At 38.3% G+C, this 57,671-nt stretch carries 46 protein-coding genes, 1 other RNA gene and 2 pseudogenes (2 of these 49 cut by a window edge); 15 read left to right on the forward strand and 34 right to left on the reverse strand.

The genetic code is table 11. The features are described 5' to 3' along the window. The 17 genes from SP4011_RS09630 to SP4011_RS09710 all read right to left on the reverse strand — a co-directional run. Nucleotides 1-736 carry the 5' portion of an alpha/beta hydrolase gene (locus SP4011_RS09630; RefSeq protein ID WP_338619084.1) on the reverse strand. It extends 212 nt beyond the left edge of the window, so 736 of the gene's 948 nt are visible here — the first part of the coding sequence; its start codon is at nt 734-736; the stop codon falls past the left edge of the window. 147 nt (nt 737-883) lie between these two features. Continuing rightward, nucleotides 884-1,516 carry a response regulator transcription factor gene (locus SP4011_RS09635; RefSeq protein ID WP_070528784.1) on the reverse strand — a complete coding sequence of 211 codons (633 nt, stop codon included), beginning with the start codon at nt 1,514-1,516 and terminating at the stop codon, nt 884-886. A 13-nt stretch (nt 1,517-1,529) separates the two neighbouring features. Then, nucleotides 1,530-2,525, reverse strand: a complete 996-nt coding sequence (locus SP4011_RS09640) for a sensor histidine kinase (RefSeq protein ID WP_338619086.1) — start codon at nt 2,523-2,525, stop codon at nt 1,530-1,532. Beyond that, complete coding sequence (liaF, locus tag SP4011_RS09645) at nt 2,522-3,220, reverse strand: cell wall-active antibiotics response protein LiaF (protein ID WP_338619087.1); 699 nt, start codon at nt 3,218-3,220, stop codon at nt 2,522-2,524. The genes SP4011_RS09640 and liaF overlap by 4 nt, the downstream gene beginning before the upstream one ends. Nucleotides 3,221-3,296: 76 nt before the next feature. Further along, the gene (gene fni / locus SP4011_RS09650) at nt 3,297-4,307 is read right to left on the reverse strand and encodes a type 2 isopentenyl-diphosphate Delta-isomerase (RefSeq protein WP_338619088.1); all 1,011 of its coding nucleotides are present in this window, start codon (nt 4,305-4,307) and stop codon (nt 3,297-3,299) included. Then, entirely contained in the window at nt 4,291-5,298 is a 1,008-nt protein-coding gene (locus SP4011_RS09655; RefSeq protein ID WP_338619090.1) for a phosphomevalonate kinase, read from the reverse strand. The genes fni and SP4011_RS09655 overlap by 17 nt, the downstream gene beginning before the upstream one ends. Next, complete coding sequence (gene mvaD / locus SP4011_RS09660) at nt 5,285-6,238, reverse strand: diphosphomevalonate decarboxylase (protein WP_338619091.1); 954 nt, start codon at nt 6,236-6,238, stop codon at nt 5,285-5,287. Before mvaD ends, SP4011_RS09655 begins: the two co-directional genes overlap by 14 nt. Then, nucleotides 6,220-7,098, reverse strand: a complete 879-nt coding sequence (mvk, locus tag SP4011_RS09665; RefSeq protein WP_338619092.1) for a mevalonate kinase — start codon at nt 7,096-7,098, stop codon at nt 6,220-6,222. The genes mvaD and mvk overlap by 19 nt, the downstream gene beginning before the upstream one ends. A 174-nt stretch (nt 7,099-7,272) precedes the next feature. Further along, entirely contained in the window at nt 7,273-11,187 is a 3,915-nt protein-coding gene (locus tag SP4011_RS09670) for an SHIRT domain-containing protein (RefSeq protein WP_338619093.1), read from the reverse strand. Between the two features lie 364 nt (nt 11,188-11,551). Further along, a complete protein-coding gene (locus SP4011_RS09675) occupies nt 11,552-12,469 on the reverse strand; it encodes an N-acetylmuramoyl-L-alanine amidase family protein (RefSeq protein ID WP_338619094.1) in 918 nt (305 codons plus the stop codon). Between the two features lie 98 nt (nt 12,470-12,567). After that, the gene (locus SP4011_RS09680; protein WP_338619096.1) at nt 12,568-13,257 is read right to left on the reverse strand and encodes a response regulator transcription factor; all 690 of its coding nucleotides are present in this window, start codon (nt 13,255-13,257) and stop codon (nt 12,568-12,570) included. Nucleotides 13,258-13,268: 11 nt separating this feature from the next. Further along, on the reverse strand, nt 13,269-14,693 hold the full coding sequence (gene gndA / locus SP4011_RS09685) for an NADP-dependent phosphogluconate dehydrogenase (protein WP_000158785.1): 1,425 nt from the start codon (nt 14,691-14,693) through the stop codon (nt 13,269-13,271). 75 nt (nt 14,694-14,768) lie between these two features. Beyond that, nucleotides 14,769-16,187, reverse strand: coding sequence for a cell division site-positioning protein MapZ (gene mapZ, locus SP4011_RS09690; protein ID WP_338619097.1), 1,419 nt, complete (start codon nt 16,185-16,187; stop codon nt 14,769-14,771). Nucleotides 16,188-16,199: 12 nt separating this feature from the next. Then, nucleotides 16,200-17,357 carry a class I SAM-dependent RNA methyltransferase gene (locus tag SP4011_RS09695; protein ID WP_338619098.1) on the reverse strand — a complete coding sequence of 386 codons (1,158 nt, stop codon included), beginning with the start codon at nt 17,355-17,357 and terminating at the stop codon, nt 16,200-16,202. 84 nt (nt 17,358-17,441) lie between these two features. Beyond that, an RNA gene (gene rnpB, locus SP4011_RS09700) (RNase P RNA component class B) lies at nt 17,442-17,822 on the reverse strand. Between the two features lie 20 nt (nt 17,823-17,842). Next, nucleotides 17,843-18,184, reverse strand: coding sequence for a cell division regulator GpsB (gene gpsB, locus SP4011_RS09705; RefSeq protein WP_000146532.1), 342 nt, complete (start codon nt 18,182-18,184; stop codon nt 17,843-17,845). 69 nt (nt 18,185-18,253) lie between these two features. Continuing rightward, complete coding sequence (locus SP4011_RS09710) at nt 18,254-18,781, reverse strand: DUF1273 domain-containing protein (RefSeq protein WP_050216108.1); 528 nt, start codon at nt 18,779-18,781, stop codon at nt 18,254-18,256. A gap of 66 nt (nt 18,782-18,847) precedes the next feature. Between SP4011_RS09710 and recU the strand changes: the two genes are divergently transcribed. Next, nucleotides 18,848-19,444, forward strand: coding sequence for a Holliday junction resolvase RecU (recU, locus tag SP4011_RS09715; RefSeq protein ID WP_000248774.1), 597 nt, complete (start codon nt 18,848-18,850; stop codon nt 19,442-19,444). Then, nucleotides 19,441-21,606: a penicillin-binding protein PBP1A gene (pbp1a, locus tag SP4011_RS09720; RefSeq protein WP_050278990.1), complete on the forward strand. Its 2,166-nt coding sequence runs from the start codon at nt 19,441-19,443 to the stop codon at nt 21,604-21,606. The genes recU and pbp1a overlap by 4 nt, the downstream gene beginning before the upstream one ends. 166 nt (nt 21,607-21,772) lie before the next feature. Here the strand turns inward: pbp1a and SP4011_RS09725 are convergent, their stop codons facing one another. From SP4011_RS09725 to SP4011_RS09745, 5 genes are all read right to left on the reverse strand, one after another. After that, the gene (locus tag SP4011_RS09725; protein WP_338619101.1) at nt 21,773-23,752 is read right to left on the reverse strand and encodes a peptide ABC transporter substrate-binding protein; all 1,980 of its coding nucleotides are present in this window, start codon (nt 23,750-23,752) and stop codon (nt 21,773-21,775) included. A gap of 235 nt (nt 23,753-23,987) precedes the next feature. Further along, a complete protein-coding gene (gene glf, locus SP4011_RS09730) occupies nt 23,988-25,088 on the reverse strand; it encodes a UDP-galactopyranose mutase (protein ID WP_338619102.1) in 1,101 nt (366 codons plus the stop codon). Nucleotides 25,089-25,271: 183 nt separating this feature from the next. Further along, nucleotides 25,272-27,230: a peptide ABC transporter substrate-binding protein gene (locus SP4011_RS09735; RefSeq protein WP_338619103.1), complete on the reverse strand. Its 1,959-nt coding sequence runs from the start codon at nt 27,228-27,230 to the stop codon at nt 25,272-25,274. Nucleotides 27,231-27,456: 226 nt separating this feature from the next. Continuing rightward, nucleotides 27,457-29,424 carry a peptide ABC transporter substrate-binding protein gene (locus SP4011_RS09740; RefSeq protein WP_338619105.1) on the reverse strand — a complete coding sequence of 656 codons (1,968 nt, stop codon included), beginning with the start codon at nt 29,422-29,424 and terminating at the stop codon, nt 27,457-27,459. Between the two features lie 269 nt (nt 29,425-29,693). After that, nucleotides 29,694-31,304 (reverse strand): alpha-glucosidase, encoded by a 1,611-nt coding sequence (locus SP4011_RS09745; RefSeq protein ID WP_338619106.1) that lies wholly within the window; start codon nt 31,302-31,304, stop codon nt 29,694-29,696. A 152-nt stretch (nt 31,305-31,456) separates the two neighbouring features. Between SP4011_RS09745 and SP4011_RS09750 the strand changes: the two genes are divergently transcribed. Beyond that, nucleotides 31,457-32,941 carry a DUF1846 domain-containing protein gene (locus SP4011_RS09750; RefSeq protein WP_338619108.1) on the forward strand — a complete coding sequence of 495 codons (1,485 nt, stop codon included), beginning with the start codon at nt 31,457-31,459 and terminating at the stop codon, nt 32,939-32,941. A gap of 94 nt (nt 32,942-33,035) precedes the next feature. Continuing rightward, nucleotides 33,036-33,518, forward strand: coding sequence for an S-ribosylhomocysteine lyase (locus SP4011_RS09755; RefSeq protein ID WP_000032547.1), 483 nt, complete (start codon nt 33,036-33,038; stop codon nt 33,516-33,518). A gap of 59 nt (nt 33,519-33,577) precedes the next feature. On the opposite strand, the gene SP4011_RS09760 is transcribed toward SP4011_RS09755, so the two are convergent. The 5 genes from SP4011_RS09760 to rsmH form a co-directional block, all read right to left on the reverse strand. Then, nucleotides 33,578-35,683, reverse strand: coding sequence for an ATP-dependent Clp protease ATP-binding subunit (locus SP4011_RS09760; protein ID WP_338619110.1), 2,106 nt, complete (start codon nt 35,681-35,683; stop codon nt 33,578-33,580). A gap of 543 nt (nt 35,684-36,226) precedes the next feature. Then, entirely contained in the window at nt 36,227-37,207 is a 981-nt protein-coding gene (gene mraY / locus SP4011_RS09765) for a phospho-N-acetylmuramoyl-pentapeptide-transferase (RefSeq protein WP_338619112.1), read from the reverse strand. A gap of 1 nt (nt 37,208) precedes the next feature. After that, a complete protein-coding gene (pbp2X, locus tag SP4011_RS09770) occupies nt 37,209-39,461 on the reverse strand; it encodes a penicillin-binding protein PBP2X (RefSeq protein ID WP_338619113.1) in 2,253 nt (750 codons plus the stop codon). Between the two features lie 3 nt (nt 39,462-39,464). Then, entirely contained in the window at nt 39,465-39,782 is a 318-nt protein-coding gene (gene ftsL, locus SP4011_RS09775; protein ID WP_000818547.1) for a cell division protein FtsL, read from the reverse strand. An 11-nt stretch (nt 39,783-39,793) separates the two neighbouring features. After that, nucleotides 39,794-40,744, reverse strand: a complete 951-nt coding sequence (gene rsmH, locus SP4011_RS09780) for a 16S rRNA (cytosine(1402)-N(4))-methyltransferase RsmH (RefSeq protein WP_338619122.1) — start codon at nt 40,742-40,744, stop codon at nt 39,794-39,796. Nucleotides 40,745-40,909: 165 nt separating this feature from the next. Here rsmH and SP4011_RS09785 point away from each other — a divergent pair, with 165 nt between their 5' ends. From SP4011_RS09785 to SP4011_RS09810, 6 genes are read left to right on the forward strand one after another with little or no spacing between them, the layout of a single operon-like run. After that, nucleotides 40,910-41,104 carry a helix-turn-helix transcriptional regulator gene (locus tag SP4011_RS09785; protein ID WP_001082471.1) on the forward strand — a complete coding sequence of 65 codons (195 nt, stop codon included), beginning with the start codon at nt 40,910-40,912 and terminating at the stop codon, nt 41,102-41,104. Between the two features lie 15 nt (nt 41,105-41,119). Continuing rightward, entirely contained in the window at nt 41,120-41,662 is a 543-nt protein-coding gene (locus SP4011_RS09790) for a DUF3278 domain-containing protein (RefSeq protein WP_173282733.1), read from the forward strand. A 10-nt stretch (nt 41,663-41,672) separates the two neighbouring features. Beyond that, nucleotides 41,673-41,915, forward strand: a complete 243-nt coding sequence (locus SP4011_RS09795) for a hypothetical protein (RefSeq protein WP_000711746.1) — start codon at nt 41,673-41,675, stop codon at nt 41,913-41,915. Nucleotides 41,916-41,925: 10 nt separating this feature from the next. Beyond that, nucleotides 41,926-42,264 carry a hypothetical protein gene (locus tag SP4011_RS09800; protein ID WP_173282732.1) on the forward strand — a complete coding sequence of 113 codons (339 nt, stop codon included), beginning with the start codon at nt 41,926-41,928 and terminating at the stop codon, nt 42,262-42,264. A 12-nt stretch (nt 42,265-42,276) separates the two neighbouring features. After that, the gene (locus SP4011_RS09805) at nt 42,277-42,852 is read left to right on the forward strand and encodes a DUF3278 domain-containing protein (RefSeq protein WP_338619126.1); all 576 of its coding nucleotides are present in this window, start codon (nt 42,277-42,279) and stop codon (nt 42,850-42,852) included. Beyond that, nucleotides 42,852-43,328 carry a glutathione peroxidase gene (locus SP4011_RS09810; RefSeq protein ID WP_338619128.1) on the forward strand — a complete coding sequence of 159 codons (477 nt, stop codon included), beginning with the start codon at nt 42,852-42,854 and terminating at the stop codon, nt 43,326-43,328. Before SP4011_RS09805 ends, SP4011_RS09810 begins: the two co-directional genes overlap by 1 nt. Before the next feature lie 222 nt (nt 43,329-43,550). Here SP4011_RS09810 and SP4011_RS09815 read toward each other — a convergent pair whose 3' ends face one another. From SP4011_RS09815 to SP4011_RS09835, 5 genes are all read right to left on the reverse strand, one after another. After that, a complete protein-coding gene (locus SP4011_RS09815; protein WP_338619129.1) occupies nt 43,551-45,764 on the reverse strand; it encodes a glycoside hydrolase family 31 protein in 2,214 nt (737 codons plus the stop codon). Then, the gene (locus tag SP4011_RS09820) at nt 45,761-46,405 is read right to left on the reverse strand and encodes a YesL family protein (protein WP_338619130.1); all 645 of its coding nucleotides are present in this window, start codon (nt 46,403-46,405) and stop codon (nt 45,761-45,763) included. The genes SP4011_RS09815 and SP4011_RS09820 overlap by 4 nt, the downstream gene beginning before the upstream one ends. A 205-nt stretch (nt 46,406-46,610) precedes the next feature. Continuing rightward, nucleotides 46,611-48,176, reverse strand: coding sequence for a sugar ABC transporter substrate-binding protein (locus tag SP4011_RS09825; protein ID WP_338619131.1), 1,566 nt, complete (start codon nt 48,174-48,176; stop codon nt 46,611-46,613). 9 nt (nt 48,177-48,185) lie between these two features. Further along, the gene (locus SP4011_RS09830) at nt 48,186-49,082 is read right to left on the reverse strand and encodes a carbohydrate ABC transporter permease (RefSeq protein ID WP_000870790.1); all 897 of its coding nucleotides are present in this window, start codon (nt 49,080-49,082) and stop codon (nt 48,186-48,188) included. Nucleotides 49,083-49,099: 17 nt separating this feature from the next. Next, entirely contained in the window at nt 49,100-50,017 is a 918-nt protein-coding gene (locus SP4011_RS09835; protein ID WP_000861540.1) for an ABC transporter permease, read from the reverse strand. Between the two features lie 203 nt (nt 50,018-50,220). On the opposite strand from SP4011_RS09835, the gene SP4011_RS09840 reads away from it, so the two are divergent. The 4 genes and pseudogenes from SP4011_RS09840 to SP4011_RS09855 form a co-directional block, all read left to right on the forward strand. Beyond that, nucleotides 50,221-51,891, forward strand: a complete 1,671-nt coding sequence (locus SP4011_RS09840; protein WP_338619134.1) for a sensor histidine kinase — start codon at nt 50,221-50,223, stop codon at nt 51,889-51,891. Next, complete coding sequence (locus SP4011_RS09845) at nt 51,872-53,410, forward strand: response regulator transcription factor (protein ID WP_338619137.1); 1,539 nt, start codon at nt 51,872-51,874, stop codon at nt 53,408-53,410. Before SP4011_RS09840 ends, SP4011_RS09845 begins: the two co-directional genes overlap by 20 nt. Before the next feature lie 396 nt (nt 53,411-53,806). Next, the gene (locus SP4011_RS09850) at nt 53,807-55,015 is read left to right on the forward strand and encodes an ATP-binding protein (RefSeq protein ID WP_338619139.1); all 1,209 of its coding nucleotides are present in this window, start codon (nt 53,807-53,809) and stop codon (nt 55,013-55,015) included. A 351-nt stretch (nt 55,016-55,366) separates the two neighbouring features. Next, a pseudogene (locus SP4011_RS09855) lies at nt 55,367-55,759 on the forward strand (tyrosine-type recombinase/integrase); the annotation flags it as partial. Between the two features lie 331 nt (nt 55,760-56,090). Here the strand turns inward: SP4011_RS09855 and SP4011_RS09860 are convergent. After that, nucleotides 56,091-56,747, reverse strand: a complete 657-nt coding sequence (locus SP4011_RS09860) for a hypothetical protein (RefSeq protein ID WP_050242557.1) — start codon at nt 56,745-56,747, stop codon at nt 56,091-56,093. A gap of 320 nt (nt 56,748-57,067) precedes the next feature. Here SP4011_RS09860 and SP4011_RS09865 point away from each other — a divergent pair. Further along, nucleotides 57,068-57,445, forward strand: a pseudogene (locus tag SP4011_RS09865) (hypothetical protein). Nucleotides 57,446-57,555: 110 nt separating this feature from the next. Here the strand turns inward: SP4011_RS09865 and SP4011_RS09870 are convergent. Beyond that, nucleotides 57,556-57,671 carry the 3' portion of a hypothetical protein gene (locus tag SP4011_RS09870; protein ID WP_050242558.1) on the reverse strand. Its footprint extends 820 nt past the window's final position, so only the last 116 of its 936 coding nucleotides appear in the window; the start codon falls outside the window, past its right edge; the stop codon is at nt 57,556-57,558.

The raw sequence follows: 57,671 nt of genomic DNA on the forward strand, positions 1-57,671 counted from the left end.
TATCGAGTGCATCTGTCAGATAAATTTTACCCAGCCTAGCATTATGATGTGTCAGACTATCAGGGAGTTGATAAAATGATGGACTTCCAAGATTTTGATAAGTTTCCTTCACATCATCAAATAAAACATAAGCTGGGAAAATCAGGCCCAGCTTGTAGATTTGTTCCGGATTAGCAGCTGCATACAGGCTAGCTACTACACCACCCTGACTGACACCTATTATGCTCAGATGTTTCTTATCAACATAACTTTCTGATGTCAGTTTGTATACTACATTCGTTAAGTCTGTTAACTCTGTTTTAACTGACATACCCAGCATATCTTGACCACCACTTTTAGAATTACGGCTTCCTCCATAATAATCAAAACCATAGACCAAAAAGCCTTGCTTTGCTAACAATTGGATATAATCTTTATACATATCAAATGTATTGTTAAAGCCATGTGAGATGACCACTACTGGTAATTTTTTATTTTTATAATCTCTAGGTGCAGTAATTTGACCATACAGGTTTTTATCTTCATAAGTAACCGTATATTCCTCGGTAACAATATCTTCTGTCGGAACTAGATGACTCTCTTGTGTTTTAGGTGATTGATTTGTTTCTTGACTAGAAGCAGATGAAATACTTTCTTCAACTTGAATACGAGGAGATGTATTCTCTCTACTTTTCCAAAATAAGATTCCTCCTCCTATTACAAGACCGATAGCTAAAATGCTTACAATATATCTCATAGATTTTCCTTTTTATCATTTTTTTAATTTATACTCAATGAAAATCAAAGAGCAAACTAGGAAGCTAGCCGCAGGCTGTACTTGAGTACGGCAAGGTGAAGCTGACGTGGTTTGAAGAGATTTTCGAAAAGTATTAATGTGCTAGTATTAAAAATCCTCATGCCCCACCAAGTGGTGCTGAAAGGCATAGACCGCAGCTTGTGTGCGATCACTGACCTCAAGTTTGGCAAGAATGTTAGACACGTGCGTCTTGACCGTCTTGAGAGAGATAAAAAGTTCGTCTGCGATACGCTGATTTTCATAGCCCTTGGCAATGAGTTGGAGTACATCTCGCTCACGCGCAGTCAGGTCCTCATGTAGTTCTATGTGATTGCGGTGGTATTCGACCTTCTTGCTGACCTCTTGTTCAATAGCCAGCTCGCCAGCAGCCACCTTACGGACGGCATGGAGCAGTTCGTCTGCACTAGAAGTCTTGAGCATATAGCCTTTGGCACCAGCATTCAAAACCGGCATTATTTTTTCATTGTCCAAGTAAGAAGTCACAATCAAAATCTTGGCTTCAGGCCATTCTTTGAGGATGGCCAAAGTCGCGTCAATTCCATTCATTTCGGGCATGACGATATCCATGACAATAACATCTGGACGCAATTTCAAGGCTAAGTCAATACCCTGAAACCCGTTGGACGCTTCCCCTACAACTTCTACATCATCTTGGAGGTCAAAGTAGCTTTTCAAGCCCAATCGGACCATTTCATGGTCATCTACTAGTAAAATTTTCATCTTCACTCCTTTATCATTCCTTATCGAGCAGGGGAATACGGATATCAACTGCCAGCCCTTGCTTGGGAGCTGTTAATAACTGAACTGTCCCTGCCATATCTTCAACCCGCTCCTTGATATTGCGAAGTCCATAACTTAAGTCGTCTAAGCTCCCCAACTGGAAACCAATCCCATTGTCCACCACCTTCAGCTGTACTTCAACATCTGTCTGATAGAGATAGACATCCAAACAAGAGGCCTGGGCATGGCGGAGGGTATTGCTAATCAACTCCTGCAAAATGCGGAAGATATGCTCCTCAATCTTCTTGGGCAATTTCGTCATATTCTGCTTGAGACTAACCTTGAGATCACTCTTGTCCTCAAGCTCTTTTAGGAGAATTTGAATCCCTTCTATCAAGCTCTTCTGCTCCAGTTCAATTGGTCGCAAGTGCAGGAGCAAGACCCGCAAATCCTTCTGGGCTGTTTCTAAAATAGCTGTGACACTCTGCAACTGGGTCTGCATCTTTTCTCTATCCAATTTCAAAGCCTGCTGACTAACGCCTGACAAAATCATGTGAGCCGCAAACAACTCCTGACTGACTGTATCGTGCAAATCCCGAGCAATCCGCTTCCGTTCCTTTTCTATAATCTCCTCTTCCTGAGCAAGACTCTGATTTTCAGCCTTTTGAAGAGCTTCTGTTAAAAGGTTAAGTTTACCTGACAAGGACTTGAAACTGGCATCCAAATCTGGATCTGAAACTTGAACCACTTCTTGCCCTGCCAACAAACGCTTGAGATTAGTCTGCATTTTTCTTAGAGAAAGTTCTTCAATACCTCGCCAAAATAAGGCTAAGAAACAGGTCATGGACATACTGAACACCAACAACAAAAAGACAAATTTTTCTGTTTTTTCGACATCATGCAAGAAAATAGACCAGTCAAAATCAAGGATTTCCAACAAGCTGTGGGAGAAAAATAAGACAAACAGGAAGGAGGTAATGGCAATGATTACATAAGCTTGTTTTTTCATCCTCTGACCACCTCAACATCCCCAATCATAGTAGTCAAGAAAATCTTGACGCTCTTGTTACTCTTGAGATAGTCTCTTGTTTCTTGATGATAGTGTTCATTGCGGAGTGCTCTCTTAGGCTGGTTGAAAAAAGTCAAATCCCCATAAAGAGAATTAACACTGAGACTGACTTCTACATCTACAGGCACAATGATTTTGGTCGTCCCTACCATCTTTCTGAGGATAATGACATTATCATGATTGGTTAGAATCACCCTCTCCAAATGAATGGTGTCCTTACCCATGAGGCGAAAGAGATTGATATCATCAAACTGGCAAGTCTGGTAGCTTGAAAAATGATGGAGATTTCCAAACCAACGATTTTTCTCCTTCTTAACCGTTACCACCTCTTCAAAAACCAAATTGGTCTGCTCTTTTTCCTGGTTCATCATCGGATAAAGAAGAAAGAGGCTATAGATGACCGCAACAAAAATAGCTAGAATCACAAAAGGATTGAGCATGACGATGAAAAAGAAGAGAATGGTTGCCACCACTAAAAGAAGATTATTCCCCTCTTTACCAGTGTAATAGCGAATCAAAAGCAAAAAGAGGAATAAAATCAGCAGAAAACGCGAAAAATGCTCTGAAACCATCAAAATCAGAGCTCCTGTCAAAAGACAGGCTTCGATAAATAAAAAGATTTTAAATTTTCTCATAGGTTCATCCTCTCCCTTTTATTTTATCACAATTCAAAAAAGTCACCTCAGTCTGAGGATGGAAAAAAGGCGGTGGTTACGCCTTTTTCATCTGATCTTTTGCTTCTTTTAATTTTCCATATAGAAGATAGTCTACTTTTTGCAGATCTGCTATGGTGGTACAATTAAGAGCACACATGATTAAGCGTAAATCCGCTTTCCAGCCTTGGACAATACCAATCACTTCTTCGACTGTGTAGTTTTCAATCAATTCCAGAACTGTTCGAGACAGTCCCACAGCCTTGGCGCCAAAAACTAAACACTTAATCACATCCAGCGGATTCCGAACACCTCCACTGACCAAGAGTTCAACCTTGTCTTTCCATTCTTGAGCATTGAGAAGGGCTTGCATGGTAGACTGGCCCCATTGATTGAGATAATCACGCTGACCACTGCGACGGTTTTCAATATAGGCAAAGCTGGTGCCACCACGGCCTGACAGGTCAAAGGTTCGAACACCCAGTTCATAGGCTCTTTCAATGGTCTTGGCATCCATTCCAAAGCCCACTTCCTTTAAAACGATTGGAACAGGGATTTGTTTACTATAGTCTGCTAGATTCGATTGCCAGCTTCTGAACTTCCTTTCTCCCTCAGGCATGAGCAACTCCTGCATGACATTGACATGCACCTGCAAGAGAACAGGATTCATCTCTTCTACAGTCCGAAGTCCCAACTCAACAGGCTTGTCCAATCCAATATTGGTTCCAAGAAGGAGATTTGGATGACTAGACTTGACAGAAAAAGAGGCATCTGATGGATCTTTGAGAGCCGCACTATAAGAGCCCGTCACAAATAAAATCCCACAGGCTTCTGCCACCTGAGCTAGTTTTTGATTGATTTCTTTACCTTTTTCACTCCCACCTGTCATGGCATTGATATAAAAAGGAAAATCCCACTTTCGACCAGCAAACTCTGTCGACAGATCGACTTCATCCAGGTCGTAAAGAGGCAAAGAAGAATGAATCAACTCCACCTCATCAAAGCTATTATAGGAACTTTTCTGCTCAAGGGCATAGCGGATGTGCTCATCCTTACGATTTGTCGTCATGTCCTATCCTTTCTTGGTATAAGAGCTCAATCCCCAGATTGGTCCAACGGTTTTTTATGGTTTCAGTTGATTGCTCATCAAAACTCAAGGCAATACCACAATCACCACCACCAGCACCGCTACTCTTAGCAATAGCTTGCAAATCTTGACTAGCTTCTTTCAACTGTCTGAGCGAAGGCGTGTAAATATCTGTACTCAAGCTTTCTAAAAGCTGGCTGGCTACTTCTACTTGCTCGATCATTTTTTCTGATTTCCCCTGCTCCAAGGCTTCTACTAAAGCAGCCACCGTTGCTTTTGAAAAACTTAAAAAATTCTGGTCTATATTTTGCTTGATTTGCTGGACCATGTGACTTGATACAGCCACTTCCTTGGTCCATCCCACTAGGAAATCACATTCTAAGGTAGGTTTCACTTGTGAGATAGAAAAGCCCCACTCACGCTCCAAAACTGTCGCCAAGTTTTCTTCTTCCAACCAAGCAGCAACCTTCTGGCGATCAAATGACTGGTAGAGAACCAAATCCTCTGCCACAATACAGGCAAGGTCTCCCATAGAACCATTGTCTCCTCGCTTGAGCAAGACAGCGCTAGCCAACTTGAACAAGAGCTCCTGATTAACTGAAATATCATATAATGCCAGTAAGGACTTGATTACCAAAACAACGACACTACCGCTAGAACCTAAACCAAACTTTTTCCCTTCTCGTTCCATTTTCCCTCGGATCTCCAAAGAAAAAGCTCGCAAGGTCTGCCCACGATGAACGAGGAAATCTTCCACTAAAGCAATCGTTTCTTGAATCAAGCTGTAGTCAGGATTTGGCGTCAAATCAACTGCGAAATCAAACATATCTGAATAGATATGGTAACTATCAGAAAAAGCAATCTCAGCCCTCATATAGATGGGAATATCCTTTATCAAGGCCAACTGCCCTGGCTCTAAAATAGCATATTCACCAGCCCAATAGAGCTTCCCGCAAGTTTTAACAGCAATCATCTTGGCTCAAATCCTTTGTTTTTGACACGATCAGGCGATAACGTTGACCGAAGATTTCTGATAAATGCTCCAAGTCTTTCTCCTGACAGAGGACCTTGACATTGGGACCAGCATCCATGGTAAAGTAGCAGGCTTCCCCTTGCTCACGAAGTTGACGAACAAAGTCTATGGCCTCATAAGAGGCATCGGTCAGATAAGAAAAGGCTGGTGATGCTGTTTTGGTCGTAGCATGCATAGCCAGGGCATTTTTCTCCGTTAACTCCCCAACCTTGGCAAAGTCATTTTCCTTGAGGTAAACCAGCATATCCTGATAATCCTTCTCAGACTGACGCACCCAGTCCTCAAAGGTCGTCGAGGTTTCCACACAAAGTTTCATCCCGTCACGGCTAGAGATTGGTTTTTTCTTATCCTCTAGCACCAACATCATCATAGCTAGTTTCAAGTCTGTCTCTACAGGGTAAATTTCTCCACTATCCTTGTCCCAGGCACCGAGTGGTCCATAAAAACTCCGAGAAGAAGAGCCTGAGGCAAACTTAGCCTCCTGTGCCAACTGGTTCCGAGTCAATCCAAGCTTGAAATAAGCATTGCAAGCCTTGACCAAGGCAGACAAACCACTAGAACTTGAGGACAGGCCCGCTGCCGTAGGCATATTGTTTTGAGTGTCAATACGAACAAAGCCCTCCCCAGCTGGACGGTAACGGTCAATAATCTTGCTCATCTTGGCATGCTCTGCCTCATTTTGTAACTGACCATTGATATAAAAGGCATCAGTCATCGCATCCGTCGGTAAAGATGACAAAGTCGTCTCCGTATACATATTCTCCAAAGTCAGAGAAATACTGCTAGTAGCAGGTACCATCTCTTTTTCTTTTTTCTTTCCCCAATATTTGATAATAGCAATATTTGCGTAGGAACGTACTGTTACAGGCTCTCTATCCATGTCTGAACAGCTCCTTTCTCTTCTAATCTTTCCGCTAGTTCTTGAGCTTGAATCAAATTGGTTGCCAAGGCTATGATACAGCCTCCAAGCCCACCACCGCTCATCTTGGCACCCAGAGCACCATAACTAAGAGCCGTTTCAACCAAAGAGTCTGCCTCAGGGCTACTGACACCAATTTCTTTTAAATGTAAATGCGCTTGACTGAGGATTTGTCCCAGTCCTTCAGCATCTTTTCGTGTAATTGCTTCTTCCGCATGCTGGGTCAATTCTCCCAAGGCATGCAAAAATGGTAGGGCGTCTTTCCCCTTACTTTGAACCACTTGGATGGCTTCACGAGTTTGACCATAAACACCCGTATCGGCAATCACCAAATAGGCGGATAGAGCCATCTCAAGCTCTGTAAATCCTACGCTCTTGATAAAGCGAATAGGCTGGTCACTGAGACAGGTCTTAGCATCCAAACCACTTGGATTCATATGGGCAATCATCTCAGCCCGATTAACCAAGATTTCTAGTACATCATGAGGCAGTTCTGCTTGATAGTAGTCAAAAACCGCACGAATGGCCGCTATGCTGATAGCAGCTGATGAACCCATTCCCCGTTTTTCGGGGATAGCCGAGTCAATCTCACAGCGAATGCAGGCTTCTTTGATTTCCAAATACTCCAGCGAAGCATAAACTGCCATGGACAAGGTATCCTCCTCATAAAGGCGCCAAGGACTCGCTGCAGGAACTACCTTACAAGTCACCTCCACCTCCAAAAGAGGCAGGGAAATAGCAGGATAACCGTAAACGACCGTATGCTCCCCTATTAAAATAATCTTACTATGTGCCTGACCGACACCAATTTTTTTTGTCATTTTTTCCTTTTACTAGACGAAAAAGCCGTCTCATTTTTTCATACAAGTATTGCTTCTCTCCTATCTATTTTATTATATTTTCACAAAAAAAGCGATTGTTTCCTTCACAATCGCTTTTCCCATTATAGGGATATATTTCCATCATTTTATTATTTAAACGATTTCTAGCATATCCTATTCTTCTCGTTTTTTAGGAAATACCGTCAAAGCACCTAGGAGAGATAAGCCACCTAGAGCTACCAACCATTCATCTTGTTGACTACCTGTCTGAGGTAGTTCATCCCGCTTGTGCACTTCAGTACTTCCTTGATCCCAATTCTCTGAAGGAATTGGAATAGGATTTGGGGTTGGTTGCGGTGATGGCTGGGGTGTTGGCTGGGGTGTTGGCTGAGGCTCAGGTTGAGGTACTGGTTGGGGATTAGGTTGCGGTGATGGCTTAGGCTCCGGTTTTGGTTCTGGCTTAGGCTCCGGTTTTGGTTCTGGCTTAGGCTCCGGTTTTGGTTCCGGCTTAGGCTCCGGTTTTGGTTCTGGCTTAGGCTCTGGTTTTGGTTCCGGTTGCGGTTCTGGCTTAGGCTCCGGTTTCGGTTCTGGCTTAGGCTCTGGTTTTGGCTCCGGTTTCGGTTCTGGCTTAGGCTCTGGTTGCGGTTCTGGCTTAGGCTCTGGTTTTGGCTCCGGCTTAGGCTCTGGTTTCGGTTCTGGCTTAGGCTCTGGCTTTGGTTCCGGTTTAGGCTCTGGCTTAGGCTCCGGTTTTGGTTCTGGTTTAGGCTCTGGTTTTGGTTCCGGCTTAGGCTCCGGTTTTGGTTCTGGCTTAGGCTCTGGCTTAGGAGTCGGTGCGTTAGCCACGAATACCCATGTTCCTACAAACTCTACATCTGCTTTATTTACTGCTTTATTTTCAGCATCGTAGCTCTTAAATACCCATTTCCCATCATTTTCTGTATCAACATACTCTGTTTTTGTTGGTTGAATTGTTGTTACATTTGATTTATCTACATAACGGTTTTGGTCTGTTGGTTTATAGCCTTCTATTGCTGCTGGCAATGTCTTACCTGGTGTCCCACTTTCAAATTTATATGTTACACCGTATTTATTAGCTTCGAACACCCATGTTCCTACAAATTCTACATCTGCTTTATTTACTGCTTTACTTTCTGCATCGTATTTTTTAAATACCCATTTCCCATCATTTTCTGTATCAACATACTCTGTTTTTGTTGGTTGAATTGTTGTTACATTTGATTTATCTACATAACGGTTTTGGTCTGTTGGTTTATAGCCTTCTATTGCTTCTGGCAATGTCTTACCTGGTGTCCCACTTTCAAATTTGTAGGTTACACCGTATTTATTAGCTTCGAATACCCATGTTCCTATAAACTCTACATCTGCTTTATTTACTGCTTTATTTTCAACATCGTAGCTCTTGAATACCCATTTCCCATCATTTTCTGTATCAACATACTCTTTAGTTGTTGGCTGAATTGTTGTTACATTTGATTTATCTACATAACGGTTTTGGTCTGTTGGTTTATAGCCTTCGATTGCTTCTGGTAATGTCTTACTTGGAGTCCCACTTTCAAATTTATAGGTTACACCGTATTTGTTAGCTTCAAATTCCCATTTTCCTATAAACTCTACATCTGCTTTATTTACTGTTTTACTTTCTGCATCGTAGCTCTTGAATACCCATTTTCCATCATTTTCTGTATCAACATACTCTGTTTTTGTTGGTTGAATTGTTGTTACATTTGATTTATCTACATAACGGTTTGGGTCGGTTGGTTTATAGCCTTCGATTGCTGCTGGCAATGTCTTACCCGGGGTTCCACTTTCAAATTTGTAGGTTACACCGTATTTATTAGCTTCGAATACCCATGTTCCTAGAAACTCTACATCTGCTTTATTTACCTGTTTATTTTCAGCATCGTAACTCTTGAATACCCATTTTCCATCATTTTCTGTATCAACGTACTCTGTACTTGTTGGTTGAGTCGCACCTACATTAGCTTTATCTACATAACGATTTTGGTCTGTTGGTTTATAGCCTTCTATTACTGCTGGTAATGCTTTACCTTCTGTTCCACTAACGAATTTGTATGTTACACCATACTTATTAGCTTCGAATACCCATGTTCCAATGAACTCCACATCTGCTTTGTTTACTTGTTTTTTAGCTTCATCATAACCTTTGAAGACCCATTTTCCATCGTTTTCTGCATCTATATACTCTGTAGTTGTCGGTTGTGTTGGTGTTACATTCGCTTCATTTTCGTAAGTAGCTGTATCTTTTGGCTTATAGTTTTCGATTACTGCTGGTAATACTTTTCCCTCTGTTCCACTTTGGAATCGGTAGGATACATTATAAAATGTAACATAACCTAGTTCTAAAACGTTAGCTTCTACTTTGTTAATAGGTAAATTTGTAGCTGAATCCAGGCTTAACCAGCCACTACCGATTCTACCTGCACTTGGATGAACATTACCCTCAACAGAACCTGTTACTTTTAGTACTGTATTTCCATTTGTATCTGCTAACTCTTTGGCTTTATCTTGATTAATACGAACAACCATCTGATTGATTTCTTCATCACTCTTATTAGGGAACAAGGCTTTAAGTTCTGTTGATGTAAGAGATCGAAGTATCATATTGCGCATAATTGTTTCAGCAATAGACTTACCTTCATCCGGTTTTACTACACTTTCAGCTATACGCTCATTTCGTTCATTTTCCGGTCTATTACTATCATATCCGTTTAAAGATCTAAGAATCATTCTAAATGTTATATTATGGTTACCTTTAGTTTCAACACCAAATGTGACTCTAGGGTCCGTATTACTAACGATTGAATTAAAGCTATCTTTTGTATTTCCTAAGGCTGTCCCTTCTTTTGAATACACATTTAGGATTTCCTTCGTTCCATCTTCCTTAATTCCAAGAGCATACAATGGTCTCCATGAGTAACCATTAAACTCTGCATATAATTTTTCCGGAACAACTAAATCTTTGTCTAAATTCACATTTAAGTCTACATAGGTGTAAGTTTTTTTCTTTTCATCTAATTTAAAGTTATTATCCTTGTATGTGTTGGATAAAACCGGACCAACATATCCTACATGAGGATTTCTATACACAGTCATCGCTGTAGTTTTATCCATTTCAAACTCAGCTTTTAAAACCACTTCATTCACTTTTGTAGTATCATTATTGTCCGGTTTATACTCATCAATGATACGGCGGGTATTTTTTTCTTTGTCTTTTGTTTCTTTATTTAAATTAGTATTAGGTAATACTTCTTCTGATTCTACATTCGTATCAATATGAACCTTATTATCATTAATGGCAAATTTATTCATTCCACCTATAATCGCAAATCCCATAGAAAATTTATCAGCAGGGAAAGGTGTATCTTGGTCATTTAGACTGGCATAAACACCATATAGCTTAGAATCAGCTGACAAGCCATTCGGAAAGGCTGTAGCTATAGTGTCTTCTGCCGAGAACAGTCTTGCACCATCTGCAATTTTCCCATTTACTGGCGGCATATCAGACCAACCAAGAAAAGTTTTTGCAGCGCCACGGAAAAGACCTGGATTAGATAAGGGACTCCCTAATTTATCTGTAGCATTCTTATATGTATTTTCAGTATCTTTTTTTTCGTGTGATTCACTTGTCCATTGACCAATAAGACTTACTTTACCATCATAATTTGCTGGTTCTGTTGCTCTTTCAAGCCCTCTAGGTTTCTCATTATTATTTCTTGCTTCAACATTATCTTCTGGCTTAATAGGCCCATTTTCTGTTGATGCAGCTGTATTTGTATTGGTATTTTCTATTTCTGTGTCACCAGTATTAGCACCAGAAGTGCCTAGTGTGCTTGTTGTACTTGCTGAACCTGGTGTACTTGGTGGGGCTGGTGTGCCTGATACTGGTTCGCCTGCTCCTGGTCCATCCGCTTGAACAGTCGCCACACCAGTTGCAAAAAACAACACCGAAGCTACTGCTACACTAGCTACTCCCAAATGATGCTTTCTAATAGAATAGCGTAAAACTTTTTTCCCGTTTTCTTCACATTTTCTTGACTTAAAGTTCATTTTCAACCTCATTTCTTTTTTACAAATGGGTACTTATACCCCCCTTAAATATTTAAGTATTTAAAGAAGGTTCGATTTTTAAGCCTAAAATTGTAATTGTTATGGTGCTTTCAAAAAAACACTTGATATTACACTAACATTATATACCTTTTTCTAAAACATGTCATGTAAAATTGGGCAAAAACTCAATTTTGTTAAAAATAAGTAAATAAGTAAATCTTTCCACAATAAACCGCATATTATCAAGGTTTTGCCACCTGATAATATGCGGTTTTCTGATTTTAAAAACTTTTTATCCAGTATCACTTCGTGAAACTGCACTCTTACTTAAAATTTATCTCAAATTACAAAATACTATCATTATTTATCGAACCCATTCACCATTATAATTGACAGAATAGCCATCTACGGTCGTATTCACTGCCAAAGCACCTGAACTGTAAGCATAGCACCATTTTCCATTGACCTGGAACCAGCCTGTCGCCATGGCTCCTGATGAACGGAGATAGTACCACTTGTTACCAAGGTTTTGCCAACCTGTTTTCATATCACCATTTTGCTGGTCTAAGTAGTACCAAGTTGAGCCTTCCTGATACCAACCCGTCGCCATGGCCCCCGATGAACGGAGATAGTACCACTTGTTACCAAGATATTGCCAACCAGTTTGCATGATACCAGTTTCTGGATCTAGATAGTACCAAGTTGAATCATCATTGATCCAACCAGCACGTCTTTCGCCACCAAGGTAGTCTTTCCCTGAATAACCTGTTTTTGCTAAGTAATACCAGTTAGACTGATCATAAAGCCAACCTGTTTTTAAAGAATGGTCTTGATCAAAGTAATAATTTGCTAATTTAAGAACTTCTGAGCCTTCAAAGCCTTCACCATATTTTTTGCCAACATTTAACGAATCCTTAACTTCTAATTGTTTCCATCCAACAAATTCTTGAAGAACCCCATCTTGGTTAAAGTAGTACCACTTCGGTTGAAGGGCAATTTCGAAAACTGGTCGATTATCAAATAAATCATCACGATAACCTGTCCCAGGGATTTCTAAGTATTGCCAACCGACTACCATTTCTCCACTATCACCGAAATAGTAGGTTTTACCGTCTATTTTATGCCAATAGATTGCTTTATGGTCATCTTTTATATAATATTTTCTATTATCCTTATCAACAAACTGTCCACCTGTAGTATCCGCCAATACTGTACTTGTCGCTAGCAAACCAAAGAAAAATACTGCCAATGCGATTGGCATCAATTTTTTTATTATTTTCATTAGACCTATCCTCCATAACTGATTGTAGCAAAGACCTGACTGCATGTCAATATATAAAAACTCCTCAAAAAAAGCAATTACATAACTGCAACTGCTTTCTATTCTTGCATGGTGTAACCAACACCACGAACGGTTTTAATGTAGCTTTTTTGACCTTTTACATCAAGCTTGCTACGTAGATAGCGGATATAGACATCCACGATATTAGTCTCTGTCGCACTTTCGTACTTCCAAACACTTTCCAATAACTGCTCACGAGTCAGAACTTTCTTGCTTCCCATAAGAGTAGCCAAAAGGTCATACTCACGACGGGTCAGGGCAATCATCTCTTCGCCACGATAAACGGTATGATGTTCTACATCCATACGCAGATTGCGGTAAGACGTTGGAACCTTCATCTGACTACAGTGTTGGTCGATGAAGTCCCGACCTCGGAAAATCGCTGAAATACGAGCTACCAGATTCTCAATAATAACCGGCTTATAGATGTACGAAACGGCAAAGCGTTGGATTGTCTCAATCTGATCTTGCAATTCTTCACGATGGTCCAAGACCATGATGACTGAAGCTGGCTTAGTCCGACTCAGCTTGTCTGCAAAATCCTGGGCTGTCATATCCCCCAGACAAGCATTCAATAAAATCAAGTCATAGTCTGTCTGAAGAGCCATGGAGAGGGCTTTTTGCCCCTCCTCAACCTGATCAACTCGGTATTGCTCTTTTTGGAGTTCCAAACTTAAAAAATGAGCTAGATTTCGTTCTTTCTCAAGTAATAAAATCCGTTTCCCCATGGCAGACCTACTTATTTTTCGTCATACCAAGAGTAGTGGAATGTTCCTTCTTTGTCTTTACGTTGGTAAGTGTGGGCACCAAAGTAATCACGTTGCGCTTGAATCAAGTTAGCTGGAAGGTCAGCTGAACGGTAGCTATCAAAGTAAGTAATAGCTGCTGAGAAAGTTGGCACTGGTACACCAGCTTGAACCGCAAGAGCTACGATATCACGCACTGCTTGTTGATACTTAGCAGTAACATCCAAGAAGTACTCATCCAAAAGAAGGTTAGCAAGGTCTGCATCACGGTTGTAAGCATCTGTAATCTTTTGCAAGAAACGAGAACGGATGATACAGCCATCACGCCAGATAGATGCGATGTCTGCAAATGGCAAGTTCCAGTTGTTTTCTTTAGAAGCTACACGCAATTGCGCAAAACCTTGTGCGTATGAAATGATTTTTGAGAAGTAAAGGGCTTGACGGATTTTTTCAATCAACTCAGCCTTGTCTCCTTCAAATTTGAAGTCAGCTGGTTTTGGAAGAACCTTGCTAGCATGTACACGTTCTTCTTTGTAAGTTGAAATGTAACGTGCAAATACTGACTCAGTGATGAGTGACAATGGCACACCAAGGTCAAGTGATGATTGGCTAGTCCATTTACCAGTTCCCTTGTTACCTGCAGCATCAAGGATGTAGTCTACGATTGGTCCATCTTGGCCTTCATCGTCTTTACGGCTCAAGATATCAGCTGTGATTTCAATCAAGTAGCTGTCCAATTCACCCTTGTTCCACTCAGTAAAGATTTCAGCCATATCTTCTGCTGAAAGACCTAGCAAGTGTTGCATCAAGTCATAGCTTTCTGCGATCAATTGCATATCACCATACTCGATACCGTTGTGAACCATTTTCACATAGTGACCAGCTCCATCAGGACCAATGTAAGTCACACATGGTTTGCCATCTTCTGGTGCTTTAGCTGAGATTTCTTCAAGAACATCTGCAACCAATTCGTAGGCTTCTTTTTGTCCACCAGGCATGATAGAAGGACCTTCAAGGGCACCTTTTTCACCACCAGAAACTCCAGTACCGATAAAGTTGATGCCTGAGTTTGCCAATTCTTCATTACGACGGATTGTATCTTTGTAGAAAGTGTTTCCTCCGTCGATCAAGATATCACCCTTATCAAGGTGTGGAAGAAGGGCTTGGATAGTAGCATCTGTACCAGGTCCAGCTTGAACCATGAGCATGATGCGACGAGGTTTTTCGATTGAGTTTACAAAGCTTTCAACGTCATAGCTTGGTACAAAGTTCTTTTCAGGATGGCAAGCAATTACATCTTCAGTTTTTTCTTTACTACGGTTGTAAATAGCAACTGTGTAACCACGAGATTCAATATTAAGGGCAAGGTTACGACCCATTACGGCCATACCAACAACACCAAAGTTAGCTTTTGTCATTTGACACTCCTCTTGTTTAATTTGTTTTATTTTATCATTTTTACTTTTGAAAAGAAAGAATTTTGTAACGACTGCTTAGTAGTCCAAGTCATCCGCATGTCCAGAACCATTTCCAACAAAGTAACCTGTCTTACAGTTAAGGGTAAAGAGATAGGTTCCGTCTGGCTTGTAGAGGTTGTAATAACCATTGCCATTAACGATATTGACACGTTCGAGGATGTATTGGTTACCAGTGATATAACCACGCGAACGTGAAGTCGCTAGAATTTGTTCCAAGACACCATCCGCAAAATCCCAGGCAGAGTTATTACTATCATCTACAGCTGATTGATTGAACGGTACACGACTTGAAGCTCTCTGAAGGTTAACTCCAGAACTTGATAAACCGCCATAGCTATCATCCCGCGCAGAAACTGAATTATTTGATGAGGCGCTTGAAGATGGACTGGCGTTACTTGTAGTATTGTCGGTAGAAGAATTTGAACTTGCTTGACTAGAACTGCTAGTTTGACTTGAACTTGAGCTAGAGCTAGAAGTACTTGTTTGCTGGCTCTTACCAAGGCTGATAGCCTTATCTAGCACTTTATCAAGCTCCGTATTTCCAGTTTTAATATCTGTAAATTTAGCATCCGATTTGGCTTTGGCATTGGTATCCAACACACCATCCACAATAGCTGGTTTTTCAAATTGTGCATTGACATCTTGAATGGCCTTGATTTGCGTTGCTAGACTATCATATTTAGATTTGGCAAGCGTATGTTCACGACTACCTTCCAGCTTATCAAGTAAGGTCTTGAGTTGACTTAGTTTATCAAACTGGCTATTTTTCAAAGCCGTTTTATTACTGTCTGTGTAGAAGGCGTCATAAAGTGTATTAAAATCATCCACATCCGATTGATTGGCTGTAGTTGATTGAGAAGTTTCAATTTCCTTGGTCGAGCGATTCACTTGACGGTAGACATAATAAGCACTGACACAGATAATTACTGATACAAGCGCCAAAGCGGTTAAAACAAAGCCTTTTTTGCTTTTCTTTTCTGAGTCTTCTTGTTCCAGACGAGAAAGGTTTTGCTCCTCTTCCACTTCTTCAGTCATTTCTGTTGGATTTTCATCCTCTAGCAATAGAGGATCCAAGCCTTGCTCCTCATCGTCCAGAGGCAAGGGTGGTAAGATGTCTTCAGAAGATGGAACTTCCTCCGAATAAGCTTCTGACTCTTCTACAGCCTCACGCATCTCTTGAATTAAATCATCCAGACTCTGAGTTTCGACTAACTCCTCTTTTTTGTATTGACGAGTCGCAAACTTATCCGCCTCAATTTCATCTCTGTGTTGCTTGACATACTTGTCCAAAATGGAATCTTCAGGCAAGACCCCTGCTTCTACTTCTTCATTTTTACGAATGGCTTGACCAACTGTTAGCTCTTTCGCTTCATCAAAATCAAATCGCGGTTCTTGGTTTTCTTTTTTATGACGATTCCGTCTTTTCTTACTCATGGGTATCCCTTTCTATTTTAACTCTTGGCGTTTAACACGTTGACCAAAATATTGATACAGATCCACTTTCAAGGTTCCGTTGTATAACTTACGTTTCTTATCCGCCTGACTACCGTACTTGGTCTCAAAGGCTTCATCACTAGTTAGAATAAATTTGCTCCAAGTTTTCAGTGGTGCAAATACTTGCCCCATCTCAGCATAAAGCTTGGTCACCCCTGCATCATCTGATAAACGTTCTCCATAAGGTGGGTTAGAGATAATCACTCCATTTATTTTATCAGAACGTAAATCCTGCACGCGCATCTGCTTAAAGGTAACATCTCCTGCAACACCAGCTGCCTGAGCATTGGCCTTAGCAATTTCCACCATACGTGCATCAATATCACAGCCCATAATATCCAGTTCAAGCTCACGATCCACTTTTTTAGCCGCTTCTGTACGCACTTCTTGAATCAAGCGATCACTAATCCAGTTCCATTCCTCAAAGGCAAAAGAGCGACGAAGTCCTGGTGCCATCTTTCGAGCAATCATGACAGCCTCGATACAGAAAGTTCCTGAACCACAGGTCGGATCAATCAAAGGCTTGTCTGGATACCAGTTAGAAAGTTGCAAAATAGCTGCCGCCATGTTTTCCTTGATAGGAGCCCCACCTTTTTCAGTACGATATCCTCGTTTAAAGAGACTAGACCCGGTCGTATCAATCATGACAGTTGCCACATCTTTGAGAATAGAGACCTCAATCTTAAACTCTGGGCCATTCTCCATCAGAGGAACCCCTTCTGGACGAGCATAGTGTTTCTGCAATTTCTTGACAACAGCTTTCTTAGAAATAGCCTGAACACTGGGTTCATTGTGTAGTTTGGACTTAACACATTTGGCTTTTGAAATCGGAAACCGAGCTCCGAGTGGTAAATAATTTTCCCAATCTAGGGCGAAAACTCCCTGAAACAGTTCCTCAAAAGTCTTAGCTGGGAACGTTCCTACGATAATTTTGATACGATCTGCTGCCCGAAGCCAAAGGTTGGTTTCGATAATAGCTCTCACGTCTCCTTGAAAACGAACACGGCCATTTTCAACCTGACAATCGTAGCCCAACTCTCGCACTTCTCGTCCCACAACAGCTTCAAGACCTGCTGCCACAGTTGCAATTAAATTAAATTCTTTTTTCATGTTACAGTCTTGCAAGACCTTTCTATATGTCCACTTTAAAAAATGAGGTTGAGAAAATTTCTCAGCCCCAACCTATATGCAATTTTCTATAAGCCATGTTTTGTTCCAGAAGTGACTAGGACCACTTCCTTCGATAATCATCTGTCTACCACTAACAGCTCTAGCTGATAGCAGTCAGAATACTACGTTCGTTTCCGCGTACTCCATGCCCCGACCAAAATTTGGGTTGCTAGCTTGAGGGGTTTACCGCGTTCCACTCTCTCTGTTTCCAGAAAGACTCCGTCACTGTGGCACTTTCAAGCCTACTCTGGCCTATCCAAGGACTTAGCCATTTCAACTGCCGTAACGATTTCTCGTCCCTAGGCTTATGGTTTCGCCTAGCACAAACACTACAGGCATCACAGCCTGTGCTAGCATGGACTTTCCTCATGAGAAGCAATTCTCCTCACGCGATTATCCAAAAATTGCATGTAACAAGACCTGAATTACAAATCAGTATTGTCTAAAATTTGTTTACCGAATACTTCTTTTTCAAGACGATTCAAGCGTTTCAAAATATCAAAATTCGTCATAGAAGATGAAGCAGCCACATCAATTGGATCTGGGTGACTAGGACTTGGAGCCGAACTCACTTGCGGTTTACGAGTTAATTCTTCCTTCAAATCCGCAATCTCCTGACGAAGTGACTTGACCAAGGCAGCATAGGTTTCATAATCCTTGATGACATCGTCTAAAAACTCATCAACTTCTACCTTGCTATAGCCACGGACTTCACGTCCAAACTCTTGTTCAAAAATATCTTTCGCTGAAAAAATAATACTTGCCATGTCTCTCTCCATTCTCGCTTGCTAGTATTATTATATAAAAAAAGGCAAACAAAAATCAAGGTCAAAGCTTCAATTTTCGGAAAAATTTTCAGCAAGTTCATTTAATTGATCAAATGTTAATCTCTTTATAAAATAGTCCTCTTGATTTTTCATCTTTTGGTAAAAATAAGCTAGTTTCGTTTCATTTTCTTCATCATAAAAAAGATAGGAACTAGTCGTGTTTTCCAGCAAAAACTGCTGGTAATCTCTTAACTGCCCCTTGTGTTCATAGCAAGGATAGGCATATTTGACAAAGTCTACCTGCTTAAAACGACTCAGTTTCATCTGATTGCCTTCATTCCAATTTTCCCCATGGGTTTCAAAAGCAAAAATGGTGGCCAACTGGAAACCGTACTCGGTTTTCATCTCCTGAGCAACCTCTAAAACCCAATATTCAAAACCCAAACTTCCTGTAAACACAAGCCAAGACACCCCATCTGCTGCCATAGCCTCTAAATCTTTACGTATTGCTTTTTTTATCAATTTAAGACGAGGATCCTTATCAGAAAACAAACCCAAATCAAAAGCAGAATAGCCCAAAACCAAAGCTGTAGCCATTTTTAACCCTTTCTGTGCAAATTTATGGTATAATAGAGTGATGTTATTGTACCAATAAGGAGAATTATGGTCAACTATCCACATAAACTTTCATCACAAAAAAGACAACCATCTCTTTCTCAACCCAAAAATTTCGCAAATCGAGGAATGTCTTTTGAAAAGATGATCAATGCTACCAACGACTACTATTTGTCTCAGGGCTTGGCTGTTATACACAAGAAACCAACCCCTATTCAAATCGTACGAGTGGACTATCCACAACGAAGTCGTGCCAAGATTGTTGAAGCCTATTTTCGACAAGCTTCAACGACGGACTATTCTGGCGTTTATAATGGATATTACATCGACTTTGAAGCCAAGGAAACAAAACAAAAACGTGCGATTCCGATGAAAAATTTTCATCCACATCAGATTCAGCATATGGAACAAGTCCTTGCCCAACAAGGAATCTGCTTTGTCCTTCTTCACTTTTCTTCTCAGCAAGAAACCTACTTATTGCCGGCATTCGATTTGATTCGCTTCTATCATCAAGATAAGGGACAAAAATCAATGCCACTTGGATATATTCGAGAATATGGATATGAAATCAAGGCTGGTGCCTTCCCTCAAATTCCTTATCTCAATGTTATCAAAGAACATTTATTAGGTGGTAAAACAAGATGAACAAACCAACGATTCTGCGCCTAATCAAGTATCTGAGCATTAGCTTCTTAAGCTTGGTTATCGCAGCCATTGTCTTAGGCGGAGGAGTTTTTTTCTACTACGTTAGCAAGGCTCCTAGCCTATCCGAGAGTAAACTAGTTGCAACAACCTCTAGTAAAATCTACGACAATAAAAATCAACTCATTGCTGACTTGGGTTCTGAACGCCGCGTCAATGCCCAAGCTAATGATATTCCCACAGATTTGGTTAAGGCAATCGTTTCTATCGAAGACCATCGCTTCTTCGACCACAGGGGGATTGATACCATCCGTATCCTGGGAGCTTTCTTGCGCAATCTGCAAAGCAATTCCCTCCAAGGTGGATCAACTCTCACCCAACAGTTGATTAAGTTGACTTACTTTTCAACCTCGACTTCCGACCAGACTATTTCTCGTAAGGCTCAGGAAGCTTGGTTAGCGATTCAGTTAGAACAAAAAGCAACCAAGCAAGAAATCTTGACCTACTATATAAATAAGGTCTACATGTCTAATGGCAACTATGGAATGCAGACAGCAGCTCAAAACTACTATGGTAAAGACCTCAATAATTTAAGTTTACCTCAGTTAGCCTTGCTGGCTGGAATGCCTCAGGCACCAAACCAATATGACCCCTATTCACATCCAGAAGCAGCCCAAGACCGTCGTAACTTGGTACTTTCAGAGATGAAAGGTCAAGGCTACATTTCTGCCGAACAGTATGAGAAGGCTATCAATACTCCTATTACTGATGGACTCCAAAGTTTGAAATCAGTCAATAGCTACCCAGCATATATGGACAATTATCTCAAAGAGGTTATCGACCAAGTAGAACAAGAAACTGGCTATAACCTTCTAACTACTGGAATGGATGTTTACACAAATGTAGACCAAGAGGCTCAAAAACGTCTGTGGGATATCTACAACTCCGATCAATACGTCTCTTACCCTGACGATGATTTGCAAGTCGCATCTACGGTCGTAGATGTTTCAAATGGTAAAGTCATTGCCCAACTTGGAGCTCGTCACCAAGCAAGTAACGTTTCATTTGGCACCAACCAAGCTGTAGAAACCAATCGTGACTGGGGTTCTTCTATGAAACCAATCACTGACTATGCTCCCGCTTTAGAATATGGAGTCTATGACTCTACTGCTTCTATTGTACATGATGTTCCTTATAACTATCCTGGTACTGATACTCCACTCTACAACTGGGATCATGTCTACTTTGGAAACATTACAATCCAGTATGCTCTTCAACAATCACGAAATGTCACGGCCGTTGAGACTTTGAATAAGGTCGGTCTAGATAGAGCTAAAACCTTCCTTAATGGTCTCGGTATCGACTACCCAAGTCTTCACTACTCAAATGCCATTTCAAGTAACACAACCGAATCAGACAAAAAATATGGAGCAAGTAGTGAAAAGATGGCTGCTGCTTACGCTGCCTTTGCAAATGGCGGCACTTACTATAAACCAATGTATATCCATAAAGTCGTCTTCAGTGATGGAAGTGAAAAAGAGTTCTCTAATGTCGGAACTCGTGCCATGAAGGAAACCACAGCCTATATGATGACCGACATGATGAAAACAGTCTTGACTTATGGAACTGGACGAAATGCCTATCTTGCTTGGCTCCCTCAGGCTGGTAAGACAGGTACTTCTAACTACACAGATGATGAAATTGAAAAACACATCAAGAACACTGGCTATGTAGCTCCAGATGAAATGTTTGTTGGTTATACTCGTAAGTATTCTATGGCTGTATGGACAGGTTATTCGAATCGTTTAACTCCTATCGTTGGAGATGGTTTCCTAGTTGCAGCTAAAGTTTATCGCTCAATGATGACCTACCTGTCTGAAGGAAGCAATCCAGAGGACTGGAATATGCCGGATGGCATCTATCGAAATGGGCAGTTTCTTTTCCAAAATGGAGCAAGACCTACTTGGACTGAAACAACATCCCAATCATCTTCAACCGAAAGCTCATCAACAAGTGCAGAAAGCTCTACTAGCCTAGCACCAACCACAAGTCCTGATGCTAGTACTAATGGTCAAAATCAAGCACCAAATGCACCAGGAGCCAATCAAAACCCGGCTCCACAGACTCCTCAGACCCCTCAAGTTCAACAACAACCACAACAGTAAGATGAAAGAAAATCCTGAGAATAAAAACTCAGGATTTTTTCATTGTCAAAATGAAATACAGAAATCAAGTACATTTTCCCACAATAAAACGCATACGATCAAGGCTTTCATCACCTGACAATATGCGTTTTGCTTTTAAAGACTTTTTGCTCAGTCTCTTTTTATCTTATTTCACATGTTTTGCGAGTTCTTCTTGCGCTTTTTTATTGGATTCTGCTTTTTCTTTCATCCATTTTTCTTGAGCTTTTTGATATTCATCTGCAGTAACTGCCTTGTCTTGAAGTTCAAGGTATTTATACAAGACTGGGTCACTTGTACCTTTATTTCCTGACAATGCAAATGGTATTGTAAATGGTACCATCTTAGACAAGATTGGACGACCAGTTTTAGAAGTTGTTGGGATGATCAAGGCACTATCTGTCAACCAAGCTTGGGCTGCTGCGTATTTATCATATCGTTTAGCAACATCTGTAGTCTCATCACCAGCTTCAGTAACCAATTTTTCGTAGTCATATAGACCTACTTTTTTAGCAGCTACATTATCTTCCCCTGAGTCAAATCCTAAATATGTTTTAGTGCTTTCTCCTACAGATGGTTTGATAATATCAAGGTAGGTTGATGGATCGGCAAAGTCTGGACCCCAACCGACATTATCTGATAAATCCCAGTCTTCGCCAGCAGCATTTTCGGCAAATAGAGTTACATTAAGCAATTCATCTTTTTGCAATTGTTGGATATCAATAACGACATTATCAGTTCCTAAAGTTGCTTCCAAGGATTGTTTCATAGATTGGACACGTTGAACTTTTGTAGTTGCTGTCTGGTCAACTGGCATATCCAAATGAATTGGGAAAGTCACACCTTCTGCCTGCAAAGCTGATTTAGCTTTAGCAAATTCAGCCTTGGCTTTTTCTGGATTGTAGAGACCATCTTGTGAATCGGCCAGATTAACATCCCTCCATTCATCCCCATAAGTCACTAATTTCTCTTTGACTATATCGCCAAAGTTTTTCCCATCTGCTTGAACAAATGTTGGTGGCACAAAGAGATTACGCAAGATTTTGCTTGCTCCAGTTTCTCCATTCAACTGAGAGGCATAGGCTGTACGGTCAAAACCAAAGGCAATAGCCTGACGGAAATCCTTGTTTAAGAGAGCCTTTTTAGTAGATGTCTTTTGTTCTTCGCTGGTCTTAGATGTGTGCTTATAAGATTGACGGTCAATATTTGTCCCTACTAGATAAGTCGTAGAGTCTTGTTGAGTATAGACAATATTGTCTTTCATACTCTTCTCGAGCTCTGCGAAGCTTGCACTTGTTGGATAGAGACGAGCTGCTGTAAGGCTACCATCTTTAAAGTTTTCTGCTGGTTTGCTGGTATCTTGCCCATCCCAGAATGACAATTTGACCTTGTCAATATGCACATTGTCCTTATCCCAGTAGTTCGGATTTTTCGCAAATTCAACAGAGGATTTAGTTACAATGGATTTCAACAAATAAGGGCCGTTATACAAGAGACTACTTGGATCCGTAGCTTTGGCAAAATCATCCCCTTTTGAATTCAAAAACTCTTCATTGACTGGCGCAAGCACACCCATGGTTGTTTTAGAATTCCAAAAAGTTTCAGGTTTGTTCAAGGTGTATTGGACTGTCTGATCGTCAAGGGCTTTAATCCCGACTTGAGCAAAGTCTGTGATTTCACCTTTGGCATAGGCATCCAGACCTTTGATTGAATCCTGTACCAAGTAAAGGGCTTCTGCTTTCTTATCTGTTGCATATTTAAGTCCTGTTACAAAGTCCTGAGCCTTAACAGGAGCGTACTCTTCTCCCTCAGATGTATACCACTTGGCATCCTGACGAATCTTATAAGTATAAGTCAAGCCATCCTTAGAAACCGACCAGTCTTCTGCCAATGAGGGAATAAGGTTCCCGTATTTATCATTTTCAAGTAATCCATCGATCACATTACTAGTAATCTCAGAAGTTGCTGCCTTACCAGTTGTCAAATAGTTGAGATTATCCGGATGTGTCTCGTAGGTAAATGCAAAGGTTTTTTCACCTTGAGCGCCTGAACCCCCAGAACAAGCAGCCAAAACACCAGCTGCTAATAAGGTTACTCCCGCAAGAGCTAATACTTTTCTCGTTTTCATAGCATTCTCCTTTGTTTTTTTATTCATTATAGACTCTTTTTCAAGTTCTGTCAATAGAATTTTCTGAATTTTAAGAGTTATTTGTTATATTTGATATATTCTGAAAAATAAAATTGTTCATTTAGGCCAAAAAAGCCAACAGAAGTTCTCTTCTGATAAACAGAAAAGAATCTTGTTGACCTTACTTCTAAAAATCTATAAGTAGCAAAGATTCTAAAATGACAGAATCCTTGCATTATTGTCCCAACTCTTCCTCGACTACTTCCAAAGCCCGTTCAATGACCACATGCATGTCGTAGTATTTATAATCAGCCAAACGACCACAGAAAATGACCTTATCATTCCGTGCTGCTTCTTCTTGATATTTAGCAAACAGGGCATTGTTTCTCTCATCATTGATTGGATAATAAGGCTCATCTCCACGTTTCCAATCAGCTGGGTATTCACGAGTAATGACCGTTTTAGCTTGTGCTCCGTACTCAAAATGTTTATGCTCAATAATACGAGTATAAGGAATTTCTCGCTCTGTATAGTTTACAACTGCATTTCCTTGATAGTTCTCTTCATCAAGAACTTCATGCTCAAAACGAAGACTACGGTATTCTAACTCACCATATTTATAATCAAAGTATTGGTCAATCATCCCCGTAAAGACAACTTTTTCAGCAGAAGCTTCTAATTCCTGACGATGGGCAAAAAAGTCAAGGCCAAGTTCTACTTCTACATCTTTCAGCATATTTTCGATGATAACGTTGTAACCACCAATTGGAATTCCTTGGTAACGGTCATTAAAATAATTATTATCAAAGGTTAAACGAACTGGTAGACGTTTGATGATAAAGGGTGGAAGGTCAGTCGCAGAACGTCCCCATTGCTTTTCAGTATATCCTTTAATCAACTTTTCATAAATATCTGGACCGATCAACTTGATAGCCTGCTCTTCCAAGTTTTTAGGTTCAACGTCCTTCATGTGAGCCGTTTGCTCAGCAATCTTATTTTTGACTTCTTGAGGAGTTTTTGTTCCCCACATAGCATAGAAAGTATTCATATTGAAAGGTAGATTATAAAGGCTACCCTTGTAATTAGCTAGAGGCGAATTGATATAGTTGTTAAACTCAACAAATTGATTCACATAATCCCAAACTTTCTTGTTAGAAGTATGGAAGATATGGGCACCGTATTTATGAACATTAACTCCTTCTACATTCTCACAGTAGATATTTCCACCAATGTGGTCACGTTTATCAATAACTTTTACTTTTTTTCCACGCTTGGTTGCTTCATAAGCAAAAATTGCTCCCGACAAACCAGCACCAACGATTAGATAGTCGTACATAGTCTCTTCCTTATCACTTATCTTTACATCTCCTTAACTATAGTAAAAGAGAGGATCTTAGTTTCAATCTATTTTAGCACAAAACAAATCATTTCTTAGTTTTCAATAGCCGAGTGATTTAAAAAGACAAGCACCAAAACTGATGTTTGTCTTTATGATTTTGCTTGAAAAGGCTATTTCTAACTATTTAACATGTTTTTCTGCTTCTTTTTGAGCTTTTTCAATTGCTTTTTTGCTTTCTTGCTCCCATTTGGCCTTGGCTTCTTCATACTGTTTGGTTGTCACAGTATCTTTTTGCAGTTTCATGTACTTGTAGTTATTGCCATCACCCTTAATGCCAACCAATGAATAGCCTCTTGTAAATGGCGTCACTTTGGTTACAGATGCTGTGCCACCACTTGACATAGCTGACATAATCAGAGAATTGTCAATCATCCAAGCCTGTGCTTCAGCATATTTTTCATAGCGTTTGGCTACATCTTTGTTTTCACTGTCTGCATCTTTGAGCATCTTAGTGTAGGTATCCAGACCTAGGCTAGTGATTTTTTCCTTATCTTCCTTGGCATCTAGTCCAAAAATCTTAAGGTAGAATCCATCCTCTGCATTGAAAGGATTGAGATAAGTTGACGGATCTTGGTAGTCACCTACCCAACCATCAAAGTTCAAATCGTAGTCACGATCAGCTGCTGTTGGCGCTAAGAAGGCTACGTTATTAAAATCATCTGTTGAAAGTTGCTGAACGTCAATGACAATGTTATCAGCACCTAAAACTGATTCAAGGGTCTGCTTAACTGAGTTCATACCTGTCACGGCATTTTTGCTTGTCTGATCAACCGCCACATCCAAGTGAATTGGGAAGACCACACCTTGACTTGTCAATTCTTTTTTAGCTTCCGCAAATTTTGCTTGGGCTTTTTCTTTGTTGAAATAGGCATCCTGAGCATCTGCCAAGTTAATACCTGACCATTCTGTACCATAGTTGACCAATTTAGAAGCGACTACTTCTCCAAAGGTCTTGTCTCCAACTTGGACAAATGTAGGAGGCGCCAAGGTGTTACGAAGGGTCTTGCTAGCCACCTCTTCCCCATTTGACTGGGCAGAATAAGCTGTGCGGTCCAAGGCAAAGTTCACTGCTTGGCGGAAGTTTTTGTTCAAGACAGCTGTCTCAGTTGACTTCTTCTGCTCATCTGTCGTTTTAGCAGTGTGATTGTAAGCCTTACGGTTAACGTTGAAATTGAAGTACCAAGAAGTCTTATCCTGCAAACTATAAATGATATTATTCTTATATTTCTCCTTTGTCTTGGCAAAGTTAGAACTATTTGGATAAACCCCAGCGATTGAATAAGCTCCACTTTCAAAGTTACGGATGGTCAATTCTTGGTCTGAGCCATCAAAATAAGCTAATTTCACGTGTTCAATCGATACTTTGTCATGATCATAGTAATGCGGATTCTTCACATACTCGATCGATGATTTTGATGTGAAATCTTTTAACAAATAAGGTCCGCTGTAGAGAATGCTATCTGGAGATAGGGTCCCAAAATCTTTCCCTTTTGAATTTAAAAACTCTTCGTTTACCGGGAAAAGAATACTGTTGGTTGTTTTTGAATTCCAGTAAGGTTCTGGGCGTGTCAAAGTATACTCAACAGTCTGGTCATCAATGGCCTTAACCCCAACCTTAGAAAAATCAGAATCCGCTCCTGTAATATAATCATTCAAGCCCTTGATCGAGTTTTGAATCAGGTCAATGGCCTGTGATTTATTATCCACTGCGTACTTGATACCTGTCACAAAATCTTGCGCCTTGACTGGGGCGTACTCTTCACCGTCAGCCGTGAACCATTTGGCATCTTTTCTCAATTTATAGGTATAAGTCAGACCGTCGCTCGAAACAGACCAGTCTTCTGCCAAAGATGGAACTAGGTTTCCATAATTGTCATTTTCAAGCAAACCATCAACTAGGTTGGTTATAATCGATGTATTATCGGCGTAGTAGTCTAATAAATAGTTAAATGTAGTTGGATTTCCACTAAAGGTTGATGAGTAAGTTTTTGTATCTGAACCTGATTGACCGCAAGCAGCTAAAAGCAAAGCAGCTGCAACAGTCAGGCCTGCACTAAGGACACGCTTTTTTGTATTCATCTTCTCTCTCCTTTATGTTAGTTTTTATAACATATATTTATTTTACCAAAATAGTGGGAATTTGTAAAGTTAATTGAATTTTGAGAATGAAAGTTTATAAACTTTAGTCATAAAAAAACAAAGGATTTCTGCCTTTCATACAGTCCTCCCTTGTTTTTATGCGATTTATCATTTAAATATCAATGAATTAACTGATAACCTAACGAAAGCAAGATTCTCATTCACATTATTTTATGTGCTTTTCTAAATCCTTTTGATACTGAGCATTCGATTCCAGTTTTTCCTTTTGCCACTTTTTGAAGGCTGCATCATACTCTTTAGTTGTCACAATATCATTTTGAAGTTCCATTCCTTTAAAAATAAATGGATCCCCCTTAATACCGACCTGTGAATAAGCTTTGGTAAATGGAACAGTACGACTAACCATAGGAGAGCCCCCTGAAGAAGCAACTGGAATAAGAAGTGAACTATCAGTAACCCAAGCCTGTGCTTTGGCATACTTTTCGTATCGTTTATCAAGATTACTTGTCTCAGAAGCCGCATCATCCAAGAGCTTCTTGTATTCATCCAAGCCAACTTTCGCCACAACTTCAGGATCCTTGCCCTTTGTTATACCTAGATGTTTCAAGGCAGAACCCTTCTTAGCATCTAAAATATTGAGATAGGTTGCTGGATCTTGGTAATCTGGTCCCCAACCTGTTCCGTTCAAATCATAATCTTTTTGGGTTGGAACTTTAGCTTGAGAAGTAATACTTTCCTTCTCATTATCTGTCATTTGAAGAACATCTATAATTACATTCTCCGTTCCAAGCGTTTCTTCAATTGATTGTTTTAGCGAATTGGTTTGTTGAACCGCAACTACATCAGTTTGCTCAACAGGCACATCCAAATGAATCGGGAAACTCACTCCCTTAGCTTGCAATTCTGACTTCGCTTTTTCAAATGCAGATTTAGCCTTTGTTGGATTGTAAATTGTATCCTTACCATCTGTGAGAGTTACATCTTTCCACTGTTCTCCATATTTCAGTAGTTCATCCTGAGCCAACTGTCCGAAGGTCTTCCCAGCTACTTGAACATAATTATCTGGCACTAGACTATTACGAATAATCTTATCCGCACCCTCTTCACCGTTTAATTGAGCTGTATAGGCGTGGCGATTAAATGCAAAATTAAGAGCCTGACGGAAGTTCTTATTGAGAAGAGCTTCTTTTGTTGATGTTTTTTGTGACTCATCTGTTTTAGCTGTTTTATTGTAAGACTGGCGGTTTACGTTCACAGTGAGGTAGTAGCTTGTTGCCTCTTGTGGACTATAGACAATCTTATCTCCGTACTCTTTCTTAGTTGACTCAAAGTTTGAGCTTGCTGGAAAAAGACGTGCAGTGGTATAGGCACCTTGTGTAAAGCTACGAATTAAGGATTCTTGATCTGAACCATCATAGAATGTCAATTTAACATTATCAATTTTGACATTGTCCTTATCCCAATAGTTAGGATTTTTTTCATATTCAATCACAGATTTAGAAATCAAAGATTTCAAAAAATATGGGCCATTGTAAAGAATACTTGATGGAGTTGGCGCTCCGTAATCCTTGCCTGTTGCATTCAAAAATTCTTCATTTACAGGAAGCATGGTTGCAGTGGTTACTTTAGAGTTCCAAAAACTTTCCGGGTTATTAAGGGTATATTCTACCGTATAATCATCAAGAGCTTTCACACCTACAGTTGAGAAGTCGTTTGTCTCACCACTAACATAAGCCTCCAATCCTTTGATAGATTTCTCGACCAAAGAAAGACCATCGGATTTTCCGTCTGCTGCATGTTTCAAACCTGTAACAAAATCCTGAGCTTTAACTTCCGCATACTCTTCTCCTTCAGAAGTATACCACTTCACCCCCTTACGAAGTTTGTAAGTGTAAGTCAAACCATCTTTAGAAACTGACCAATCCTCTGCTAGAGAAGGAATGAGATTTCCATATTTATCATTCTCTAAAAGACCGTCGACGACATTACCTATTACGTCAGAAGTTGAACTTTTACTTGTAAGGCTATAATCCAAGGATGATGGATCAACTGCATAAACATAAGAAAATGTTTTGGGAGCATCTGCATTCTTTTCACTTTTCCCACAAGCTGCCAAAAGAAGGGCCACACTCAAGGTCACTCCTGCTCCTAAGAGCCACTTTTTCGATTGCATAAATAATCTCCTTCAAAATAGTATTTTCACTATTATACCCTATTTTTTTATAAATGCAAGACTTCTTGTAGAATTTGTTAGAAAATTCTAACAAATGTTTTTAAAAGAGTTTTTACACAACTTTTAGCAAAAAGAGGCTGGGAAAAAAGTCTTTAAAACAAAAAACGCATAATATCAGGTCTTGAAAAAACTTGGTACTATGCATTTTATTGTGGAAAGATTTACTTCATTTTCTCCTGAAGTCGAGTTTTTGCCCAATCTCTCTCATTTTAGTCAGTCAATTCCACACAGAAAGCATCCCATGGAGCCAAGATTTGTTTTTCAAAGACTTCTTGAGCTAGGGTGTTTTCAATCAAGACAGATTTGACGTTTCCTTCTACTACCAAGTCTTGCTCTTCATTGGACAAGTTAGCCACGACTAGGAAACGACGGTCGCCATCTTTACGGATGTAGGCAAAAACCTTATCAGTCGTTTCAAGCAATTCAAAGTCAGCTCGAATCAGCCAGCCGTTCTCCTTACGAATTTGGACCAACTTCTGATAGGTATAGAAAATAGAATCTGGATTTGCCAGCGCTTCTTGAACATTGATTGTTGGATAGTTTGGATTGACTGCTAACCAAGGTTGACCTGTTGAGAAGCCAGCATTTTTGCTCTCGTCCCATTGCATAGGGGTACGGGCATTATCTCGTCCAATGACACGGATACTGTCCATGATTTCTTCCATCGGAACACCTTTTTCAAGAGCCTCACGCGCATAGTTAAGGGATTCAATATCTTCTACTTGGTCCAGCGTTTCAAAGGGATAGTTGGTCATCCCAATTTCCTCACCTTGGTAGATATAAGGAGTCCCTCTCATGAGATGAAGTAAGATGGCAAAGGCTTTGGCAGATTTTTCGCGATATTCTTGGTCATTTCCCCAGATAGAGACAATACGAGGGAGGTCATGATTGTTCCAGAAGAGAGAATTCCAACCGTCCTCAACTCCTAACTCTGTCTGCCATTTGTTGAAGATTTCTTTTAACTTAGCGATATTCAGCTCTTTTTGATAGTGCCATTTAGGTTGCCCTTCCTGATACTGAAGACCGATGTGTTCGAACTGGAAGACCATAGACAATTCTTGCCCCTTTGGATCTGAGTAGAGCTTGGCAATCGCTGGCGTTGCTCCCCAAGTCTCCCCTACTGTCAAGAGATTCTTATCTCCAAAGGTCGCCTGATTCATCTCCTTGAGATAGGGATGGAGCATAGGACCATTATTGACTACTTTCTCGTCAGGAATTTTGCCAATCATGTCAATGACATCCATGCGGAAACCGCCAATCCCTTTATCAATCCAGAAGTTCATCATCTCATAAATTTTCTGGCGAAGTTTTTCATTTTCCCAGTTGAGATCCGGCTGTTTCTTGCTGAAAAAGTGAAGATAGTATTGACCTGACTTTTCATCGTATTCCCAAGCAGAACCACTAAAGATAGAATCCAAATCATTGGGTTCATCACGCCAAATATAGTAATCTCTCTCAGGGCTATCAGGATTTTCACAGGCCTCGACAAACCAAGCATGTTCATCTGAGGTATGATTGACCACCAAGTCCATGATGATACGAATATCACGCTTTTTAGCTTCCGCAATCAGTTGGTCCATGTCCTCCATAGTTCCGAAAATAGCTGCAATCGCTTGATAATCAGCAATATCGTAGCCATTATCATCCATAGGGCTGTCATAAACAGGAGAAAGCCAAATCGCTGTGATTCCTAACTTAGCTAGATAGTCTAACTTACTGGTAATACCTGGCAAGTCGCCAATTCCATCTCCGTTGCTATCCATAAAGCTCTTAGGATAAACTTGATAGACTACGGCATTATGCCACCATTTTTCTTGCATCTTCTTACCTCATTGTTTTCATAATCTACAGTCTATGATAGCGTTTTTTGAAATTTTGTGCAAGCGTTTGCCTAATCTTTTTGATTCCTTTTTTAACTCCATAGTTTCCTAACTTCCAATTTTTTATTATAATAGAGGTCAGAGGTAAAAAAATGAAAAAACAAGCTTTTAGTTCTGAACAATATTTGAATCTTCAACGCGACCATATCTTGGAGCGCATTAACCAATTTGACGGCAAGCTCTACTTAGAGTTTGGCGGTAAAATGTTAGAAGATTTCCACGCCGCTCGTGTCCTTCCTGGTTATGAGCCTGACAACAAAATCAAGCTCTTACAAGAGTTGAAAGAGCAAGTTGAGGTTGTGATCGCCATTAACGCTAGCAACATCGAACATTCCAAAGCACGTGGTGACTTGGGCATTTCTTATGACCAAGAAGTTCTTCGTTTGATTGATAAATTCAATGAGCTGGGAATTTTTGTCGGCTCAGTGGTCATTACACAGTACGCTGGCCAACCCGCTGCAGATGCCTTCCGCAACCAACTTGAGAAAAACGGAATCGATTCTTATCTTCATTATCCAATCAAAGGATATCCGACGGATATGGATCACATCATTTCTCCAGAAGGTATGGGGAAAAACGACTATATCAAAACCAGTCGCAACTTGATTGTCGTAACCGCTCCTGGACCTGGTTCTGGAAAATTGGCAACCTGTATGTCCAATATGTACCACGACCAAATCAATGGTATCAAGTCTGGTTACGCTAAATTTGAAACCTTCCCAGTTTGGAATCTTCCCCTTCATCACCCAGTCAACTTGGCTTACGAGGCTGCTACAGCAGACCTTGATGATGTCAACATGATTGATCCTTTCCATCTCCAAACCTACGGAGAAACCACTGTCAACTACAATCGTGATATCGAGATTTTCCCAGTGCTCAAGCGCATGTTAGAACGTATCCTTGGTAAATCTCCATACGCTTCTCCGACAGATATGGGTGTCAACATGGTTGGTTTCGCTATTACAGATAATGAGGCTGCTGTCGAAGCCTCTAAACAAGAAATTATCCGTCGCTACTATCAGACTGTTCTTGATTTCAAAGCCGAAAAAGTGGGTGAATCTGCTGTCAAGAAAATTGAGTTGCTCATGAACGATCTCGGCATCACACCTGCAGACCGTAAGGTTGCTGTCGTTGCACGTCAAAAAGCAGAAGAAACTGGTGGACCAGCCCTAGCCCTTGAATTGCCAACTGGGGAAATTGTCACTGGTAAGAACTCAGAACTCTTTGGCCCTACAGCAGCTGCCTTGATCAACGCCATCAAGAAATCAGCTGACATTGCCAAGGAAGTAAAACTCATCGAGCCTGAAGTTGTTAAGCCAATCCAAGGTCTTAAAATCGATCATCTGGGTAGTCGCAATCCACGCCTGCATTCAAATGAAATTTTGATTGCACTTGCTATCACAGCTACAGAAAATTCTGATGCTGCTCGTGCTATGGAAGAACTTGGCAACCTCAAAGGAAGCGAAGCCCACTCAACCATCATCTTAACCGATGAAGACAAGAATGTCCTTCGTAAACTAGGTATCAACGTAACCTTTGATCCTTACTACCAATACGACCGCTTGTATCGTAAATAAAGATTTCAACCTCTCCACTCTCGGAGAGGTTTTCTCTCTGTCTCAGGAGCCAGCTTTATGTTATAATGAAATTAGAAAACTGAAAGGATTTACCATGTCAAAAGAAGTTATTGTCGAAAGTTTTGAACTTGACCACACTATTGTTAAAGCACCTTATGTCCGCTTGATTGGGGAAGAAACAGGGCCAAAAGGAGACATCATCTCCAATTATGATATTCGCTTAGTGCAACCTAACGAAGACTCGATCCCTACTGCTGGCCTTCACACTATCGAGCACCTCTTGGCCAAACTCATCCGTACCCGCATTGACGGTATGATTGACTGCTCACCATTTGGTTGCCGCACAGGCTTCCACATGATTATGTGGGGGCGTCATACCAGCGCTGAAATTGCGGCTGTTATCAAGGATTCGCTCAAGGAAATCGCTGAGACTACTACTTGGGAAGATGTCCCTGGAACAACCATCGAATCTTGCGGTAACTACAAGGATCACAGTCTCTTCTCTGCTAAAGAATGGGCAAAACTCATCTTGGAACAAGGGATTTCAGACGATGCCTTTGAACGTCATGTGATTTAAACGTAAAAAGGAACCAGTTTTTCAGCTGGCTCCTTCTTTTTTATGCTCAAAATTCTGTCTTAGGCTTTTTCACGAATGACCAAAACACCATCTTCCATGTCAGCTTCTAGGTGTTTAGCATCAAGGTTATCCAAGTGGAAGTCTGTGACTTTGTCACGGATTTGTTGTTCAACCACACGACGGAGTGGACGAACACCCATGACTTCATCGTAGCCTTCCTCAGTCATGTATTCTTTAGCAGCTTCGCTCACTGCCAAGTCAATGTCTTTCTTAGAAAGCGTCTTGTTAACTTCAACCAACATAAGGTCTACAATCTTAGAAAGATCTTCTTTGCTCAAGTGTGAGAATTCGATGACAGCATTGAAACGGTTAAGGAATTCTGGACGGAAGAATGGTTTCAAACGATCCATCAACTCTGGTTTATCCGCATCTTCTGTCAAGTTGGCTTCATAGCCAAATCCAGCATTTGACGTTGCAATAATGACAGTGTTTTTAAAGTTAACAGTATTTCCTTGGCCATCGGTCAAACGACCATCATCCAAGACCTGAAGGAGAAGGGTGATTACTTGAGGATCAGCCTTTTCAATCTCGTCCAAGAGAATGATAGAGTATGGATTGCGACGAACACGTTCTGTCAAGGTATTGCTATTGTCATCATAGCCCACATAACCAGCTGTTGTACCGATTAACTTAGAAACAGCTGTACGGTCACTGTATTCAGACATATCCAAACGGATAATCGCATCCTTGGTTCCAAACATATCCAGCGCCAATTGCTTAGCAAGTTCTGTCTTACCAACCCCAGTTGGTCCTACAAAGAGGAAACTACCGATTGGGCGATTGCCTTCATCAAAACCAGCACGATTACGACGGATAGCACGGGCTACAGCTTCAACTGCCTTATCTTGACCGATTACCTTATCTTGCAGACGATGAGCCATATCTTTCAAACGTTCGATATCTGAAGCTCCCATTTGCGATACTGGGATACCTGTTATTCGTTCCACAGATTCAGCCACATCGTTGACACTTGCAGTCACTTTCATATCTTCTGTGTGGTTTTCGATTTTCTTTTCCAGTTCTGCGATACGTGTTTTATAGTTTAGAGCTGCTTCAAAATCTTCTGACTCAACAGCTTTTTCTTGCTTGTCTTTTTCTGCCTCAATTTCCCGTTCAACAGCATGCACATCTGTTACAGGATGTTGGGCTGCCAAGTGTGCTGCCGTTACATCGACAAGATCGATAGCCTTATCTGGCAAGCTACGTTGAGGAATGTATTGAACAGAATAATCTACTGCTGCTTTCAAGACTTCGTCTGGCAAGATGACATTGTGGTGTTGTTGATAGAGATCACGAATTCCTTGAAGGATTTTATATGTATCCTCTGCTGAAGGAGCATTGACCTTGACTTCGTTGAAACGACGAGCAAGAGCTGCATTCTTCAAGATGGTGTTACGGTATTCGTCTTGAGTCGTTGCCCCAATCACTGTCAATTCTCCACGGGAGAGGGCTGGCTTGAGAATATCCGCGAGCCCCTTAGAACCACTGTCTCCACCAGTGCTACCAGCACCAAGGATTTGGTGAATTTCATCGAAGAAGAGGATAATATTCCTTGCTTCTTTCACTTCATTGACTAGGTTTTGGACATTTTCTTCAAAGCTACCACGATATTGAGTCCCAGCTTCAAGACCTGAGATATCAATAGAAATAATTTCCTTATTCTTAATAGCAGCTGGAACATCACCATTCACAATGGCTTGTGCTAGACCTTCGACAACTGCTGTCTTACCAACGCCTGCATCTCCGACTAAAACAGGATTGTTCTTGGTACGGCGTGAAAGAATTTCAGATGTCTCTTGAATTTCCTTGTTTCGTCCGATAACAGGATCCAGCTTGCCCTCACGCGCTTCTGCTGTCAAGTTTCGACCTAGTTTCGCAAGGACACCGTCTTGTTTCATACCTGACGTATGTTGTGGCATTTGTCCATCAACTTCTACATTTCCTGGCAATTGACCAGTTGCACGATAGTGAGCAAATTCCTCAGGTGTGACTTCACGTCCATTAATCAAGTAACGACGATTTTCAGAACTGTATCCGCGCATACCACCCATCAATTGGTTAAATAAATCATCCATGTTGTTAAAATTATTAAAGTTGTTGTTCATATTCTTTACCTCTTTTTGTTATTTATTATTACTGATATTGACTATCTTTGACCTTTGTTTTAAAAAATTTAGACTAGCTAAATCGCTACTCTACGTACTATTTCTGGTTTTTCTTTTTCAAGCAGGAGTAGACTATCTTTACTTCTAAAGATTTCTAGATGAAACATAGACCCACCTCTTTCTTTTTTACTTTAAATAAGCGTTCTAGTAAGGCTTTCATTTACCTTACGTTCATAATATACTACATTAGTCAGAAAAGGTCAAGGATTTTGACTTTGACTGACCAATATTTTTTATACTCTTCAAAAACCTCTTCAAACCACGTCAGCTCTATCTGCAACCTCAAAACCGTGTTTTGAGCAGCCTAAAGCTAGCTTCCTAGTTTGTTCTTGATTTTCATTGAGTATAAGTGTTCACATAAGGTTTTCATTTACCTTACGTTCATAATATACTACATTAGTCAGAAAAGGTCAAGGATTTTGACTTTAATTGACCAATGTTTTTTAAAAAGCAAAAACACCCTGAAAAATCAGGGTGCCGTTCTTACATCAAATACAAAATTGCTAGCGTCAGGAGACTTGCTAGAAGTCCCACTCCCCAAAAGAAGAAGTCAACCTTCCACTCGCTCCAAGGATTTCCTTTACCAGACAATCCTCCAAGCTCAAAATGGTGATGCACAGGCGTCATACGGAAAATACGTTTACCACCTGTCAGTTTAAAATAACTGACTTGCATCATGACCGAAGTTGTTTCAAAGACATAAACAATTCCGATAATCAAGAGAGTCCATTCTTGGTGGAGGGCCATAGAGATAGCTGCCAACATTCCACCTAGGGCCAAACTTCCCACATCCCCCATAAAGACTTTAGCAGGCTTATGGTTAAAGACGAAGAAACCAAGCAAACCACCAATCATGGCAAGAATCACTAGAAGGATATCCATCTGACCTTGCACATAGGCAATAACTCCATAGGCAGACAAACTAATCACAACGGAAATACTAGCTAGACCGTCAATACCATCTGTCAAGTTGACTGCGTTTGAAAAACCAACTAGCCAGAAAAGAGCGAAGACAATATAGAAAATTCCTAGATGTACTTGGTAACCAAAGACAGAAAGCATATCGCCACCGCGCTCATAGAAAAGGTAGAAAATGACGCCACCTAGAAGCTGAAGAGCCAATTTCTGTTTGGGATTAAGGCCCTCATTGATTTTACGGAAGACCTTGAGGAAGTCATCTAAAAATCCGATTAAACCATAAAGAACCAAGATAAATAAAATCATACCAACATTATTGCTGAGTTGATTACTAAATAGGGCGAAAAAGAAAGCAAGCAAAACAGAAGCAATTAAGAAAACCAAACCTCCCATTGTAGGAGTCCCAGCTTTTGCCTGGTGCTGTTTGACATCCTCATGCATCTGCTGGCCTGTAATTTGCGCCTTTCTATAAAATTGGATAAAGGCCGGAATTCCTACTAAAGTTAGTAAAAATGTCACAATTCCAGCACTGATGGAAATAAACATATTAGTCTCCTAAAGTTAATTTAATTTTTTTAATGTTTTTGATAGCTGTATTAGTCCGAACATCTTGCTTCTGAACGATGGAACCTGAACCTTCAAATTCCAGTTCAATATCCAACCATTTAGCAAAGGCCTCGGCAGTCTCTTTTTTCCAGCCATACATGTCTGGAATTTCTTCCACCTTATCCGATAAAAGGAGAACTTGTTGGTTTGGTGCAAGATTTTTTCCTTCTTCTACAGAAGTCTCTTTAATCTTTGTTCCAGTACCTACAACGATGGGTTGCACAATATTTCGGCGTAAGGCCTCCGCCAACTCACCAGGTGAAATATCCTTGATGCTAGGCATTGCATAAGAAGATTCTGTCGTAACTTTATCTAAATTTTTGGCTGGAGATTGAAGATTGAGAGATTCTTTCATAGCTGAAGCCCGCTCCAAGATTGGGGTGGCAAATTCTCCCAACTGGATACCTGAATAATGCTCAGGCTGTTGAACCGTTACATACAAGATAAAATCAGGATTTTCAGCAGGATTCATAGTCACAGCTGAGAAAATATAATTGGTAGAACCAACCAAGTATCCTCCATTTTTCTCATCAGCGATTTGAGCCGTACCGGATTTAACTGCTACATTTTGTCCAGGAACTGTTATAATTGGCTTTCCTGTGTAGTGATTATACATAGTTCCATATAGAGGGTCCGTCCCAACTAAGATCATGTGATTTCGAGTTGTGCTTGCTGCCTCTTTGGAAACAGGATTTCCTACTATTTCTTTTTGTGACTTACGTACAGACTGATTGTTAGTATCATAAATAGCACTTATAAATTTTGGCTCCAGCATAACTCCATCATTAGCAATAGCTGTAAAGGCACGAAGCATTTGTGTTTGTGTCACTGAAATTCCTTGCCCAAATGAGCTTTGAGCAATACTAACAATATTATCAGCTGGAAGTTGACCAGCGTATTCATCTGTCAAGCCAAAGCGAGTTGGAACCCCAAATTTAAAGCGTTTTAGATAATCCAACCAAGTAGCATCTCCCATTTTTTGTTCAAGTAGACTCATTCCAACATTACTGGAGTGAGCGAAACCTTGTAAGAAAGTCATCATCCCACCAGTAGTCAAACCTTCATTAACATCCCAATCTCGAGTCGTCGCATCCGCTATTTTGAATTCACTGCTATTGAAGTATTCTCCACTTGGGAAGGTATTATTATCAATAGAAGAAGCTAACGTCATAACCTTCATGGCTGATCCTGGTTCATAGTTACTTTGATAAAGAATATCACGCCAAACAAAGTCCTCAGTGATTCCTTCTTTAGTATCTGCATTAAAGGTAGGTCGTTGGGTGGTAGCGAGGATTTCACCGGTCTTTGCACTGACCAAGGTCGCGGTCATATACTTACCTTTTACTTTTTCTAGAAAAGCATCCATCTGGGTTTCCATAAAGGACTGGAGGGTGCTGGAAATAGTCGTATAAACATCCTTGCCATCTACCGTCTGTTGGGAAACTTGTTCTGTTCCAGGTACAATATTACCCAGACGATCCTTTTCATAGGTAATAATACCATCTTTCCCTGCAAGAATACTGTTCAAGGAACTCTCCATCCCAGAGGTTCCCAGCAAGCTCTTGCTGCCATCTTCATTTTCATGGAGCTGAGCTAGTCCGATAAAACTAGAAGCAAATTGTCCGTTTGGGTAACTACGATTGGGACTGGTTGTAAAATCAATCCCCTTGACCTCTGCAGTTTCCAACTCTTTTTTGATAGACATCATATTGGCATAGGTAATCCCATTGCCCTTTGCTCCAAAGGAAACTTGCTTGAGATTAGGTTGCGAGAGTTGCTCTCTTACATAAGATTCTTCCATGTCCAGATACTTATGAAAGACCTCTGCAACCTTGTTAAATTGTGTTTTTTCTACGTAAAGAATCTTACCCGTTGCTGACTTATAGTTCTCATCAATAACCGCATAGACATTATAGGAGGTTGCATCCTCAGCAATTGGGACTCCATTTCGGTCATAAATAGTCCCACGTTTGGCAGGAACTATACGGGTGGTTTGATGAACCTTCTTAGCTTCCTTCGCTAAATCTGTTCCAAAGCGAGTGCCCGTCCCAATAATGACTGCAAAATTGACTAAAAAAACGGCAAAAACAAAGACAGATAATAAACTCAGACTTTTTCCAACTCTGCGTCTGTTTTCAGCCGGCGATTTCCGATTTTTCGTCGCATAACGGATTACTCTTTTTGTCCACTTCATATCTTACTCCGCTATTCGAATATTTTCATTGTTTAATTGCAAATCGTGTGAATTGGCAATCTCTTTCAAACGTTCTGCACGTAATAGTTCATTGACCTCTTGCTTGGCATCGTCCAATTCGGTCTTCTTTTCCTCTATCTGCGCATTGATTTTTGTCAAATCATTCTGCACTTGCAAGAGCTTGGTCTGCATAAAAATAATACTAATGGCTACAATAAGAGTGGTTACAGCAATGGAAAAGTAAAAAGCTTTTTCCACACGCGAAAACCGTTTAAGTTGCATCTGTAGTATTTGACCTGTTTTTTCCATTTTTTCTGCCATCTTTTTCCCTCTTACTTGTGAATTTTTCTGACCACGCGCAACTTGGCTGAGTGCGAGCGGTTATTGGCTTCTAATTCTTCTGCACTTGGCAAGATTGGCTTACGGGATACCAATTCCATCTTGGGCTTGAGATCATCTGGGATGAAAGGCAAGCCTTTTGGAACTTCAACTGTTGAAGCTTCCTTGAATAACTGCTTGGTCAAGCGGTCTTCCAAGGAATGAAAGGTAATCACTGAAATCCTACCATCCAGAGCCAACATATCCATAGCCTGCTGGATGGACTCATCTGCCGCTCCCAGTTCATCATTGACTTCAATCCGAATAGCCTGGAAAATCTGCTTGGCAGGATGACCCTTCTTCTTGAGTTCCTTGGCAGGTTTAGCCGACTTAATAATCTCTGCTAACTCAGTCGTTGTCTCGATTGGCTTGACTTCACGCGCTTGTTCAATCTTGCGGGCAATCTGTTTAGAAAATTTATCCTCACCATACTTGAAGAAAATACGAACCAAGTCATGATAGTCATAATGGTTCACCACTTCATAGGCTGTCAGGCTAGCATCCTGATTCATCCGCATGTCCAGTGGCGCATCCTTTTTATAAGAAAAACCACGCTCACGCTGGTCCAATTGAGGACTAGACACTCCCAAGTCATAACAAATCCCATCAATTTCCTGAACACCAGCTTCGCGCAAACGTGCCTGCAAATGACGGAAGTTATCCTTAATAAAAGTCACCATTCCCTTTTCAATGTAGAGTGCCAAACGTTCCTGCGCATTGTCAATGGCATTCTGGTCCTGGTCAAAGGCATAGAGATGGCCCTTTTCACTTAATTTACTTAATAAATACTCGCTATGGCCTGCTCCACCCAAAGTCGCATCAACGTAGATACCGTCAGGCTTTACGTCGAGCATATCAATCGTTTCGTGGAGTAAGACCGTTACATGATGAAATTCTTTTGTCATATCTTATCTATTTTACCACAAATCCGACCAGCTTGCACTAGTCAGACAAATCGGACAAGGAGACTACTATTTCTTCAAAAAATATGTCAAAAATACTTGACACTTCATATTTAAAAGACTATAATATAGTCAAATATATACGACATAAATCAGAAAGGAGACCAGATGAATCGTGTGAAAGAATTTCGCAAGGAACTGGGCATTTCCCAGCTCGAACTCGCCAAGGATATCGGTGTCTCGAGACAGACCATCAATATGATTGAAAACGACAAGTACAATCCAACCCTGGAACTCTGTCTCAATCTCGCCCGCAGCCTCCAAACTGACCTCAACAGTCTCTTTTGGGAGGATAATTTTTAAAAAAGGAGCAAACTTATGAAAAAAGAAACCTTCACGGAAAAACTGATCAAACGCATCTACGGAATTTCTGGCCCTCTTGACGAACACAAACGACGCGAGGCTGATCGTATCGGCAATCAAGTTTTTATCATCCTCTTTTATCTGATGACATTTGGGAATCTCATCCCCGTCGTCCTCGCTTATAAATACCCGCAAATTGTCGCTATCGGCTATCCTCTTGTGGTATTCGGCATTTCGATGATTTCTGCTCTCTATGTGCTCTCCCAAACCAAAAAAACAGGGATTACAGCTATTGATCCAGATATGCTGAGTGAGAAAGAAAGTAAGCAACTACATTACCCTGGTCTGAAAGCTGGAATAGTCTATGGATTAATGAGTTTTTTTACAATCCCTCTTCTCCATATACTGCTAGGTGAGAGTCAGGACTATCTTCAGTCACTTCTTGCTTTTAAAAATATTTTTTCAAGCATCCTCCAGTCTGTCTTCTTTGGAGTGGTTATACAGATTCTCATCTCCCGTCGCATTGCAAAAACTAAGAAAAATCCGGATGAGGATTAGGAGGAAACTCATGAAAAAAGAAAAGAAACAGTTACGTTATCCTGGTCTGAAAGCAGGTTCGATTTATGGAACAGTGATATTTTTTATAATTCCACTTATTGATACCCTAACAAGTGAAAATCCAAATTTTATCACTTCTCTTCTAAATACAAAACATATTTTTAAAACTATACTGGGAGCTTTCTTTTTCGGAGTGATGATGCATATTGTCGACTCACTTCGTATTGCAAGAGCTAAAAAAGACCAAGATTAGGAGGTCCCCTATGAAATCACTATTAACTTTACTGACCTATCATCTTTTGTTCAGTTCTCTGCTTATCTTCATCATCATTTCAGGGAACTTAATCAGAGAGATATTCCTCGTGCTAGTCTTTATTCCAGCCCTTAACAAAGGACTGACTTATCTAAAGATTGACTCCCAAAAAACACGCATACTCAACTTAGCACTATGCTTTATGATTCTATCTTTACCACAACTGATGCTCATCTCAAGCGATTGGAAATATTATTTACTGCTGACTATCGCTAGCCTTTCTTCTATCACTTATCTTTATTATCTCTATCAACTCGTTAAAGAAGTCAATCAAAAACCGCTCATTTAGGAGGTTACTAGTATGAAAAAAGATGACTTAACCACTCGCTTACTTCGAAATCTCTTTCACATTCAGGGTCCTTTTGATGAATGCAGACAAGAGATTATCTACAAAGCTTGTGCCCGTTCTATGGTTCAAATCGTTTATTCTTCCTTCTTCCTCTTCTTGTTTTATCTGTTATTTGGACGCTTCATAGAGGCCGTTCGCTATGCCATGCCCTACGTTTACTCTGGACTCATTTTTTTCATTACTTTAAAAACTCAAAGAGCCGTCAAAGAACTCCATCTGGAAAAAGATGACAAGTCAGAAATCATCCTCAAGACCTACAGCAAAGCCCAAATCAAATTTCGAAGCTGGGTTGTGTTTATCGGTCTTCAGATTGGCCTCTTTACCCTACTCATCTTTCATAAAGTCTTCGTTCAGCAGATGTCCCTTTCAGATTTTGTGAAATTGCTCATGCAATTCGATAAAAGTGTTCCTTTCCTGATGTATGGCCTGATTATCGGTAGCATTTTTGGAACCCTGACCTACGGCTTTCTATCCCTACAGGAGGAGAAAACTCCTAAAAATACCAAACAGAAGGAGAAAAGCAAGTAATGACTTCACTATACGATTTTTCAGTCTTGAACCAAGACAATCAAGAAATCTCACTAGATGCCTATCGTGGTAAGGTACTCTTGATTGTCAACACTGCTACTGGATGTGGTTTAACTCCCCAGTACCAAGGACTCCAAGAACTCTATGAACGCTATCAAGTTCAGGGATTTGAAATCTTAGATTTTCCTTGCAATCAGTTTATGGGACAAGCACCAGGTAGCGCAGAGGAAATCAACACCTTCTGTAGCCTACACTATCAAACCACTTTCCCACGTTTTGCCAAGATCAAGGTCAACGGTAAGGAGGCAGATCCCCTCTATGTTTGGTTGAAAGACCAGAAATCTGGACCACTAGGAAAACGAATCGAATGGAATTTCGCTAAGTTCCTCATCGGTCGTGATGGGCAGGTCTTTGAACGCTTCTCTTCAAAAACAGACCCAAAACAAATTGAAGAGGCGATACAAAATCTACTATAATTTTACAATCTCATTATAATTAGGTTTCCTTTAGCCTATTGAATAGTGAGATTTTTTGATTGGCTTTGACTTAAATAGAAAAACACTCCATGATATGAAACATGAAGTGTTGTAAAGTCTATGTTGTAGGTGCTTATTTCACATTTTCAATGTGACCAATGATAACAAATACCATACCGAAGCTTCATATACACTAAACAAATGACTTTCTAATTATCTCAATTAGTTTTGGCTAGTAAATATCATTTCCAACAAACGCCCTCTCAATTCCTTATCCTGATGATGCAAGATATTCATTAACTCATGAGAATTTTTCGCATTGATGAATTGATTTAACAATCTATCTTTTAATTCATATGGCAGAGAAGCCGTTTTTAGTAGTCTAAAAACTTCATCATTTAGGGATGTCCTTTTATGATCTTTCCATTCAAATCTAGCTGTATCATTCTTATTTGGCAATTCAATTATAGGCACATTCGTTCCTTTAAAATGAATTCTATGCCTTCTATTACTTGGAACGATACTAGTATCTCCTTGTAATGTTAACTCTACCATCCCCATTTCCCAGTCGATTGATAATCTTGTTTTATATCTTTGACCATTTTGATCTTCAATCATTTCAAAAGAATGTTGTTTGCCTGGGAATACATACCAATCTACAACTTCAGGTAACTCAACACCCATATCTATCTCAGAACCAACCAAGGGAATGATTGCACCACTTTTTGCAAACACAGGTATAGTCGAAATATCTCTATAAACACTTAACTTCACACCACCTGTGTACTTTTTCTCTGAAAAGAAGTCATACCATTCACCTTCAGGGAACCATACATCTACTTTTGCAGATTGGAATGCCAAATCCATCTTTTCTACAATGGGAGCCACCATCAGTTCTGTTCCAAAAAAGTATTGATTTGGGACATTATAGCTCTCATCATTCTCTGGGTAGAAATAATACATTGGGCTGATTAATGGGGCACCTTCTTCATGTGTCTTTACATTCATGGTATATAGATATGGAATCATCTGATGTCTCAAACGAAGGTATTTCTTCATAATCTTAGATGTTGTTTCTGAAAAAAACCAAGGTTCTTTACTATTGAAGGGACTTCTAGAACTATGTAAGCGAGTAATCGGACTAAAAACGCCAAACTGTAGCCATCTAGTTTGTAGCTCCTCGTCATAATCCCCTAGCATGTGTCCACCGATATCATGACTCCACCAACTATAACCGATATTAGATGCTGTTGCTGTAAAATAAGGTTGAAATCTTAAGGAATTCCAACTAATAATAGTGTCCCCTGAAAAACCAACAGGGTAGCGGTGACTACCAGGACCTGCATACCTTGATAAAATCAAGCCACCTTCTGCATTTTTACAACTATCCTGATAATGATAATGGTTTAAAAGCCATAGTGGATCCAACATGCCTTGTGTCCCTTGTTGCCAGTCAATCCACCAAAAATCTACTCCCTGCTTTTCTAGTTCATAATGAACATCTTTAAAGTAGGATTCCCTAAAAGAGGGATTAAAAAAATCAAAAATAGCAGGTTCCTCTAATTCTACATTTAACCCCAATCGTTTGGCAACCCGAGGATAAGCTTCTTCATAAGCCCGTATACCATCAGCAGGATGGACATTTAAGGAGAGTTTTAACTTTCTATCATGAAGTTGTTGCAATAACTGTTCTGGATTAGGTATTAAGTTTTTATTCCAACTATATCCTGTCCACCCACTTCCAAAACGGGCTGGAATTTCAGTTATATGCCAATCCATATCTAACACACCGATAGATAATGGAATTTTCTCTGTTTCAAATCTGTCTATTAAATCCAAGTATTCATCTGACGTATAAGGCCAATATCTACTCCACCAATTGCCTAAAGCATATCTTGGCAACAAGGGTGTTGAACCAGTCAAATGGTAAAAGTCTCTGATTACTCCTCTATAATCATGCCCATAGGCAAAGAAATAGAGGTCAATTTGATTTTCTCTCTCAATATAACCAGACTGTTCATCCCAAATAAATCCTTGAGAATCATCCAATAAGGCTATACCATTTCGGCTAATAATTCCATCTTCTAACGAGATTGCTCCATCTGCCTCATCCAGAGTCCGAGCTGTTCCTTTTAACGTTTCAATAGATTCACCAAAATACCAGCGACTACCATATACGGCAAAATTTCCTTTTAATTCTATAAATAAATTTTCGGCGTTAAATTCTCCTTTATTAAAGTGCAGATGAAAATAGTCCGTCATAATATCTAGTACATTTGATGTCTCGATATAATCTAACGAAACTTGGCCAAAATCTCTATTATAGATAAGTTGTGTCGTTCTATCCTCAAAACTTCCAGTTTGAGAGTATTCTAGCCTTACTAACTTGTCTGTTAATACAGAGATTCGATAAAATTCTCCCTTAAAAATTTTCAATTTGTTGTCCTCCTTTTAGTAAATTTCTTTACCTTATCAAACATTTTATTTGTTATCGTTACATTCATCAATCCGCAAAAAGCAAATCCCCCAAATGTAAATACGTAAATAGCTGTTAAAACTCGTTCTGGACTACTAAAACTCATATACAGTACAGAAATATTAAATAAAACCAACATGATAGCTTGTATTGGATTTAAAAGACAAATTAATACGCTATTTACAATACTATTTTTTAGATTATCTTTAAATAGACCAATATAGGAAAAAATAACACTCATCAAAAGTATTATAACAAATAAAAAGGGCAACACTAACAATAAACTATACTCTGAAAATAAACTTGAATAGCCCCAAAGACAATAGTTCACATATAAAAGTAATTCTATTAGGAGGATAAACAACCAAATAAAAGTTGACTGTTTAAAATTTCGTCTAAAGATCCGAAAATAATGATAAGCAATATCGGTATCTTTACCTTTTAAAATACGATACCACATTGTCGTAAGAGAAGTTAATGATGCCCCAATTGTAACTATTGGAATACAACTAACAATAAATAGAGTATTTAAAATAATTAAATCTGTCAAAAAAGTTAAAATTCTAACCACTTTTCCATCTAATGAAAATAATTTTTGCATAATAGATATCTCCATAAAATCGATTGCCCTAACTCTATATTTTATAATGTCAGTTGTACAAAAATATTACCTAAATTATTTAAAAAACATTTCCAAATTTCTTTAAAAATTAGAATAAAGGAAGCGAGATAATCTGATGTTATCAGTCTCGCTTCCTATAATTAGCTAGTCCCTTGTTCATACAACCAAGAGTTCATATAAAATATTACTCTTTTACTTCTTTTTGGTAACGATTATATGCTTCCTGTTGAATCTTCATAAATTCGTCCAATCCCATATTCTTAAGAGTTTCTTTGTATGAGTCCCATTCTTTTTCTATGCCGCCTTCAACTACCCATTTAGATGCTTGTTGTTTGACATAAGATTCAATACTCACATAGATTGATGATAATTTGTTAAGCTCTTCTTGTGAATAAATCACATTAGGGTAAGCTGGCAACGCAAATTGTTTCAAATCTTGGTCCATCTTCAATTTCAATCCATCACCTTGTGTTTGATCGATTTCTACGCGACTATTGATATCATCGCTTACGTATTTAGGACCAAAATCTCGAAGTGAATGAATCCATGCCCATTCATCAGCTGATTTACCATCTTTAGGAGGTAACACTTTAAACTTATCACCATTCTTTTCAGTAGCTATTCCAAATGATCCATAGAAATTCTGAATACTTGCTTCATCTGTATATAATTTATCCAACCATTTCAATAATTTAGCAGGGTTTTTGCTCTTATTTGTAATCAAAATTTCATTTCGACCATAGTTGTAATGATCTGGATCAGAAAAGACATATTGTTTACCATCCATACCTTTTAAAGCAGGTAGAGCAATATATTCACTTGAATGTAAGCCAAACGTTGCATCTGCTGTCCAACCACTAGAAACACCTACTCTAGATACTCCCTTATCCATACGTTTTGCTACACTCATAGAGGTATCTTCTGTAAAGATTTCCGGATCAATCAAACCTTTTTTATAAGCTTCATGCATTGCTGCAATCCCTTGTTTATAACTTTCTTCTGTACGAAGGTAGACTGGTTTTCCATCTTTTACAGACATTTCATATGTATTATCTGCACCTAAACGATTATTGAACGGAAGAATATATGAGAATGTTGGATCAAAGTTTCCTGCTCCGAATGGAATTTCATCAGAAGCATCTCCATTTCCGTTCGCATCTTTATCCTTAAATTCTTGTAGTACTTTTACTAAATCATCATAAGTTTCTGGAACCTTTAATCCTAAATTATCCAGCCACTTTTTATTAATAAATAGCTGATTAGCTACTGTAGGACGCATCGGTAATTTTTTAGGTAGACTGTAGATATGACCATCTGGTGAAGTAATCATAGCTTTAATCTTAGGTTCTTTCTCCATAGCCTTAGTTAAATTTGGCATGTTTTCTTTGATTAAATCTTCCAATGGAATAAATAAAGATTGGTTCTGAGCAATTTCTGAATCTGTAAAAGCATTTGAACCTAAAAATGCATCTGGTAAATCTCCACTAGCAACCAACACAGATTTCTTATCTGCCCAATCTGCGGCTACAAGTGTATCCCATTTAACATCAATACCTGCTTCCTTGGCCGAATCTGTTAGAAAACCTTTATGATAATCTTCCCCCCAGTCAGACCAACGAACAGTTGTGATTTTATAAGAATCTTCTCCAGACTTATCGTCCTTATTCGCATTATTGGAATTTGCACAGGCTGTTAAGCCAGCAAGTGTAACTGTTCCTAAGAACAAATATGTAAATGATTTATGTTTCATGTTTTTCTCCTATTCTTTCAAGGCTCCAATCATTACGCCTTGATTAAAATATTTTTGAACAAAGGGATACAACAACATAATCGGAGCGGTTGAAATAACAATTGCTGCATATTTCATCATATCAGCTTTGATACGAAGATCTGATGCAACTTCTCCTGTTGCTTGCGATTGTAACATTTGATTACTAATTAGTAAACGTCGTAAAATTAATTGCAATGGCTGTAAATTTTCATTCGTTAAATAAATTAAAGCATTAAACCACGAATTCCAAATACCAACTGCAGTCCAAAGTCCAATAACTGCTATAATAGCTTTTGATAACGGAACAACTATTTTAATAAAATAACGAATTGTACCACAGCCATCAATTTGCGCAGCCTCCCACATCCCGTCTGGAATACTATTATTAAAGAAAGTTCTAGCAACAATAATATTGTATGATGAAACTGCAAAAGGTATTACCATTACCCAAAATGTATCAATCAAGCCTACATTCTTTACTGTTAAGTAGGTAGGAATCAAGCCACCTGATACAAACATAGGGATTATGTATAGAATACTCATCCACTTTCTACCAACTAATTCTTTTCTAGATAAAGCATAACCAGCTGGAATATTGACTACTAAAGCAACTAAGGTACCAACAACAGTATATAAAATGGTATTTAAATAGCTACGCAAAAATAAAGGTTGTTGAATAAGACGTAAATATCCATCTAATTTCCATTCTCTAGGAATAAACCATACCTTCCCATTTGCAACATCTGAAGGATTACTAAAAGATGCAATCACTACAAACCATAACGGATAAACAATTAACAGGATAAGGAAAATTGCTAAACCATAGGTAACTATATCAAATAATAATTCAGAGTTTGTTTTTCTTGATTTATGAAACCATTTCACCTTGAGCACTCCTTCCTTTAAAAAAGACCCGTTCTAGTATATCTTTTCGAGAACCAGTTAACAGATAACAAAATTATTAGATTGACTACGGTGTTAAATAACCCTATAGCTGTCGAATAACTATACTGAAAGTTCACCATACCAACTTTATAAACATAGGTCGAAATTATCTCACTTCCTGCTAAATTAAGTGGATTCTGCAGTAGTAACACTTTCTCAAAACCTACACTTAATAAACTACCTGCTCTTAATATTAATAAAATCATAGCAGTCGGCAAAAGCAATGGTAATTCTATATGCCGAATTTTTTGTAACCTAGAGGCACCATCCATAGTTGCAGCCTCATAATATGTAGGATCAATTGCAGAAAGCGCCGCCAGATAGATAATACTATCCCAACCAATATGTTGCCATACATCACTCCAAACATAAACACCTGCAAAATGACTAGGTTTTGATAAAAAATCTGGAATAGTGATTCCAACAGACTTAAATACATTCGCTAACAAACCACTAGTAGGAGATAAAAATAAGATGATCATCCCACACATAACCATTGTAGAGATAAAATGAGGTAAGTAAGTTGTCACTTGAAATATTTTTCTAAATTTCCCAACCCTTAACTGATTACTAATGATAGCTAGTATAATAGGTAAGGGGAATCCTACTACAATACTATAAAGTGAAATTTTTAATGTATTGAACATAGTTGTCCCGAATTGGAATGATGAGAAAAATTGAGTAAAGTACTTAAATCCTACCCACTGACTAGCAAAGATACCATTGGCTGGTGAATAGTCTTTAAATGCAATAATTAGTCCCAACATGGGAATATAGGAAAATAAAATTAATAGCAATATTGAAGGAAAAAGTAATATATATAACGGAATACTATGCTTTAATTTTATTTTATGAAGTTGAGATGCTACTTTCATGTTTTTCCTCCCATCTGATTTTCTACGATTATTTTACACCATATAGAATTCCCTTAATAGAACTTTTTGGACTAGGTTTATCAATTTTTCAGTTTTTTTAATTTTAAAAACTATTACTTTTCCGACATCTTGATAAAACATATCTGTTTTGTTACATGATATCGTATTTTCAAAGTGCTATAATTTTAAGAGGAGAATAGTATATGAAATTAAATCACGACTTATCAAAAAAACATTCCATTCATTTTTTCTTTAAACTCCTACTTGTACTACTATTGATAAATATTTTAATCAATATTGCTATGAGTAACATAACCAGAAATTTTATTAAAAACCAAAATATAGTACACCTACGTAGTTCAATTGAAATTTATGCTGATTCTGTTAATGAGAAATTGCATTCTGTAGAACGCTTTATGTACTCAACAATAACACATAATGAATCTTTAGAGAACTTAAATCATGTACAAACGTTTCTTGAGTATCAAGAAAATCTTAAAAAAGTTCAAACTAGCTTTATAGAGTTTGAATATCAAAATGAAACTCATATGACATTCTTATTAGAAACCGATAGTACTGATCATTTTATAAATGTCTCCAATCTTTATATTCCATATGAAGATTATCTACTGTTAAAATCGAATCTAAAATCATTACGTAGTAATATAAGTGACCGTAAATGGAAAAATATAACTACTAAAAACAGCGAATACTTAGTTAAATCTGTTCATTACGAAGAAAAAATCATTTATGCCGTCATATCTTCAGAAGATATCCTAAAACCTCTCAAAAAACTCAATATTGGAAATAATGGTAAACTTTCTCTAAAAGAGCCTAACAATATACCCTCCGAAAACTACCTAATTCATGCTCAAAATGAAAAAACGCATTTACCTTTCGATATTTATGTTTTAGTCGATTATGCCGAAGTCTTTAGAAATATCACACTCTTAGAGGTATTTTTATCAGCTGTTCCTATCATTATCACCATTTTATCAATCATCATTATCCTGTATATCCGTCAATGGATGATTAAACCAATAACAAGACTCACTGAACGGCTCTCTCAACTTGGGGACTCCATCCCCCCTTCTGAATTTTTTATATCTGAAGGTATACTAGAAATTGATAAGGCAAATGATAAACTTAATAAAGTAATTTTTGACATGCAAGAATTAAAAATACGAGAATACCATTCACAACTAGAACTTAAGAAGATTGAACTTAATTATCTTAAGAACCAAATTCGTCCGCATTTCTACTTAAATATGTTATCAATGATTCATAGTATGCTTCAAACAAAAAACTACAAGGAAATTGAAGAGTTAACTATCCTAACTTCAAATTATCTCCGTCATTTATTTATGGCTAATCAAGATTTTTCAGAACTTAAAGATGAAGTTCAGCATATTAAAGATTATTTAGAAATACAACAAATTCGATATGGAAATAGCATCTACTTTTCACTAAACTACAATGATGACCTACAAAATACTCTTGTCCCATCATTACTGTTACAAACATTTATTGAAAACACAATCAAACACGGTTTTTCATTTCAGGATTTATTTACAATTTTGCTATCGATAAAAAAAGTAAAAACTGAGAACTCAGATTACATTCATATTTGTATCGAGGATAATGGTCCAGGTTTCTCTGAAGAAATTTTATCAAAACTAAATCAGAAACAGTCTCTAATAACAGAAGATGGACATCATATCGGGATCACAAACACCATCGAACGTTTAAATCTTCTCTATCCTAATGACTATAGTATTGCATTTGAAAATAATGAAGAAGGCGGGGCTAAAATTCTTTTACTTATTCCATACAAGATTATAGATGGAGGTTATAATGAACATCTTATTAGTTGATGACGATCGTTTTATCATTGAAGCTTTACGAGAGAAAATAAATTGGGCTAAACTACACATTGACACTGTTTATGTTGCCTATAGCCTCACTCAAGCTCAAAATATTATTAGAGAGAATCCTATTGATCTCATGATAAGCGATATAGAAATGCCTCAAGGTAGTGGTCTCGAACTCTTATCGTGGATTAGAAATGAAAAATATGATATAAAAACAATTTTTTTAACCAATTACGCCGACTTCAACTATGCTCAAAAAGCAATTGAATTACAAAGCTTCGAATACTATCTAAAACCCATTAACTTTGAAAAATTAGAATTTATTATTCAAAAAGCCATTAGTAAAATTGAGAATCATAACTCAAACGGGAAAAATGATGCACTTTTACAAATAGAAGATAATTTCTGGTATGATTACCTTAGAAAACCTCAAATTTCTCGCATTGATGAGCTAGAAAACATAGCAAGCAAACAAGGTTTTATTCTTAAAAAACACCAATATTTTTTCCTTGCAGTTTTAACAATCAATCTTAATGAAGAAGATTATTCTGCAGAAACTCCATCATGGACTTCTCAACTAAAAAGAGAACTTCAAAGAATTTCACAACCTTCTTATAAGCTGATAAGTTTGTTCAAGATGGAAAGCCAGGTTGATCAATATGTTTGTCTCTTTAGAGTAGACTCATCCAAACGTAGTGACAAATTGGCATATGAAATTCATTCTCAAATTTCTAATAATTTTAGTAAATACTCAAACATTATATATAAAAGCTGCCACAAACTATCCGATATTTTATTTCATACCAAAGAACTCTACACTTATAATGAACAATATGTTTCTTATTGGAATACTATTACATGTGTTCCACATAGTTTTCCAACTTCCTTTAAAACAGAAACTCTTTCAATTACTTTTTTAGATAGCTTAAGTGAATACGAATTAAGAGAAAAAATTAATTCACTTGCCTATAATTCTCAAATTCCTACTTTCACACTACAGCAAATTTTACTAGATTGGATTCAACAAATAGGAATATATCTAGATCAAAATGGAATCTCGGCACATAAATTATTCCAAAACAGCACTCATGATTTCTTATTCCAACGACGCTTTCATTCAATTGAATCTTTTCAGGATTACTTTGATTATTACTGGTCGCATGCTAAGAAATTTGCAACAAACATTGAAAACCAGAAAAATAGTATTCAATGCATTGTCGAATACATAGATCATCACTACTATGAAGATATAAATCGTTCTATATTAGCAGATATGGTTTATCTCAGCGCAGATCATTTGGCTAGAATTTTTAAAAAAGAAACTGGAGAAACTCTTGTTAAATATATAACGGATAAGCGCATTAATGCTGCTAAATCTCTCCTATCTCAAACAGATATCTCGATATCACAAGTATCCTGTCAAGTAGGGTATGATAATTATTCTTACTTTACTAAAATTTTTAAACAAAGGACTGGACTTTCTCCTGGAGATTACCGTAAAACTTATCAAAACAAAATGTAAGCAATCTAAATCATTGAAATGATAAGTAAAATTCAAGGTCTGTAGTAATTTTTGAAATTCTACAGTTTTTCCAAAGATAGCCCCATAAACTTATTTGAAATTGCTAATAAGGTAACTTCTTAAAAAGTCAGTTTGAGAAAAACAGCCCGTAAATATTTCTAGGATGAAACGTATACTATCAAGCTTTTACACGCCTGATAGTATGCGCTTTTTATTTGAATACTTGCTACAAAACCTCACAAGATTTACTATCATGCCATACCAAAATGGACTATTTTTTAATTGCAGAAAAACACTATTTCTAAATACTTAGAAATAATCAAACGAATTAAATATTATTTATAAATATTTGAAAATAATCTTTATTTGTATTATACTATCTTTGAGGTATCTATTATGAACTATATTAAAAGACCACATTATTTAGACTTTTTAAGAAGACATCGTGACCGACAAATCATTAAGGTTGTGAGTGGAGTTAGACGAGCTGGTAAATCTGTGCTTTTTCAACTCTATAAAGAGGAGTTACTAGCAACTGGCGTAGACGAGGATCAGATTATATCCATCAATTTTGAGGATCTGAGTTATTATGACCTGCGACATTTTCAAACATTATTTACTTATATAAAAGAGCAGTTAGTTGAAGAGAAAACATACTATATCTTTTTAGATGAAATTCAATATGTTGAAAAATTTGAACTGGTAGCAGATAGTCTATTCATCTTGCCAAATGTTGACCTCTATTTGACTGGATCAAACGCTTACTTTATGAGTAGCCAATTAGCTACAAACTTGACTGGTCGGTATGTTGAGATAGAGGTCCTTCCTTTGTCATTTGAAGAATACCTATCAGGTCAATCTCTCTCAGAGAATCTGAATACAACAGAAATTTTTAACAATTATCTCTTTAGTGCTTTCCCTTACTTATTGCAAACATCATCTTACGCTGAAAAAATTGATTATCTAAGAGGAATATATAACTCAATACTGTTAAATGATATTGTCACTAGATTGGGAAATCCAAATCCTACTATTATTGAGCGCATTGTCCGAACCCTTCTCAGTAGTACAGGTAGCTTAATATCAACAAATAAGATTCGTAATACCCTAGTCAGCCAAAACGTTTCAATATCCCATAATACTTTAGAAAATTATTTGACGACTTTGACAGATAGTTTACTTTTTTATTCTGTTCCACGTTTTGATGTCAAAGGTAGAGCATTATTGCAACGCTTAGAAAAATATTATCCCGTTGATTTAGGTTTACGACACCTCTTATTGCCAGACCACAAAGAAGACATTGGGCATATCTTGGAAAATATGGTGTATTTGGAATTGAGACGTAGATATTCACAAGTATATGTTGGTAATTTAGATAAATATGAGGTTGATTTTGTTGTTGTAACTGATCTTGGTCACTACGCTTATTATCAAGTCAGTGAAACAACACTTGCTCCAGAAACACTAGACAGAGAACTTAGACCACTAGAAGCCATTAAAGATCAATTCCCCAAATATCTATTAACAATGGATACAATTCAGCCAACAGCCAATTACAATGGTATTGAGAAGAAAAACATTATAGATTGGTTACTAGAAAAGTAGATAAATATAAATCATGTAGCTAACTAAATTTGCAACAGTCTGTTATCAATGATTCTACCCAAACCCTAATAATATATAGTAAATTTAGAACACATTATCTAATACAGACACTTGAAAGATAAAATGGAATCTTTAACTTCTGGAAGTACTATTATTACTCAAAATGATGAATCTCCATAGAATTAATGAAACTATAAATCAAACGGAACTATAATGAAAAAGAGACCAAGCAATCAAGCTTTAAAATCCTAAAAACGCATACTATCAGGTATTGAAAAACTTGATAGGATGCGTTTTATTATGGAAATATTTCCTTCATTTTCTCCTGAAATAGGTTTTTGCTAGCCTATTTTCTCTATTTCTAATGACTTACTTCAGCTTCTTACCTCTTAGGAAAAACATCAAAAGGCTGAACTATCAAAGTTTGGAATTATCCAATCCGATGAACAATATGTCTTTACTTATATCGATATGAAGGGTAACGTTAATAGCCCTCTACACTCTGACTATCTTAATAATAAAATGAAATCTGTCAAACGTCGTCATCCTGAACTTAAGCATACTACACCTCATAAATTACGACATACAGGAGCAACATTAGCAAAACAGGCTGGAACGTCTATTGAAGCTATTTCTGAAGCTCTAACCCATAGTGACACGATTTCAACTAAGACTTATGTCAACACTTCAAATGTCATTCCAATGGCTGTTGGAGAGATTGCCTATCGTAATCTTAAAAAGTAATGGTGTGAACCATGAAGTGTTGTAAATGCTGTATTGTAGCTGGTTCTTAACGTTTAGAGAACTGGCTAGCTTTACGAGCTTTCTTAAGACCTGGTTTGACAAGGGTCTGTTTCAGATAATTTTAAAATAGCCTAATATCAATAACTAATTGTTTTCTAATATCCCTTAATTTCAAAAAAGTTTGATTAAATTTGATTGAAATAGGGAAATTTATTTAATAAATTGCTCAGTGTTTATAAGTCAACAATGCAAAAACTATAAAAAACGAGTTCAACTCCTTCTTTGTCAAATAACATAAAACATCTGAATCAGAAATACTCAAGTATAGAGCTTAGCTTCTCATTGCGTTCATTATTGAGTTTTCTTTTAAACTCAATAGTTCTTTAAAGTAATCTATATCACTGTTTCTATTTGTTGTTTCAAAAATATATCTCCGATAAGTGTCTTCATGGTTAAAATTTATTTTAGGAGTTCGAAATATATGATAATACACATCAATATTCTTTTCTTCAAGTAGTCGTTTTGCATCCATATGAATTTCTAATGACACTTCAATATCTCGATGCATAAACTCATTATCGTTAAGCATAATGTATATGATAGAAGCTACTAAAAATGTCATCCCACCAATAGGTTTTTCACCCCAAAATGCATTATTACTACTAATCCGGCCGAATTGTAAAGTAGTTTTTCCTAATTCGAATGAATTAACCATCAAATTTGCTTCAGAAATAATTTTACCATTAAAATATAATTGAAATCGAGATCCAAGTTTTAGAAAAGACAGAAAGCCTTCATTCTTATTAAAATCTTTATAGCTGTATTTTGGATAAATTTTTCCGTTCCAACCATCGCCATCTATTGTAAAATATAAGTCTTCCGTTGTAAGAAATATATTGTTTCTCTCATCAGACTTGAAATTGTTTCTCTTATCAGACTTGAAAATTTTACTAATCCAACTATTTATCTTATTTTTTATCTTATACATTCTAAATTCCTAGTATTCTATTTTCTTAATATTCTACAGTCTATCACTGCATGTATATTATAACAAAAATATGTTCAAGAAAACAACTATTTTGAAATCCTTGTCTGTTATAACAGATTTGATATTCTGATATACTACATAAGAAAAGGAAATATACCTTTAAAAAATCTTTTCTAATGTTTATAAAGTTTTCTATTTAATCGTACATTCTTATTTCCGAAAGATAATGATTTTCCCGAAAGAAATAGATCAACCTAAAAAATTACTGTATTACTTATGTAATGTTTCTTTAATATAATATAGAAATAAAAAGTATGTAAATGAAAAGATTTATCACATTACTTTTAGTGTCTCTATCTACAATTTTATTAATTGCATGTTCTAACCAATCAAGCAATTCTTTAGATGGCGAATACCGTTGAATAAACGAGAGTAGAAATGAAGTTGCCTTTACCATTTCAGGTAACAAAGAAAATAGCAACAAAGGAGAGGCCGACACCTTTACAATTGATAAAGATAGTGCAACAATCGAACTGACTGGCTCTAATATCATAAACCGAAAAGAGAATTATACCTTCAAGGATGACGTATTCACTGTAGATATTTCAGGAACAAAGCAGGAGTATTACAAAAAGAATAGTGAAGAAATACAGCGACAAGTAAAACCCTCAAACTATTTGATATTCTTTATACAATAAAAACGCTTTCGGGGTCAGTACACACCCGCATAGCGGAGTTAGGCGGACTAATAGTCACATAATAAAAATTTACTTAAAGTCAGATTTTAAATACTGTAGAATAGTTCTTTCTAAAACTTACTCCCAAATTTTTTTGTAGGTAAATAAAATTCAGCATAAGGTTTCTCTAACACATACAATGATATAAACTGACATGATAAAAAATGAACATAACGAATATTATTTT

Source organism: Streptococcus parapneumoniae, assembly GCF_037076355.1.
GTDB classification, from domain to species: domain Bacteria; phylum Bacillota; class Bacilli; order Lactobacillales; family Streptococcaceae; genus Streptococcus; species Streptococcus parapneumoniae.

Bases quoted from the DNA above. Each gene is read 5' to 3' on its own strand.
- SP4011_RS09635 (WP_070528784.1), bottom strand. From the start codon at position 1,516: ATGAAAATTTTACTAGTAGATGACCATGAAATGGTCCGATTGGGCTTG.
- SP4011_RS09640 (WP_338619086.1), bottom strand. From the start codon at position 2,525: ATGAAAAAACAAGCTTATGTAATCATTGCCATTACCTCCTTCCTGTTT.
- liaF (WP_338619087.1), bottom strand. From the start codon at position 3,220: ATGAGAAAATTTAAAATCTTTTTATTTATCGAAGCCTGTCTTTTGACA.
- fni (WP_338619088.1), bottom strand. From the start codon at position 4,307: ATGACGACAAATCGTAAGGATGAGCACATCCGCTATGCCCTTGAGCAG.
- SP4011_RS09655 (WP_338619090.1), bottom strand. From the start codon at position 5,298: ATGATTGCTGTTAAAACTTGCGGGAAGCTCTATTGGGCTGGTGAATAT.
- mvaD (WP_338619091.1), bottom strand. From the start codon at position 6,238: ATGGATAGAGAGCCTGTAACAGTACGTTCCTACGCAAATATTGCTATT.
- mvk (WP_338619092.1), bottom strand. From the start codon at position 7,098: ATGACAAAAAAAATTGGTGTCGGTCAGGCACATAGTAAGATTATTTTA.
- SP4011_RS09670 (WP_338619093.1), bottom strand. From the start codon at position 11,187: ATGAACTTTAAGTCAAGAAAATGTGAAGAAAACGGGAAAAAAGTTTTA.
- SP4011_RS09675 (WP_338619094.1), bottom strand. From the start codon at position 12,469: ATGAAAATAATAAAAAAATTGATGCCAATCGCATTGGCAGTATTTTTC.
- SP4011_RS09680 (WP_338619096.1), bottom strand. From the start codon at position 13,257: ATGGGGAAACGGATTTTATTACTTGAGAAAGAACGAAATCTAGCTCAT.
- gndA (WP_000158785.1), bottom strand. From the start codon at position 14,693: ATGACAAAAGCTAACTTTGGTGTTGTTGGTATGGCCGTAATGGGTCGT.
- mapZ (WP_338619097.1), bottom strand. From the start codon at position 16,187: ATGAGTAAGAAAAGACGGAATCGTCATAAAAAAGAAAACCAAGAACCG.
- SP4011_RS09695 (WP_338619098.1), bottom strand. From the start codon at position 17,357: ATGAAAAAAGAATTTAATTTAATTGCAACTGTGGCAGCAGGTCTTGAA.
- gpsB (WP_000146532.1), bottom strand. From the start codon at position 18,184: ATGGCAAGTATTATTTTTTCAGCGAAAGATATTTTTGAACAAGAGTTT.
- SP4011_RS09710 (WP_050216108.1), bottom strand. From the start codon at position 18,781: ATGGCTACAGCTTTGGTTTTGGGCTATTCTGCTTTTGATTTGGGTTTG.
- recU (WP_000248774.1), top strand. From the start codon at position 18,848: ATGGTCAACTATCCACATAAACTTTCATCACAAAAAAGACAACCATCT.
- pbp1a (WP_050278990.1), top strand. From the start codon at position 19,441: ATGAACAAACCAACGATTCTGCGCCTAATCAAGTATCTGAGCATTAGC.
- SP4011_RS09725 (WP_338619101.1), bottom strand. From the start codon at position 23,752: ATGAAAACGAGAAAAGTATTAGCTCTTGCGGGAGTAACCTTATTAGCA.
- glf (WP_338619102.1), bottom strand. From the start codon at position 25,088: ATGTACGACTATCTAATCGTTGGTGCTGGTTTGTCGGGAGCAATTTTT.
- SP4011_RS09735 (WP_338619103.1), bottom strand. From the start codon at position 27,230: ATGAATACAAAAAAGCGTGTCCTTAGTGCAGGCCTGACTGTTGCAGCT.
- SP4011_RS09740 (WP_338619105.1), bottom strand. From the start codon at position 29,424: ATGCAATCGAAAAAGTGGCTCTTAGGAGCAGGAGTGACCTTGAGTGTG.
- SP4011_RS09745 (WP_338619106.1), bottom strand. From the start codon at position 31,304: ATGCAAGAAAAATGGTGGCATAATGCCGTAGTCTATCAAGTTTATCCT.
- SP4011_RS09750 (WP_338619108.1), top strand. From the start codon at position 31,457: ATGAAAAAACAAGCTTTTAGTTCTGAACAATATTTGAATCTTCAACGC.
- SP4011_RS09755 (WP_000032547.1), top strand. From the start codon at position 33,036: ATGTCAAAAGAAGTTATTGTCGAAAGTTTTGAACTTGACCACACTATT.
- SP4011_RS09760 (WP_338619110.1), bottom strand. From the start codon at position 35,683: ATGAACAACAACTTTAATAATTTTAACAACATGGATGATTTATTTAAC.
- mraY (WP_338619112.1), bottom strand. From the start codon at position 37,207: ATGTTTATTTCCATCAGTGCTGGAATTGTGACATTTTTACTAACTTTA.
- pbp2X (WP_338619113.1), bottom strand. From the start codon at position 39,461: ATGAAGTGGACAAAAAGAGTAATCCGTTATGCGACGAAAAATCGGAAA.
- ftsL (WP_000818547.1), bottom strand. From the start codon at position 39,782: ATGGCAGAAAAAATGGAAAAAACAGGTCAAATACTACAGATGCAACTT.
- rsmH (WP_338619122.1), bottom strand. From the start codon at position 40,744: ATGACAAAAGAATTTCATCATGTAACGGTCTTACTCCACGAAACGATT.
- SP4011_RS09785 (WP_001082471.1), top strand. From the start codon at position 40,910: ATGAATCGTGTGAAAGAATTTCGCAAGGAACTGGGCATTTCCCAGCTC.
- SP4011_RS09790 (WP_173282733.1), top strand. From the start codon at position 41,120: ATGAAAAAAGAAACCTTCACGGAAAAACTGATCAAACGCATCTACGGA.
- SP4011_RS09795 (WP_000711746.1), top strand. From the start codon at position 41,673: ATGAAAAAAGAAAAGAAACAGTTACGTTATCCTGGTCTGAAAGCAGGT.
- SP4011_RS09800 (WP_173282732.1), top strand. From the start codon at position 41,926: ATGAAATCACTATTAACTTTACTGACCTATCATCTTTTGTTCAGTTCT.
- SP4011_RS09805 (WP_338619126.1), top strand. From the start codon at position 42,277: ATGAAAAAAGATGACTTAACCACTCGCTTACTTCGAAATCTCTTTCAC.
- SP4011_RS09810 (WP_338619128.1), top strand. From the start codon at position 42,852: ATGACTTCACTATACGATTTTTCAGTCTTGAACCAAGACAATCAAGAA.
- SP4011_RS09820 (WP_338619130.1), bottom strand. From the start codon at position 46,405: ATGCAAAAATTATTTTCATTAGATGGAAAAGTGGTTAGAATTTTAACT.
- SP4011_RS09825 (WP_338619131.1), bottom strand. From the start codon at position 48,176: ATGAAACATAAATCATTTACATATTTGTTCTTAGGAACAGTTACACTT.
- SP4011_RS09835 (WP_000861540.1), bottom strand. From the start codon at position 50,017: ATGAAAGTAGCATCTCAACTTCATAAAATAAAATTAAAGCATAGTATT.
- SP4011_RS09840 (WP_338619134.1), top strand. From the start codon at position 50,221: ATGAAATTAAATCACGACTTATCAAAAAAACATTCCATTCATTTTTTC.
- SP4011_RS09845 (WP_338619137.1), top strand. From the start codon at position 51,872: ATGAACATCTTATTAGTTGATGACGATCGTTTTATCATTGAAGCTTTA.
- SP4011_RS09850 (WP_338619139.1), top strand. From the start codon at position 53,807: ATGAACTATATTAAAAGACCACATTATTTAGACTTTTTAAGAAGACAT.
- SP4011_RS09860 (WP_050242557.1), bottom strand. From the start codon at position 56,747: ATGTATAAGATAAAAAATAAGATAAATAGTTGGATTAGTAAAATTTTC.